This is a genomic window from Porticoccus sp., from assembly GCF_965660005.1.
Taxonomy (GTDB): domain Bacteria; phylum Pseudomonadota; class Gammaproteobacteria; order Pseudomonadales; family Porticoccaceae; genus Porticoccus.
Window position 1 is genome coordinate 1 of the sequence record NZ_CBFHYF010000012.1, and the last position, 52,086, is coordinate 52,086.

Sequence of the window (52,086 nt, forward strand, 5' to 3'; positions counted from 1 at the left end):
GGGTTGGACAAGCGTCAGGAAGGCAACGTGTTGATGGTTGCCCCCGCGGCTGAAATTGCAGAACGGGAACGGCTCCAGGTTGAAGCCAACAAACAACTTCAGGAATTGGCGCCCCTCAGGACTGAGTTCATCCGTGTGAAATACGCTGATGCGAAAGAGCTGTATGAACTGTTTAATGTTCGCAGAGGTGGCAGTGGTGGTTCAAGCGGTCGCACAAGTACAGACAGTATTCTGTCCGAACGGGGTACTGCGATTGTCGATAATCGCACCAATACGATAATCCTCACTGACACAGAAGACAAAATTCTTGAGTTCAAGCAGCTGATTGATCAAATTGATATTCCGGTAAGGCAGGTGCTCATCGAAGCGAGGATAGTCATTGCCAACCGCGATTTCAGAAAAGAGATCGGCGTGCGGATGGGCCTGCAAGGCGTGCGCAACCCGGGGGATTCGCAGTTCGGTTTCTCGGGTTCACTGGAAGGTTTTGATGGCGATGTAAATCCGATCAATGCTTTTGATGGTAACGTGGGTACAGGTTCTATTCTGGTGAACGAAGCGGCTTTGGGGGTGGATCTGGGCGTGACCAATCCCAATGGCAGTTTTGCTCTGGAACTCTTGACCGATAATACATTCATCGATCTCGAACTCAGTGCACTGGAAAACGAAGGTGCAGGTGAAATTGTCTCTCAGCCCAAGGTGCTGACCGGCGACAAGCAACAGGCTTCCATCAAAACCGGTACTGAAATTCCCTATCAGAATGCCACGTCCAGTGGCGCTACCTCCACCCAGTTCAAGGAAGCTGTACTGCTGCTTGAGGTGACGCCACAGATTACACCGGATGGCCGTATCGTCATGGATATCAATGTGGCACAGGATTCTGTCGGTGATCTCCTGCCCACCGGAGAGCCTGTCATTGATATCACCCAGGTTAAGACCAAAGCTATCGTCGGCGATGGCCAGACACTGGTGCTTGGTGGGCTGTTTCAGATGCAGACTGTCAACAACGTAGAAAAAATACCGTTGCTCGGCGATCTCCCCTATCTGGGTCGCTTGTTCCGTCATGATATTGATGATATTCAGAAGCGTGAGATTCTGATCTTTATCACGCCAAAAATACTGAATGAAGCTCTGCTTGATTAATGTCAAAACCCAACAACATCTTTCTTGTCGGCCCTATGGGGGCCGGCAAGACCACCATCGGCCGACTCCTTTCAAAAACGCTAAAACTTCAATTTATTGACCTCGATACCGAAATAGAGAAACGTTGCGGTGCAGATATTCCCTGGATATTCGATGTCGAGGGCGAGGACGGTTTCCGGAAACGGGAAAGCCAGTTGCTGGATGAAATTACAGCAACTACAGACATTCTCCTTGCCACAGGGGGCGGGGCTGTGCTCAATCAGCAGAATAGACGTCTTTTGCAGCAGAGGGGCTATGTCGTTTATCTGACGGCCTCGGTAGACCAGTTGCTGGAGAGGACAGCACACGACCGCAATCGGCCACTGCTTCAGGTAGATGATCCCACCGCGGTCATAGAGTCACTACTGCGCGAGCGCGATCCTCTCTATCGTGAAATAGCTGATTTGGTGGTTGCTACTGAGCAGAAAAAGCCACAACTTGTCGCCGATGAAATCGCACGGATTATTCGCCAGCCAAACAGCTGATGTGATAAATTCTATCCCCATTTTTATTGCCAGAGAGTAGCACATCGTGGATGCGGCCAATCAGCTGATTGTCGAACTGGGTGACCGGAGTTATCCAATACATATTGGTCAAGGATTGCTCCAGGTGAACGGAGTGTTCGCTCCCTATATCAGGGGCAATCAGGTGTTAGTCGTCACCAATGAAACCATTGCCCCTCTGTACCTTAACCTGATTGAAAAAAACTTGTCCCGGTACCAGGTTGATACGCTGATTCTACCCGACGGTGAGCGATACAAAACGCTGCATTATCTCAATAAAATTTATGATCGGCTGCTGGAAAAAAAACATAACCGGAGTACGACGCTGATTGCCCTAGGTGGGGGCGTTGTTGGCGATATGACAGGTTTCGCGGCCGCCACCTATCAGCGTGGTGTAAATTTTATTCAGGTGCCCACCACACTGCTCGCGCAGGTAGATTCTTCTGTTGGGGGAAAAACAGCAGTCAATCATCCGATGGGCAAAAATATGATTGGCGCATTTTATCAACCTCAATGTGTGATTGCCGATACAGCTACCTTGAAAACGTTGCCTGCAAGAGAACTCTATGCAGGCCTCGCTGAAGTCATCAAATACGGCTTGATAGCTGACGAAAATTTTTTCTACTGGCTTGAAACCAGTATCGATCAGTTGATGAATATGTGCCCTGATTCACTGGCTACAGCCATCATGCGCTCCTGCGAAAACAAGGCGCGGATTGTCAGCCAGGATGAGAGAGAGACTGGTATTCGAGCAATACTGAATCTTGGGCATACATTCGGGCATGCCATTGAGACGGCGCAGTCTTATTCAGACTGGCTGCACGGTGAAGCGATCGCTGCGGGAATGGTGATGGCGGCAGAGCTATCCAAATTACTTGGTTGGTTGTCGCCTGATGACGTCCTGCGTGTCCGTGAACTGCTTGCCAAGTGCCAGTTGCCATTATGGGCCCCGCATACGATGCGTTCTGATACATTTCTCGAGTTGATGGCGGTTGACAAGAAAGTCATGGATGGGACCCTTCGACTGGTGCTGCTTAAATCTATTGGTCAGGCGACTGTCACCTCGGATTTTGATCATCAGTTACTGGGGAAGTTGCTGAAAAACAGGTTGTGACAGAAAATGCACTCCTGTTTGTTCGCTTAAGCCTCCGACCCTGAAAGACATGTCATTCATCAGAAATTTGTGGCGCCCGCAAGGGGCGTGTAAAATGTGCATCCTTTTGCCTTCGCAAGCTCTGCTGGGCTTTTGTGGAGCTGCAACCAACTGTTTTTATTGTATTTTACCTAGAGTTATATTATGTCCACTGGCCTCTACCGGTTAGATGAGTTCAAAGATAACTGTGGCTTTGGTTTGATTGCCCATACCAAGGGGCATGCCAGTCACCGTATTCTCGAAACCGCCATCGAGTCATTAACCTGCATGACCCACCGCGGCGGGATTGCCGCAGATGGCAAGACGGGTGATGGTTGTGGCCTGCTGATACAAAAGCCCGATCGTTTCATGCGGCAGCTTGCCCATGAGCTTTTTTCTGTGGAGTTGCCAGAGATCTACGCGATTGGTGCGATCATGCTCAGCCAGGATGCATCCCTCCGTGAAAAGGCCAAAACTGTTGTTTCTGAAGCGCTGCTTGGCGAGGGTTTATCAGTGGTCGGTTGGCGCGACGTGCCTACCGACAATGCCTGCCTCGGTGATATTGCATTACAAACACTTCCCGTTTTCGAGCAGGTCTTTGTTACCGCCGGTGAGCTGAGCGAGCAGCAGCTCAATGCGGCGCTTTACATGGCAACCCGGAGAGCTGAAAAAAACCTGGTTGAGGACGAGGCGTTTTATATCGCAAGCCTTTCCGCCAACGTCATCAGTTACAAAGGCTTGATGATGCCAGTGGATCTGCCAAAATTTTATCCGGATCTGGCAAATCCTCTGCTCGAGACAGCGATTTGCGTATTTCACCAGCGGTTTTCCACTAATACCATGCCCCGCTGGCCCCTGGCGCAGCCTTTTAGAATGCTGGCCCATAATGGAGAAATTAATACCATTACCGGCAATAGAAACTGGTCTGTAGCTCGCACGCCGAAATTTGAAACTGCCTTACTGCCGAAACTCCCCGAAGTTAGCCCGCTGGTCAATCGTACCGGCTCGGATTCTTCCAGTCTGGATAACATGCTTGAGGTGTTAGTGGCCGGTGGTATGGATCTGCATAAGGCGATCAGGTTACTGGTGCCACCCGCTTGGAACAATACGCAGGATTTCGGTCCGAATGAGAGGGCTTACTTCGAGTATGTTTCCATGCACATGGAGCCATGGGATGGTCCGGCTGGTCTGGTAATCACCGATGGTCGTTATGCCGTTTGTACGCTCGACAGAAATGGCTTGCGCCCATCGCGGTGGGTATTGACAGACGATGATGTCATCACGGTTGCATCCGAAGTGGGCGTTTACAGTTACAGCCCGGAAAGCGTGGTTGCCAAAGGCAAGCTTGGTCCTGGCGATATCCTTTCAATTGACACATTGACCGGCGCGATCATTAATTCAGAGGAGGTTGATCGCCAATTGGCCTCTGGAAATCCCTATCAAAAGTGGTTGAGGGATGGCAGTGTCAAGGTTATGTCGACGATGGATCAGGATTCCATCGAAGTGGAAGGCGCGCTGACACGCGAAGAAATTTATAAGTACATGAAAATGTTTCTTGCCTCTCGCGAGGAGCGTGATCAGGTGCTCAGGCCGATGGCGGAAGGCGGCCAGGAAGCAGTGGGTTCCATGGGTGATGATACGCCGATGGCTGTGTTGTCGAGTAAAAATCGCACCCTTTACGATTATTTTCGGCAACAGTTCGCCCAAGTAACCAATCCGCCGATCGATCCTTTGCGCGAATCACTGGTGATGTCTCTACAGACCCACCTCGGTCGCGAGCACTGTCTGTTTACAGAAACCGAGGAGCATGGCCATCGGGTAAATCTTAACAGTCCAGTACTGTCGCCACGCAAATATTACGCGCTCAAGAATATTAATATCGCGGACTACCCGGTTCAAAAATTCGGGATTAATTACGATCCCGAACAAACCGATTTGAAACAGGCAATCAAGCACCTGTGTCATGAGGTTGAGACGGCGGTTCGCTCGGGTATCGGCTGCTGTATTCTGTCTGACTCTGACATTGTTCCCGGCCAGTTGCCCATGCCTATGTTGATGGCAGTGGGTGCCGTCCATCATCATTTGATTGCGGTGGGGGAGCGCTGCAACGCAAATATCATCGCCAGTACGGCCTCTGCACGGGATGCTCATCAGATTGCTGCATTAATTGGCTATGGGGCTTCAGCGGTCTACCCCTACCTGAGTTACCATATTCTGTGCGATCTGGTGCAAACCGGTGAATTGCTCAGTGACCTCGATGTTGCCTTTAAGAATTATCGCAAGGCGATTAACAAGGGCCTGCTGAAGATACTCTCCAAAATGGGTATCTCCACGATTGCATCCTACCGGGGCTCTCAGCTGTTCGAGATTGTAGGTCTGTCATCTGACGTCGTTGATCTTTGCTTCACTGATACACCGAGCCGTATTCAGGGTGCCGGGTTCGAAGACCTTCAACTGGATCAGCAGCTGTTGGCCCGGGAAGCATGGAGTGATCGTAAGCCTGTTAATCCTGGCGGGCTCCTGAAATATGTTCATGGTCAGGAATATCACGCCTTCAATCCCGATGTCGTGCAGGCGTTGCATCGCTCGGTGCAAAATAATGATTATGATGCGTGGCATGATTATGCCGCGTTGGTTAACCAGCGTCCGATAGCGACGTTGCGTGATTTGCTGAAGTTGCGTGACGATATCGTGCCTGTATCGATAGCAGATGTTGAACCGATCGAAAAAATCATTAAGCGTTTTGATTCGGCGGGTATGTCGCTGGGTGCACTGTCACCTGAGGCCCATGAAGCCCTTGCTGAGGCCATGAATACACTGGGTGGGCGCTCGAACTCCGGTGAAGGCGGTGAGGATCCTGTTCGTTTTGGCACCAACAAGGTGTCCAAAATCAAACAGGTAGCTTCGGGTCGATTTGGTGTGACACCGCATTACTTGTCCAGTGCAGAAGTCATTCAGATCAAGATTGCCCAGGGTGCTAAGCCCGGTGAGGGTGGCCAATTGCCGGGCGGCAAGGTCAATGAATTAATCGCCAGACTGCGCTACTCGGTCCCCGGTGTGACACTGATTTCACCGCCACCTCATCATGATATTTATTCCATCGAAGATCTGGCTCAGCTGATTTTTGATCTGAAACAGGTTAATCCAACCGCCTTGATATCGGTGAAACTGGTATCCAGGCCAGGTGTGGGAACGATTGCTGCGGGTGTAGCAAAAGCCTATGCAGATCTTATTACCATTTCCGGGTATGACGGTGGCACGGCAGCCAGTCCCTTGACCTCAATCCGCTACGCCGGCTCTCCGTGGGAGCTCGGCCTGTCAGAGACTCATCAGATGTTGCGAGCCAACGACCTGAGGAGCAAGGTGCGCGTGCAAACAGATGGCGGTTTGAAAACCGGACTCGATGTTGTCAAAGCGGCCATTCTGGGTGCTGAAAGCTTTGGTTTCGGTACAGCCCCGATGATCGCACTGGGTTGCAAGTATCTGCGAATCTGTCATCTCAATAATTGTGCAACGGGTGTTGCCACTCAGGACAAGACACTCCGTGAGCAGTATTACCTCGGTACTGTGGAAATGGCGCGCAATTTTTTCCGTTTCATGGCCGAAGAAACCCGGGAGTGGATGTCACGTCTGGGGGTCAGGAGTCTTGAGGAGCTGGTGGGGCGGGTGGATTTACTGGAAGTATTACCCGGCGTGACGGAAAAACAGAAGAAACTTGATCTGTCGGCGATCATCTATACCGATGCGTTGTTGGAAAGCAAACCGCAAACCTGTCAGGTGGCAAGAAATATACCTTTCGACAAGGGGTATCTGGCAGAGCGGATGGTGGAAGATATCCTCCCTGCAATCGAGGCAAAGTCAGGCGGAGAGTACCGCTACTCCGTCAGTAACTGCGATCGTTCTATCGGGGCTCGCCTGTCCGGAGAGATTGCCAAACGCCACGGCAACCATGGAATGGCAGATGCGCCGGTTAAGCTGTATTTGCAGGGCGTCGCTGGCCAGTCGTTGGGCGTCTGGAACGCAGGTGGGCTGGATATTTATTTGCGGGGTGATGCTAACGACTACGTCGGCAAGGGAATGGCCGGTGGGAAAATTGTTGTTGCGCCCCCGGAAGTCAGCAAATTCTCTTCCAATCAAGCGCCGATTATTGGTAATACCTGCCTCTACGGCGCCACGGGTGGCATGCTGTACGCCGCCGGTCGTGCGGGTGAACGCTTTGCTGTGCGAAATTCGGGTTGTATCACCGTGGTTGAGGGTGCTGGACACCATTGCTGTGAGTATATGACCGGTGGTGTCGTGGTGGTGCTCGGTAATACCGGCCCGAACTTCGGGGCAGGTATGACGGGTGGTTTTGCCTATGTGCTGGATGAGGAGCGAACTTTTGTCGATCGCTATAATATGGAGTTGGTGGATATCCAGCGGATTACCAGTGAGGCTACGGAAGCCTATCGTCACAATCTGGAAAGTCTGATCAAGGAATTCGTGGCGGAAACCGGTAGTGCTTGGGGGCAGCAAATTCTCGACAATTTTGAATACTTTCTCAGTAAATTCTGGCTGATAAAGCCCAAGGCAGCGAGCCTGCAAAGCTTGCTCGAGCACACTCGTGCCGCACCCCAATAAGGCTGTTGTTGAGTAAAGGTTTTCACTTATGACACAAAGATTGAACAACAATTTCCAGTTTGTGCAGGTAGGTAGAGAAGAGCCCGGAAAAAAGGGACTGCTCAGTCGCACCCGGGCATTTGTCGAAATATACGAGCCGTTTGAACAGAAGCAGGCCGCCACCCAGGCCCATCGCTGCCTGGATTGCGGGAACCCCTATTGTGAGTGGAAGTGCCCAGTTCACAATTATATCCCTAACTGGCTCAAGTTGCTGTCTGACGGCAACATCCTTGAAGCTGCAGAGCTCTGCCATCAGACCAATACACTCCCCGAGGTTTGTGGACGCGTCTGTCCTCAGGACAGGCTTTGCGAAGGTGCCTGCACCCTGAATGACGACTTTGGCGCTGTGACCATCGGCAGCGCCGAGAAATACATTACCGACACCGCCTTTGCCATGGGCTGGCGTCCGGATATGTCTAAAGTGACCTGGACTGACAAGCGGGTAGCTATCATCGGCGCCGGGCCAGCGGGTCTTGGTTGCGCCGATATTCTGGTACGTGGCGGCGTACGACCCGTAGTGTTTGACCGTTACCCTGAAATTGGTGGCCTGCTGACTTTTGGTATACCGGAGTTCAAGCTTGAGAAGTCGGTGATGCAAAATCGCCGTGTCATTCTTGAAGATATGGGTGTTGAATTCAGACTCAACACCAACGTTGGTGTCGATGTGACGATTGATCAGTTGCTGGAGGAATACGATGCCATTTTTCTCGGTATGGGCACCTATAAATACATGAAAGGTGGTTTTCCGGGAGAGGATTTGCCCGGCGTATACGATGCCCTCCCTTTCCTGGTGGCGAACGTCAATCGTAATATGGGCTGGGAAAAGGATCCTGACGACTTCATTAGTGTTGCCGGCCAGAGAGTAGTGGTTCTGGGTGGTGGTGACACAGCCATGGACTGCAATAGAACGTCTATTCGCCAGGGGGCGGCCTCAGTTGTCTGTGCCTATCGGCGAGATCAACAGAATATGCCGGGTTCCCGTCGTGAAGTGAATAATGCCCAGGAAGAGGGTGTGCAATTCCTCTTTAATCGGCAACCGGTCGAAATTATCGGCAATGGCCGTGTTGAAGGCGTTAAAGTGGTTACCACTGAACTGGGCGAGCCAGATGAGCAAGGTCGCCGTCGACCTAAATCCGTTGCGGGTAGCGAAGAAATCCTGCCTGCTGATGTGGTGCTGATTGCGTTTGGTTTTCAGCCTGACCCCGCACCTTGGCTTGAAAATAATAATGTTCAGCTTAATGACTGGCAGGGCGTTATCGCACCCGAAGACCAGTGCTTTAAATTTCAGACCAGCAATCCAAAGATTTTTGCCGGTGGTGATATGGTGCGTGGCTCTGACCTGGTAGTGACAGCAATTTGGGAAGGGCGTCAGGCAGGTGAGGGTATTCTCGATTACCTGCAAGTTTGACCACAAGGCTCCTATCCCATGGCATTACTAAAAAATGATCGCTTTCTTCGGGCTCTGTTGCGTCAGCCTGTTGACATGACCCCGGTATGGATGATGCGTCAGGCAGGCCGCTATTTGCCGGAATATCGCCAGACCCGCTCCGCAGCCGGAGATTTCATGGCGCTCTGTACCAATCCTGAGCTTGCCTGTGAGGTGACGCTTCAGCCACTTGAGCGGTATCCACTGGATGCAGCAATCCTTTTCTCTGATATTCTCACCATCCCCGATGCCATGGGGCTTGGTCTCTATTTTGAGGCCGGAGAGGGGCCGCGTTTCAGAAAGCCAATCAGGACAGAGGCGGATATTGCCGCTCTTGAGGTGATTGACCCTGGCCATGATCTCCCGTATGTGCTGGATGCAGTATCGACGATTCGACGTGAACTCAATGGCCGGGTGCCTTTGATCGGATTTTCCGGAAGTCCATGGACGTTGGCCACCTACATGATTGAGGGCGGGAGCAGTCGCGATTTTGCCCGAAGTAAAACGATGCTCTATGACCAGCCTCAGCTGCTTCATCAATTGCTTGAAAAGTTGGCGCAGTCGGTGATTGCCTACCTCAATGCGCAGATTGCGGCGGGAGCTCAGGCGGTACAGATTTTTGATACCTGGGGTGGCGCACTTTCCCATTTCGCCTATCAGGAGTTTTCGCTCAATTACATGACTAAAATCGTCGCCAATCTGACCCGTGAAAGCGAGGGTCGCGAGGTGCCGGTAATCCTTTTTACCAAAGGTGGAGGTCAGTGGCTCGAGGCCATAGCGGACTCCGGTTGCCACGCAGTTGGCCTGGACTGGACCACTCATATTGGTCACGCCCGTGATCGTATAGGAAACAAAGTGGCACTCCAGGGAAATATGGATCCAGCCATACTTCGCGCTTCACCGGAAAGAATTCGCCAGGAAGTTGCCGCCATTCTCAAGCAATTTGGCAACGGAGATGGTCATATATTCAATCTTGGGCATGGCATCACCCCGGATGTCAGCCCTGAAATGGCGGGTGTTTTTGTTGATGCAGTTCACAGTTATTCCGTGAATTATCACAAAAAATCCTAAGTAAAATAACCAGTTATCTCCAGATTAGACCGACTGAGCATTCCCGGTTGCTATTGCCTGAGATCATCATATTCTTGGTGATGAGAGTCTATCCTTTTTGAACATGTGAACATTGAGTAACACTTAATTTATTTAACACGGGCGTGCATCGTTATGAGCATTAAACAGATCAAGATAAGTGTTGAAGACATCACTATGGGGATGTATGTTTCATGTCTTGACCGTCCGTGGAGCCAGACACCCTTTCCTATCCAGGGCCTCCTTGTTAAAAGTCCCAAGGAAATCAGCTCCCTGCGCAACTATTGTGACTATGTGTATATTGATGTGACTAAAGGCTTAAGTCCTATCGAAGGAACGGCTACCTTCAATCAGTCGAAGAGTGCTGGGCGAAAAGTGTCATCCGGTTTTGTTTCAAAAGGCCTGGGTTCGGCCGCCGATGTCACAGAGGTATCACCCATTGAAGTCAAGCGTGGTGTCTATCGTCAGCAGGTCTCTCTTGCCAGTGAAGTTGAACATGCGGAAAAAGCATTGTTGCAATTGCGTGGCCAATTTACCCTGGCGGCAAAGCAAATCGTCAAAGGTCGTGAATTTGATTATCAGGGCTTGAAAGATTCTGTAGCCGATATGGTCAACAGCGTTGTCAGGTGCCCTGATGCCTTTACCTGGTTGCTGCGGCTTCGTCTCAAGGACCAGCACAGCCATGATCACAGCATGCGTTCCGCGTTGTGGGCAGTACAATTTGCCCGTTTTGTGGGTATGCCCAAAGATCAGATGTCGGTGCTATGCCTCGGGACCCTGTTGAAGGATATCGGCAAAATCAAACTGCCAAACGCATTGCTTCGCAAAAAAAAACGTACACCGGAAGAAGTCGCTGAATATCAAAAATTTGTCGAATATGGCGTTGAAATGTTACGCAGTAGTAATGTTGAGCCACGGGTTGTATCTGTAGTGCGTTTTCACTGCGAACGACATGATGGGACTGGGTTTCCCGAGGGATTGCGCGGCGGAAAAATTCCTCTGCTGGCCAGAATTGCCGGCATCGCGACGACCTATGATGCCATTTCCAATCCTCGTGAAGCCGAGGAGCCGGTAGCGCCATCCAGGGCCGTCAGTCTGCTCTACAATCTGCGGGATAAAAAGTTTCAGGACGATCTGGTGGTACAGTTTATCCAGTCGATCGGCCTCTACCCCACCGGTACTCTGGTGGAGTTGACCACAGGAGATGTCGGTATTGTTGTGGAGCAACATGCAGAGTCCCGTTTAACACCGAAGGTTGCCGTGTTGGATCAGCAAAAAGCACAGGCTTCAGGTGCCTATATTCTGGTTGACCTTAAAGATGAGGATCTATCGCGGAGAATTCTGGAGAAAAGCGGCCGGTCAAAAGCCAAATCCGTTTCCAAACTGGCTATTGCGAGAGATCTTGATTTGTCGGGTTACGATGTGGATATCGCCGCAGTCAGCAGCATTTTTATGAAGAGTGCCCAAATGGTCCTGGAGACGGCCGTTTCTGATAGCGTTGGGGATGAAACGCCGGTTCGTCAGGGTGGATTTTATGCCAATATTCGGGATCGGTTTCGTCTCTGATAGATCGTGGGATTGTATTTGGGTCGGCTCAGTGCTGGCCCATTTTTTTTCCCACAAGAATCGTGGTTGCCGGGATGCAGTCGTCTTCCCAAGTCACAGAATTTTCTTCAAACAATAAAATAACAGTTGAGCCAAATTTGAATCGGCCCATTTCCTCCCCTTTTTTGAGAGTCCACTGGCCTTCAGCAAACTGCGCTGTGTTCATTTTTGCCGGGGTATAGTTCCCCCACACAGTTTCTATGCCTGCTACCAGCATGGCCCCCACCATTACAACAGCGCAGCGTCCTATTTCTGTATTAAAAAAACTCACCAGTCGTTCATTTTTGGCAAAAAGACCATCGATATGGCTTGTTGTCGTTGTATTGACAGAAAATAGTTTTCCAGGGATGTATCGGCAGTAATCCAGTGTTCCGCTAACAGGCATATGTACTCGGTGGTAGTCTCTTGGAGACAGGTAAACAGTTGCAAAATGCCCATTCATGAAATCGGTGCTTTGCTCGCCCAGTAACTCGTCCACTGAAAAGTGTTTACCTTTGGCTTGAAAAATATCTCCCTGAGTGATTTTTCCCAGCTGACTGATGGTGCCATCAGCTGGCGAGACAACGCTTCCCGGGGTGGTATCAATTGGCCGCGATCCGGATTTTAGTGAGCGGGTGAAAAATGCATTGAAACTGGCGTAGTCATTTTCGGAGCTATAAGCCGCTTCCGCCATATTGACGCTATAAGTTTTAATAAAATGTCGGATAAGCAGGTTTTTTGTCCGGGGGTTTGTGCTTTCGGCCAGTTTTGACAGAAGCCGGGACACCTGATGATGGGGAACCAGCCGTTGCAGGGCAACAAACCACTCGGCAAGGAAATCATTCACCGACCTTGCTCCACCGGTGTGTCAGGTCGATTTCCCCATTCCCACCAAGAGCCGTCATAGGCGCGAATGTCACTGAAACCCAGCAGGCGACCTATGAGGTAGGTAAAGCCGGAGCGGTGGTGTGACTGGCAGTGGGTGATGGTGGGTTTATCAGGAGAAATGCCTATTGTCGCCAGGTAGTCCAGCGCATCTTCCCGGATTCGCATATTGCGTTCGCGATCCATCAGGCTGGTCCACTCGCAATGAATCGCGCCGGGAATATGGCCGCCTTTTTCGGCCATTATCTTTTCCCCCGTATATTCCTCCATACTGCGTGCATCCCAGATTTGTACGTCATCAGTATTCAGAGCCATGATTTGCTCGGCACTGATAATGGCAGCCCGATCAATGGTGGCCTCGAATTCGACCACATTGGGCGGAGGAGTTTCATTCGTGGTGGGGAAACCTTCCGCGTACCAGGCAATGAGCCCGCCGTTGAGGTACGACCAGTTTTGATGACCAATAACATCCAGAGTCCAGATCAACCGGCCCGCCCAGCCACCACCCTCATCATCGTACACCACAACATGCTTATCGGGCGTCAGGCCGATTCGGCTAAACAACGCATTCAATTGCTGTGGGGAGGGCAATTTGTTGGGCCATGGCTGGCCGCCATTCATCAGTTCTTTGGTCGACACATGAACAGCCCCGGGGATGTGTTTTCGGCTGTAAATTTCATCCTTGCAAACATCAATCAGCAGAATATCCGGTTGGTCAAGCAGTTCGATCAGTGACTCAGGTTCCAATAACTTGGCTATCTCAGGCATATTCACCCCCATTTCAGCGAGGCGCGATTGTAACATCAAAAACGTATGAATCCTTAATTGTCAGGTTGATTCGAGACTCTGCAGGATGTGCTGATAGCTGCTAAAACGGGCTTTACTAATCTTGCCTGAATCGATGGCTTGGCGGAGGGCGCAACCGGGTTCCCCCTGATGTCGACAATCGCGGAATTTACAGTGACCAAGAAAAGCCCTGAATTCCACAAATCCCTCTGCGATGGCATCTGGCTCCAGATGCCAAAGTCCAAACTCACGAATACCCGGGGAATCAATCACCTCGCCGCCACTGGGTAGATGGAACAGTTGTGCGGTAGTGGTGGTATGTGTGCCTTTTACGGCATCCGATAGTGCCCCCACAGCGGCTTCCGCATCCGGGACGATCCTGTTCAGCAATGAAGATTTTCCCACGCCCGATTGCCCGACAAAGACACTGGTGCGGGTGCTCAAATAGTCTGTCAGTTTATCAATACCTTCTCCGGTATAGGCCGATACCAGCAGGCAGTAATACCCCAGCTTTCTGTAATCATTCATCAGACTGAGCAGCGTTTCGTGCTGATCCCCGGCAATAAGATCGCTTTTGTTCAGAATCAGAAAGGGTTGAATACGCTGGTGTTCAGCTGCGACCAGATAACGATCAATCAGGTTGGCATGTGGCTCCGGAAAGGGGGCAATGACAACAGCAATACAATCGACATTGGCCGCAACCGGTCGCAGTTTACCGCGGTTGTCGGGTCGGCAAAGTTCTGAGCTGCGCGGATGAATCGCCACCACCACGCCATTGGATTCTCCATCCTGCCAAGTGACTCTGTCTCCGGTGACAATAGAGGGCAGGTTGGCACGCAAATAGCAGCGGCGCACTTCATCTCTGTGCTCATCGGACTCCACTAACACCCGCTTGCCATAACACGCAGTAATTCTGCCGGTTTGTTCGGAGTCAAGGCCCCCCGAAGTTGTTTGGCTCTCCGAAAGATCTGCCCTGTCAGTAGATGATTGGGCTCGACGCTGGTTTTCCAGTATTCGGCGGCTTTGTTGTTTGGTTAAATGACGCTTGGACAATACGTCTCCTTTTCTTGCGCGAAGAGCCGTGGTGATTGGCTGGCTTAGTTGCCCCGGAGGATATAGCATATGTTCAACTGGGGACAGGCACCAGAGATGATTGATTTTCAGGAAATTTACCAGTCACTGGCGGGTTTTATCCCGTTGCTGGGAACATTGGCTGTCGTGATTTCGGGACTGTGGTTCGCCAATTGGCTACTGTTGCGACGCACGGGATTGTCCACTGAGTCCAGGCTTCCCGGCCAGGTAACCATGTTGGCACTGACGGCGCTTGCACTGGTAGTTATTATTCTGGTCTTGCCCGTGAGCGAATCCACCCGTGGTGATCTGCTAAGCCTGCTGGGGCTGCTGTTGTCTGTAGTGGTGGCGATTTCTTCGACAACCTTTGTTGCCAATGCCATGGCCGGTTTGATGCTCAGGGCGGTGAAAAGCTTTCATCACGGCGACTTTATTCGCGCCGGTGAGCATTTTGGCCGGGTTACTGAACGGGGTTTGTTTCACACCGAAATACAGTCTGAAGACCGTGATCTGATTACCCTGCCTAACCTGTTTCTGGCGGCTAACCCGGTTATTGTCATACGCTCTTCCGGCACCATTATTTCCTGTGATCTGTCGCTGGGCTACGATGTCCCCCATTATAAAATTGAGCCTCTGCTCAAGGAAGCTGCCTTGGCAGCAGAGCTGGAGGAACCATTTCTGCAGATTCTCGCTCTTGGTGACTTTTCCGTCAGTTATCGTATTTCCGGTTACTACGAAGAGGTAAAGCATCTGCTGACAATGCGCAGCAGGTTGCGTCGCGAGGTATTGGATAAACTCCACGGCGCCGATATCGAGATTGTGTCCCCGGCGTTCATGAATCAGCGTCAGTTCAATAATGGCGAAAGATTTATGGCACCCGCCAGGCAGGCTGTTTCCGTAGAACCATCGGAGACGGCACCGGAAGCCATTATTTTTGACAAGGCCGATCGCGCAGAGAAGATCGGCACCCTGGAGCATGAAATTGAGGAGACAACAGAAAAAATCAAAGTACTGAAAGGTCAGCTTCAGGGATCGGATGATTCGGAAGCGAACCAGCTCAATGCCGAAATCAGCCGTAGCGAGGAGCGTCTTGCTAATCTTGAAAATATAATCCGCATAGCAAAAGAAAAACCTCATGAATGATACGACGATAGCCAGACACCCCCTCAACTTGATCTGGATAGATCTGGAAATGACGGGGCTTGATACCGATACAGACGCGATTATCGAGATCGCCACACTCGTCACCGACAAGGACCTGAATGTTCTGGCAGAGGGCCCGGTGATGGCCATTCATCAACCGGAAGCCATACTGGCGGGGATGGATGAATGGAATACACGTCAGCATGGCCAGTCGGGTTTGACAGGGCGGGTGCGCAACAGTACAGCGACGCTGGCAGAGGCGGAGCAGACGACCATTGCCTTTTTGAAGCAGTTTGTGGATGAGCGGCAATCACCGATGTGTGGCAACTCTATCTGTCAGGACCGCCGTTTTCTGGCGAGACAGATGCCGTTGCTGGAGGCCTTTTTCCACTATCGCAATCTGGATGTCAGCAGTGTGAAGGAAATTATCAGACGCTGGCGGCCGGAGTTGATGAAAGGTTTCAGTAAACAGAGCTCACATCTGGCCATGGCGGACATCAAGGACTCCATTGCCGAGCTGGCCTACTACCGGGATGTTTTTTTTATTATGGAATCGGAAACGAAATAACAAATATTCCTGTCGCGTGGAATGTTCTGATTTTCATCCAGAAACACACCTCATGTATTGACGGTGTTAGTGATCTTTCGTTTGCGTCTTTTCTGTTTCTGATGTTGTCCCAAAGCCCACTCCACATGCTCTCTCACCAGTGCAGAGGCATGTGACGCACGGCTTTGCAGGGCGCTGACCACTTTGTCCGAGGTGGGTGCGTTGCCGAGGCCAACGGCCAGGTTCCTGAGCCAGCCCTGATAACCCACTCGCCGTATGGGTGATCCTTCGGTCTTCTTGAGAAACTCCTGTTCACTCCATAAAAACAGCTCGGCGAGTTCACTGTTGTCCAGATTGTGTCGGGGGGTGAAATCTTTTTCGTCACTCAATGACGCCGCTTTGTTCCAGGGACAGACGGCCTGACAGTCATCACAGCCGAATACCCGGTTGCCCATCGGTTCGCGAAATTCCTCCGGAATGCTGCCCTTTTGCTCTATGGTGAGATAGGAGATACAGCGTCGCGCATCCAGTACATAGGGCGCCGGAAATGCGTTGGTCGGACAGACTTTCAGGCAGGCCTGGCAGTCCCCGCATTGATCTGTCTCGCTGGATTGATCCACCGGTAATGGTAGGCTGGTATAGATTTCTCCAAGAAAAAACCAGGAGCCGGCCTGGCTGTTGATTACCAGAGTGTGTTTGCCCATCCAACCCAGCCCGGCTTTCACGGCGAGGGGTTTCTCCATGACAGGGGCGCTGTCGACAAAGGGGCGTTGTACCACGGTTCCCGGCACGGCGTTCTCGATTTCTTTGCTGAGCGTTGTCAGCCGATTGCGGATCAGTTTGTGATAGTCCCGGCCCAGCGCGTATCGGGAGATGTAGGCTTTGCTCTCATCTTTCAGCGTCGCGATCATATTGCTGTTATCTGTCAGATAGTCCATTCTGACCGTGATCACACAAAGTGTGCCGGGAAGTAATTGTTCCGGATGGTAGCGCTTCTCACCGTGCTCACTCATCCAGCGCATCTCTCCCTGGTGACCCGCCGCCAGCCAGTCATTCAGCCGGCGTCCAGTTTCTGACAAACCCGTGTCGGTGATCGCCACTTGCTGAAAACCCAGCTTCCTGCCCCAGTCTTTTATGTCCAGGGCAAGTTGTGTGTAATCGATCTCGGTTGTTTCGCTGTACATAGTCGAACGGCCGTGGTCAGTTGACGTATAATTTTGCCAGATATTCTCGGGATAATCGGTATTTTATGCACCAGAATTTGCCAGTGTCATTGTTTACTACCGAACAGGTGCGCCGGTTGGATCAGGCTGTCATTCGGAGCGGTATCCCCGGCATTAAATTAATGAAGCGGGCAGGTTATGCCGCGTTCCAGAAAATTCTCAGTTACTGGCCGGGAAAGCCGTTGACGGTGTTCTGTGGTTCAGGAAATAACGGTGGTGATGGCTATATTGTCGCGGCCCTGGCAGCCGAGGGTCGGCTACCTGTTCGGGTAGTTCAGCTGAACTCGCCGGGAAAACTCCACGGTGATGCGCGCACAGCATTTCAGTACGCCCGCGATGCGGGTGTGCCGATGGTGCCGTTCAGTGATTGTCTTGACCTGTCGACGGGCGTGGTTGTGGATGCAATGTTGGGCACCGGGTTTTCCGGTGAGGTTCGCGAGCCATTTGCGCAGGCGATTCGATTGATCAACCAAAGCGGTTTGCCAGTTGTCGCGTTGGATGTTCCCTCGGGACTTTGCGCGAATACGGGTGCTGCCAATGAACCTGCTGTCGAGGCAAACCTCACAGTTACCTTTATCGCACTGAAACAGGGGTTATTCACTGGCCGGGGGCCCGCGCTCTGCGGGGAATTGGTTTGCAGTGATCTGCGTGTTTCCGAGCAGATTCTGGCGACAGAGCCTCACCCGGCCTGTCGTCTGGAGCTGGACCCCCTGAGGGCGACGTTGCTGGTGCCCCGTCGACGCGATGCTCACAAGGGAGATTTTGGTCATGTGCTGATCATTGGCGGTGACCACGGTTTTGGTGGCGCGGTTAGTATGGTTGCCGAAGCTGCATTGAGGGTGGGGGCGGGGCTGGTGAGCGTTGCTACCCGACCCGAACATGTTGCAGCGCTATTGGGGCGTCGACCCGAGTTGATGGTTCGCGGTGTGACCTCGGGGCAACTGTTGTTGCCATTGCTGGCTCGTGCCACCGTATTGGTTGTGGGCCCCGGTCTTGGGCGTTCGCCCTGGTCCGAGCAACTGTTGCAACAGGCGTTGGCTGCGCAGCTGCCAATGATCCTGGATGCCGACGCACTGAATATCCTCAGTGAAGGTCGGTTGGCACCACGCCATTTGTCATCAAACTGGATAATCACCCCCCACCCCGGTGAGGCTGCGAGATTGCTGGGTATTACGGTGCAGGACATTGAAGCCGACCGGTTCGCTGCCGTGCGGGCCCTGCAGAAAATATTTCAATGCGCGGTTGTCCTGAAAGGGGCCGGTTCACTGGTGTGCCATGATCCCGGCTTGCCAGTGGGTGTTTGTAGCGGCGGCAATCCGGGCATGGCCAGTGGCGGCATGGGCGATATCCTGAGTGGTATTGTTGGCGGGTTGGTTGCCCAACAGTTGTCCCCTGACAAAGCATTGCCGCTGGCCGTGTGTCTGCATGCCGAGGCCGCTGATCGAGCGGCAGCGGATGGCGGCGAACGCGGCATATTGGCTACGGACCTGCTGGGTCAGCTGCGGCAGTTGGTGAATCCATGAGCCAGACAGTGGTCAAAGTCGTTTTTGGCGAGCAGGCAATGGTAGATTTTGGGCACCGGCTGGGTGAATTAATAGTCACACCAATAGTAGTTTTCCTGGAAGGTGATCTGGGTGCGGGAAAGACCACCCTCTGTCGCGGTATTCTTGGCGCTTTCGGTCACAGGGGACCGGTAAAAAGTCCAACCTATACACTGGTAGAGCCCTATCAATTCGGGCATGGCGTACTGGTCTATCATTTTGATTTGTATCGGCTGGGCGATCCTGAGGAATTGGAATTTATCGGCATTCGTGATTATCTGGCGGAAGGAGTCTGTTGTCTTGTGGAGTGGCCTGAGCGCGGTGCCGGTATGTTTCCGCTGCCGGATCTGCAGGTCATGATAATGGCAGTAGAGGGGGGGCGTCGCCTGAATATTACCGGTAATACCCTGAAGGGGGAGGCCGTGTTGGCATCCCTGTTGGAAGTGGGTTGAGGATAGCCTTTTGTTGAAAACGCGAATCGTTATACCGTTACTGCTTCTGATGGCTTTTGTCTGTCAGCCACTGGCGGCGGCCACTGTAGTAGATGGAGTTCGGCTATGGCGCGCCCCTGACCACACTCGTCTGGTATTTGATCTGAGCGGGCCGATCAGCCATACAATTTTTGAGCTTGATAACCCCCGCAGGCTGGTGGTTGATATTGACCAGACCACCTTGAAAACCACGCTTACCGGGTTGGATTTCTCCACTTCACCGATTACCGGGATTCGCAGTGGTGTGCATGAGGGGCATCACCTGCGAATTGTGCTGGACCTCAGTGCCTCGGTGAAGCCGCGCAGTTTCACGCTGGCGAAGAATGAGCAATATGGGCACCGGTTGGTTTTGGATCTCTACGATCGTGAAAAAGAAGAGGCCCGCACCACCGAAGAAAAATCAGCCAGGCCCCCGCTCCAGGGGCAACGTGATGTGATCATCTCGATCGATGCGGGCCACGGCGGTGAAGATCCCGGAGCCTTGGGCCCCAATGGTATTCGTGAAAAAGATGTGGTGATGGCGATCAGCCGTGAGTTGAAAAAGTTATTTGATCAGACACCGGGTTTCAAGGCCCGGCTGGTCAGGGACGGAGACTACTATATTGCGCTGCGGGATCGGACGCGCATCGCCCACGAGCAGCGTGCGGACATGTTTATTTCAGTTCACGCAGATGCCTTTACCAAACCCTCGGCTAATGGTGCTTCTGTATTCGCCCTGTCCCGTCGGGGTGCGACCAGTGAAACAGCCCGTTATCTGGCCAGTAAGGAAAATCGTGCGGATCTGATCGGCGGTGCCGGTTCAGTGAGTCTTGATGACAAAGACCATATGTTGGCCAGTGTACTGCTCGACCTGTCCATGACTGCGACCCTCAGCAGTAGTCTGGATGCCGGAACGGATGTGCTTAAGCACCTGGGCGGTGTTGCCCGGCTGCACAAAAAGCGCGTGGAGCAGGCGGGCTTTATGGTGTTGAAGTCCCCGGACATTCCTTCCATTCTGGTGGAGACCGGATTTATCTCCAACCCCCATGAAGCGCGCTTGCTGGGTACCCGGGATTACCAGCAGAAAATAGCCAGATCGATATTTCACGGGATTCACCAGCATTTCAGCAAGGCACCGCCCTCAGGGACGCTGCTGGCCGCGAGAAAGTCGAAGGGTGAAAGTGTCCATGTGATCGCAACTGGTGATACGCTGTCCGATATCGCCCTGAAGTACAACATTTCCGTCGATGCATTACTGAGACATAACGGGCTTACCAATACCCGCATCAACGTCGGTCAGCGCCTTAAAATTCCCTCTTCATAAGAATCGTTTCATGCCAAAAATACACTTGCTAAGCCCCAGGTTAGCCAACCAGATTGCTGCCGGGGAAGTGGTCGAACGCCCTGCCTCTGTGATCAAGGAATTGTTGGAAAACAGTATTGACAGCGGTGCCAGTCGCATTGAAATCGATGTGGAGCGGGGCGGCATCAAGCTGATGAGAGTGCGTGATAACGGTTCCGGGATTGCGTCAGATGATTTGCCACTGGCACTCAGTCGGCACGCCACCAGCAAAATTGAACAGCTTGATGATCTTGAATCGGTCGCGACTCTGGGTTTTCGCGGTGAGGCCTTGGCCAGTATTTCCTCGGTGTCCCGATTGGCCATTGCCACCAATGATCAGAACAACGGGCCGGGCTGGAAAGCCGAGGCCGAAGGTCGTGATATGGCCGTGAACCTCGCGCCGGTTGCTCACCCACGTGGCACGACGGTGGAAGTGCGTGACCTGTTCTTTAATACGCCGGCCCGGCGCAAGTTTTTGCGGACCGAGGCCACCGAGTACAAGCGGATCGACGAAGTCCTGCGCAAGCTGGCCCTGAGTCATTTCGAGATTGATTTTACCCTGCACAATAACGGCAGGGCAGTCCACCATTTCCGCGCCACCACCAGTCAGGCAGAACAGGAGCGACGGGTGGCCGCTATCTGTGGCCCTGCGTTTATGGAAAATGCGCTCTATCTTGACTTTGAGGCCGCCGGTTTGCGGCTCTGGGGTTGGGTGGGTTTGCCAACGTTTTCTCGCAGTCAGGGGGATCTGCAGTATTTTTACGTCAATGGTCGCAGTATCCGCGACAAGCTGGTCACCCATGCGGTGCGTCAGGCCTATCGGGATGTGATGTACCAGGGACGCCACCCGGCGTTTGTCCTCTATCTGGAGGCGAACCCCGCGGAGGTTGATGTCAATGTGCATCCCACCAAACATGAAGTGCGTTTTCGCGACAGCCGGACAGTACATGACTTCCTGTTTCGCAGTCTGTACCGCGCAATCGCGGATATCCGCCCCGGTGATGTCCCATCGGTACAGGCTGCCATAGCTGAACAAGCCCCCAGTGACCTCCATTGGCGCACACCGGTTGAACAATCGGCAATGGGCTTTTCGGCACAGCAAACGTTTGGTAACAGTGAGGTGGCCGAGTCCACGACTGACTACGCTTCCGGGAATGGGTGGCAGGAGCAGGATAAGCATAAGTACCTTGATCCCGAATCAATATCAGACGAGATATCACCTCCACTGGGTTACGCTATCGCCCAACTGAAGGGTATTTATATTCTGGCCGAAAACGCAGAGGGGTTGGTACTGGTGGATATGCATGCGGCCCATGAGCGAATTACCTATGAGCGCATGAAGCGGGCCTTTGATACTCAGGCGCTGGTCTTCCAGCCATTGTTGGTTCCGATTACGTTGGCGGTAAGTCAGTCAGAGGCCGATGGGGCAGATGAGCATTCGACACTGTTTGAAAGTCTCGGTTTCCTGCTGCAGAGAGCCGGCCCGGAAAGCCTGATTGTGCGGCGTGTACCCGCCATGCTCCGCGATGCCGATGTCGAGCCGCTGGTGAGAGACGTGCTGTCCGATCTCCTGAAGCACGGCAGTAGTGATCGTATTCGACAGCACCTGGATGAGATTATGTCGACCATGGCCTGCCATTCCTCGGTGCGGGCCAACCGCAAACTGAGTATTACCGAGATGAATGTCCTGTTGCGCGATATGGAGGCCACGGAGCGCAGTGGTCAGTGCAACCATGGCCGACCCACCTGGACGCAGATGTCATTGGATGCACTGGATCGGCTTTTTTTAAGGGGGCGTTGACTGGCTGTGATCCGGACAATCGGAAATATTCTGTGGTTTTTGCTCGGCGGTTTGGTAATGGGGCTTGCCTGGTGGTGTATCGGCTTGCTCGCCTTTATCACGATTATTGGCATCCCTTGGGGTAGATCCTGTCTGGTGATTGGTCAATTTACCATGTGGCCCTTTGGTCGCGAGGCGATCGGCCGGGATGTGCTCCGGCAGCGGGAAGATGTCGGGACAGGTTTGCTGGGCCTGCTGGGCAACGTGATCTGGTTTGTGTTTGCCGGGTTCTGGTTGGCAGTTGCCCATATCATGATGGCGCTGGCGCTGTTCCTCACCATCATTGGCATTCCATTCGGGCTTCAGCACCTGAAACTGGCGGGAATTGCCCTAGCACCGGTTGGAAAAACCATTGTTTCCAGTGATGTCGCTAATGTGACGAGAGCGAGATAGCCCAAACAGTTACTCAGAATCTTTGAGGCATCACGTGAAAAACAGCTGCTATCAGCCCCCAGATTTGGTGGCCGCTAGATGACACCGCTCTTCAGTAACGACCTCAGTGGTTGGAGGTTGCGTCCAGTTCCCGATCCAGCTTCTGTGATACAAAACCCGGTCCTCGGGAAAATCCACCCAGCAGGTTGTAGGCCACCGGCAGTACAAACAGTGTGAAGACAGTGGCAAATGCTACGCCACAGAAGAGTGTAATCCCCAGCACCTGGCGGGTTTCAGCCCCGGCGCCAAAGGACAGAATCAGCGGCACCGAGCCGGCAACGGTGGTAATGCTGGTCATCAGAATGGGCCGCAGGCGAACCCGTGCCGCTTCGGTAATAGCGGCCTTCACTGAGGCTCCGCGGTCCCTTGCCTGATTGGCAAACTCAACAATCAGAATGCCATTTTTTGCCGCCAGTCCCACCAGCATAATCAGACCGATCTGGCTGTAGAGATTGAGTGTATTGCCGGTGGCCCAGAGTCCGAGCAACCCGCCGGCGATCGCCATTGGCACTGTGAGTAGGATGATGAAAGGGTTGATGTAACTCTCAAACTGGGCTGCCAGCACCAGAAACATCACGATGATCCCCAGCACAAAAGTGAAATAGGTGGCAGTGCCGGAGGTTTTGTAATCCAGGGAGCGACCCTTGTAATCCACGATGGCGTATTCCGGCAAGTGCTCGTCAACCAGCTTCTCCAGATACAGGAGTCCCTCGCCCAGCGGGAGCCGATCTTCAAGATTGGCATCAATGGTAATGGCCCGATTGCGATTGTAGCGGTTGAGGGTTTTGGAGTCGGCAAATTCCTTCAACGAGACCAGATTGGAAAGGGGAATTAACTGCTCTGAACGGTCGGAGCGGACGTAGATATTGGTGAGATCCCCGGGGCTGTTTTGCTGATCGCGTATGCCCTCAATCATCACATCGTACTCTTCTCCGGTGTCAATGTAGGTGGTGACCCGCCGCGAAGCCAGCATGCCCTCCAGTGTGCGACCGATATTCTGCACCGAGACACCCAGCTCTGCCGCCCGATCATAATCAATCAATACTTGTACCTGGGGGCTGGTCTCCTTGTAGTCGCTGTCGATATCGGTGAAACCGGGATTGCTTTTTCGCAACTCGGCAAACAGGATGTCCCGCCAAGCGGCCAACTCCTGGTAGGTACCCCCGGCGAGCACAAACTGCAAGGGTTTTTCGGTTCGACTGCCGATCCCCTGGCGCATGATCGGATGTATCGTCACCCCCGCCAGGTCGGCGGTTTTCAGACGGATTGCCGCCATAATATCCCAGGCAGAACGCCGGTTATCCCAGTCCCCGAGCACGACAATCACCATGCCGGTATTGAAGGCATCCCGGGGGGCGCGAATCAGGATCCGTTCAGCCTCGCCACTTTCTGCCAGTGGCATCAGTCGGCGTTCGATTTCCTCCATGTATTCCTTGGTGTAAGAATAGCTGGCACCTTCAGGCCCCTTGACCATGATAAAAAAGGCTCCGCGATCTTCTTTGGGGGCATACTCATTGGGAATCTGGTTGACCAGCAGGACGCAGAGTCCAATGATGGCGACAAAGATTGCGATCACCAGACAGGGTTTTTCAATGGCAGCGTCAACCCAGTGTCCATAGCGACTTTTCAGGCGGGTAAAAAAGTTATCGACCTTTCTGACCAGCAAGGTGGAGTTTCCCGCCGGTTTGAGCACCAGTGAGGCAAGCACCGGAGAGAGTGTCAGTGCCACCAGGCTTGAAAACCCCACCGCTGCACTCATGGTCAGGGCAAACTCGGAGAACAGCCTACCCATGTCACCTTCAAGAATGGCAATTGGGGCAAATACTGCGATTAACACCAGTGTTGTGGCAATCACGGCAAAACCTACCTGACGGGTTCCACGGTAGGCGGCGACGATGGCGGACTCACCGTATTCTTCCATTCGCCGATGAATATTCTCCAGTACGACAATGGCATCGTCCACCACCAGCCCGATGGCCAGTACCATGGCAAGCAGTGTCAGCAGGTTGACGGTGAAACCCATGGCCATCAGAACAATAAACGTCGCAACCAGTGAAACGGGCACCGTCACTGCCGGTACCAGCATGGCCCTGGCGCTGCCGAGAAACAGATAAATGATGAAGATCACCAGTGCAATGGCAATGCCGAGTGTTTTATAGACCTCGTTGATGGCTTTTTGGATAAAGACCGAAGTGTCATAACTCTGCTGTATGGACATGCCTTCTGGCAGGGTTTTATTGAGACGCTGGGCTTCGGCCTTGGCTGCACGGGAAACGTCCATGGTGTTTGCGGTGGATTGTTTGGTGATGCCCAGCCCGACCATGGTTTCACCATTGCCCCGAAACAGGGTTCGGTATTCCTCGGTTCCCCGTTCCACGGTGCCCACATCGCGCAGTCGCACCAGGTAGCCATTTTCCCCGCGCTTCAGCACCAGTTGACTGAAATCCTCAGCGGTTCTGAATACCCGCTCCACGCGAACGGTGAACTCCTGATCCACCGATTCGATTTTACCCGCCGGGAGTTCCACGTTTTCCGACCGCAGTGCTGACTCCACATCCGTTGCAGTCAGGTTGTGAGCGGCCAGTTTGATGCGGTCCAGCCAGATCCGCATGGCGAAACTCTGGCCCCCTCCCACTCGCACCAGCGCCACGCCGTCTAGTACCGAAAAACGATCCATCAGGTAACGCTCGGCGTAGTCGGTCAGCTCCGGCATCGACAGACGGTCACTGGTGAGGTTGAGCCACATAATGACGTCTTCGTTGGAGTCAATTTTCTCCACATCGGGAAGATCGGCTTCTTCCGGCAAATCCTCAAGAATTCGTGAAACCCGGTCCCGCACATCACTGGCAGCCGCATCAATATCGCGGGAAAGATTGAATTCAATATTGATTCTCGATTCACCGTCCGAGCTGTTTGATTCAATAAACTTGATGCCTTCCAGTCCGGAAATCCGGTCTTCAATCAGTTGTGTGACACGCGTTTCCACCACACTGGCCGCAGCGCCGGGGTATTTGGTCTGGATGGAGACAATCGGTGAATCAATATCGGGGTATTCGCGCAGTGGCAGGCGCTCGAAGGCGATCGTACCGAAAGCCACCAGCAACAGCGAAATGACCGAGGCAAAAACCGGGCGCCTGATGCTGATATCGGAGAGAAGCATGCTGCTCAATCGCTCTTGTTGGCAGGAGAGGCCTGTTGCCGGAGCAATTCGGTCAGGGATTCATCGCCTTTTTGCTCGGCGGCGATATGGACCGTTGAGCCATCACTGAGGCGCATGGTGCCGTGAGTGACCACCAGTTCGCCGACCTGAATCCCGGATATTACCGCGATAGCACCTGGACGACGGGGTCCAGTGACCAGTTTGCGTTTTACGACCCGGGCGGGTTTGGTCACGCTATCAACCACGAAGGCAAACTGATTGAATCCCTCCTGTATCAGGGATTTCTCGGAAATCATCAACTGCTCCTGTGGGGCTTTTTGTAATACCACGGTGACCAGCATGCCGGGTTTCAGGTTACGCTGTTCGTTTGGCAGCAGCGCTCTGACCATGACGGCCCGGGTAATCGGGTCGACCCTTGAATCGATGCTGAAAATCTCGCCTTCAACGTACCGGTTATCCAGCCCCGCAGCTTTTGCTGTAATTTTCATGCCGGGTGCCAGACTATTGAGAAAGAGCGCGGGTACAGACATGTCCAGCTTCATCACGCTGTCGTCATCCAGTGTTGTGATACTGTCACCCGGGGTGACCAGTTGGCCGACACTGATTTGTCGCAATCCGACGACGCCATCAAAAGGTGCCAGTATCAGGCGGTCAGCCAGTCGCGAACGGGTAGCATTGAGCTTTGCTCCGGCCGTTTCAAAGGCCGCCCGCCTTTCATCCAGTAGTGATTCCGTGGACAGCTTTGCATTGACCAGCGATTTGATGCGCTGATATTGCCGCTCGGCTTCTTTGACGGTTGAAAGTGCCTCCTCGAGCTGTGCATGCTCTTCTGTACTGGTCATCTCCGCCAGCACATCACCTGCATTGACCCGCTGGCCATCGTCAAAGTGGATCGCAGTGATCGTTTCTGTGACGGTGGCGGAGAGCGTGACTGCCTCATTGGCTTTCAGGGTGCCGATGGCCTCTATTTTTTCGGAGAGCAGCTCGGTGGTGGCCGCTTTGACGAAGACAGGAACTGATGCCGGTGCAGCAGAAATGCTGAGTGGCAAGCTGCAAAAGGAAAGGGCAAGAATAACTGCCTTGAAGTGCATGTGGTGGTCCTTGTTTGCTCCCCGGGCAAAGCAGACTGTTGCCGCGGGGGTCCGGCTTCTGAATGATTGGCGGTATTGTGGCTTCGAAATATGACAGTTGGGAGAGGTGCTGCCAATAAAAACCGGAAGCTTTGCCGGGCGATACCTGCTCAGGCAAAAATACTGTGATTGCCGGGTGTTTTATTCACAACAGATGATACGCATCAAAGAGTCCCTATGGATCAACCCGCCCCCGATTTTCATTGCAGAATGTTGTCAAAAAGACGGCAATACCTTCCCTCCAATACATTCAGATAAGATCGGGCTGGTTGGTCAATAATGCCAGCTGCCGTATGAGAAGATCCTCTCCGTCTTCACCCAAATGGTTAATCCTGTATACCGTACTGCCTTCAGCCAGTGGAGAGAGATCGACATCATGCAGGTCCTGCTGTTGAAAATCGGCCTGGTCAGCCAACAGAATTTCTCCGGTGGCGGCCTTGTCCAGTAAACCCTGGATCGCGATGAGGCGCTTACCGAGTTCACGTTCGCCCAGCAAGATTGATTGTGAGGGCTGTTGCAGTCCAGTGGAAACTGCAGCGGTCAACTCAATTGTGATGCCCTGTTTGTCCAGTAGCCGCGAGCTGAGGCGGAGCAGTGCAGACGCACAATGAATCGCCCGGGATAGCTGGTCATTCTCACCGTCGACAAATTCCAGACAGATATGGTAGTCATCTCCCGGCAAACGGGTTGCCCCGTAGAGTCGCCCTGCGCGTTCAACCAGTTGGTCCAGTTTGACCATGAGGGTTTTGAAATGCTCCTGATTCAGCAGTGCCTCGAGACGAGGCAGGTTGCGACAGGCGATTGCCAGGGTCGTTACGGATCGCACAGTCGCTGGGGTAAAAGGGGTTTCAGGCTCGCGCAAAAGGGGCTCTATGCGTTGTGCCAGTTGGGTGAGTTCATCCCCTTTGCTGGATTCACTGCCCGGCAATTGTCGAAGCAGCTCCGTCAACCTGTTGGAGAGATTGCTGCCAAACCTGAAGGAGGCGAAGATCAGTATGGCCGCCAGCAAAGCCCATAATAGCAGGAGTATTCGAGCGGCAACGGCCGCCTGTGCCGCATAATAGTCCGGTTCCAGTGTGACCGACACAAATCCGATTGTGCTGTCATCAATATTGACGGGCGTGCGATAGTGGTTGATCTTGGCCGAACGTCCATGGGCGCCCCCGGCTCGGGCAATGAGTTGATTTTCGATGTCGTAAACGGCAGCCTGCGCCACACCCGTGATGGCGAGCATGTCGTCCAGTTCCACCTGCAGGCTCAGGCTGTCCCGATGGATCAGCGGCTCACGGACCACTTTTGCGAGTTGTCCGGCAAGCACGCTGCCCAGGTGGTTCTCCTGTTGTGATGACAACGTGCCCATCTGCTGGTTGAAGGTGAGTCCGAGTGCAAGACCGGCCAGTACGGAAAAAATAAGTGCAGCAAGGGGTATAAGTCTCGTAAAGGATGGTTTGATGTGGCCCATGCTGGTGACATATCCCTGTGATTGGCTAGTGTTGTGCATTCTATCTCATTCGCTGCTCTCCTATAATACTTGCGCCAATAGGGTTGCGATAATCCCCATAAAAAATGGAATCCACTGTGAGAGAAATTTTACTGATCAATGTTGCCGGAGAGGATAAGCCCGGTATTACCAGCGCCGTCTCCCGAGTGCTGGACGAACACGGCGCCGATATTCTGGATATTGGTCAGGCGGTAATCCACGATAATCTCAATCTTGGTATTCTGGTGATGATCCCTGACGGTCAGCAGCCGGCACTGGTACAAAAGGAAATTCTGTTCAGTCTTCACGCGATGGATATGCGGGTGCGCTTCCAGTCGATCTCTGAATCAAGTTACGAGCACTGGGTGGATCAGCAGGGCAAGCCACGTCATATTGTCACACTGCTTGCCCGACGGGTGGCCGCTCATCACATTGCCAGAGTGACGGCTGTGACCGTGGAGCAGGGACTGAATATTGACAAAATTACCCGCCTGTCGGGGCGAGTACCACTGGAGCGGATCGAGGCCAATACCAAGGCCTGTGTGGAATTTTCGCTGCGCGGTGTTCCGGTGGATTTGACGGCATTGCGAGCCTCGCTGCTGGAGTTGTCTGCTGAACTGGATATTGACATCGCCTATCAGGAAGACAATATTTATCGCCGCAATCGCCGATTGGTCGTGTTTGACATGGACTCTACCCTGATCGAGGCAGAGGTTATTGATGAGTTGGCCAGGGAGGCCGGTGTCGGCGAAGAGGTGGCGGCCATCACTGAGGCCGCGATGCGCGGTGAACTGGACTTCAAGGCGAGTTTTTCCGAACGTATGTTGTTGTTAAGGGGGCTGGACGCATCGGTCCTGGCGATGGTGGCGGCAAGATTGAAATTAACCGAGGGTGCTGAAACCCTGGTGTCCACTCTGCGTCAGCTAGGCTACAGAACCGCTATTTTGTCCGGGGGCTTCGATTATTTTGCGCAACACATTCAGAAGCAGCTGGGTATTGATTACATTTATGCCAATCACCTGGAAGTGGTTGACGGCAAGATGACTGGCCGGGTGTGTGGTGAAGTGGTTGACGGTCAGCGCAAGGCGCAACTGTTGCGTGAGATTGCTGCCAGTGAAAACATCAGTCTGGAGCAGGTAATCGCTGTTGGGGATGGTGCCAATGATTTGCCCATGCTCAGTATAGCCGGACTGGGAATCGCCTTTCGGGCAAAACCCCTGGTGAAAGCCACGGCCAAGCAGTCGATCTCGAAGCTGGGTCTGGATGGCATACTTTACCTGATGGGTTTGAGTGACCGGGATACTCTGCTCTGGCAACGTGAGCCGTATCGTTTAGGCGATTAACTGTCGTTGCTGAAATCGTAGCTCATACGTTGGGAGGGCCGTTGCAGGAAGTGTCCCTGTATGTAGTGGACACCGCAGGTCCACAGCGAAGGTATCATGTCTGCCCGCTCAACAAAGGGGACAATAATTTGTTCATTTTCGATCTTCAGGGAGCTGATCAGGCTCTTTAGTTCGGCCAGGCTCTCATCGCTTTGGTACGCTTTTTCAATGATAACGCTGTCAAATTTGATGTAATTTACCGACAGGTTTTGCAATAGTTTCATTGGTTCGATGGCAAGCCCAAAATGGGATAACGCCACATCACCATTGATTCTGCTCAGGTCCTCAATCAGCTCCACCGAGCGGTGATATTGGCGGGCAACGTCGATTTCACGCAACTGAAAGATAATGTTTTTGGGGTATAGTCCGGAGGCTTTCAGTGCCACTTTCAGCCAGGGAATAAAAGTTTCGTCAGTCAGGGTGTGGCTGCAGATATTGATAAACAGGCGAGTGGCCGGAGCGCTCTTCAGTTTTTCCGACAGTGCTTTGAATGACTCCAGAATTACCCAGTGGTCAATATCTCGGGCCGCTTCGGTTTTAAAGACCTTGGCAATAAAATTGTCCGGCAGCGCTTTTTCATCGGCCTCTGGCTTGGTGCGGATAAATACTTCGTAAAATTGTTCCTGTTTGCCCTGCAGCGGAATAATAGGCTGATAGAGTAGCTCGAAAAGTTTGTCCTCGAGCATGGCTCTGGCGGTTTCCTCGACATTTTCCTCGCAGTATTCAGGGCCGATTTCCGATTGATAAAGATTGGCACCGTTGGCAAAGTCCCCGTTATTTTTCTGGTGCAGCTCGGTGAGTGCAGAGAGTGCTTTCTCAATGCAACCCTCAGCCGTGGCAACGGTTTCACTGATGACGGATGCCCCGATACCGAGCGTCAGACTAAAGGTTTGGTCATTCAATTGAAAAATATGTTTGCTGACAGTCTCGCAGAGCTGGTTGGCAAACATCAGTGCTGCATCGGTCCCGGTGTTGGGCAGGATCATAACCAGCGTGTCCTCCTTGAAACGCTTGAGGCTGACCTCCTCGCCTGCAGTACCCCTGATTTTTTCCACCAGTTGTGAAACCAGTTCTTCGGTTTTTTGTATGCCGATTTCTGCCAGGATACTGGTATAGCGGTCCAGGGTGATATAGAGCAGAACCGAGGAGCTATGTTTTTGTGCGGCGAGGCGGATGGCGTTGTTTATCAGCTCAATAACCTTGTCGCGCTGAATACTGATGGCACCGGATGGGTCGCCGGCATCATCGTCGCCGGCATTTACCTGGCCATCCAGAAACTGCCGGCTGATGACCAACTCAAGGGCTGGTTCACCCTGATAATCCACCTTGGCTATTCTGGCCTCGATCGGAATCGGTATTTCATCGTGAGTGATTCCGGTAAAGCGCAGGGTCTCCATCGGAATTTCCTCGTCTTTGTCGATAGGGCGTAGATACTCTTTTAGTCGCGCATGATCCTCTGGCGCAATCGTATCAATCACAGGGAGACAAAGCATGCTGTCACTTTCCAGGTGACCAAACAGTTGGGCAAAGCTATCGTTGGTGAACAGATAAGTGCCCTCCTGAATAATGGCGATGGCATCTACCGATGAGCCGAGCAGTCTGTCACACCGGCTTTCTGCATCGGCATAGCGGCGCCTGAAATGGCGCAGCAGACGTCTTTGTTCAAGGTTGAACAGGGCTTTTGCTACCACCAGCAACAATTGCTGGTCTTCGTCCATGGGTACTACGTCTGCTGCGCCAAGGCGTAGTCCCTCGACAATTTCTGCGGCGTTATACTGCTCTGAAATCAGAACAACCGGGGTGTCCAGGTCAAAGCGCCTGATCAGTGAAAAGATGGATTTTATGGGAGTGTTGTTGCCCTGATATTGGCCAATAATCATATCCCAGGGTTTTTCCTGCAGCAGTTTTGAGAGCACATCTTCCTGATTGACATGCTTTGATTCGGCACGGTAGTTAGCGTTGCGCAACAGGCTGACGATACGGTTAGCCTCTTCAAAGCTGTCGTGAACCAGTAAAAGTTTCAGGGCGCTGTCTGGGATCATTTAGGCCGGGCTCCCCCCGAATGGTGTAACGTGTGGTTTTTATTGGATTGCAGCATTATAAGGCAATGGAGGCCGGGGAACACACAGCCAATCCTGGTCTGATGTTTTTTGCCCCATGACCAAAGTGCGAGCTACACCACATTATGGGCAAAAAAGGGCTTTGAGGAAAACGGGAATCATATCAACGGTAACTTGCTCGTTGCTTTGGGGACTTCCCTCACCAGCTTTGGCACAAGGTAGCCGGGGAGCCTGGCCAATAACTGGCAGTGCAACTCGCGAGCCGTTTCGTCAGAGACTGCAAAATGGGCTGCCCCGCTGATTTTATCTAGTTGATGAAGGTAATAGGGCAGACAGCCGAATTCAAACAGGCGTTCGGATAACCGTGCCAGCGTATCGGAATCATCATTCACGCCGGCAAGCAATACCGACTGATTCAGCACAGTGATACCGGCGGCTTTCAGGGCCAGCAGACTTGCGCCGACGGATTCATCCAGTTCATTGGGGTGATTGCTGTGAATCACCATGGATGTCTGCAAGCGCGTCCCTGTCAGCCATTGCAGGCAGCTGTCGGTAATCCGGTCAGGAATGACCACTGGCAGTCGAGTGTGAACCCTCAAGCGTTTGACATGCCTGATTCCGGCGATTTCCTCGGTGAGCCATTGCAATTGGTTATCCCCGGTCGCCAGCGGATCGCCGCCACTGTAGATGACTTCGCTGATGGACTCGTCTCCGGCAATATAATCCAGTGCATTTTGCCACTCCGGTCGCGCTGGCCTGTTTTCCTGGTAGGGGAAGTGACGGCGAAAACAATAACGGCAGTTGATTGCACAGTTTGGGCTGACGATCAGCAAAAGTCGTCCATGATACTTGTGAATCAAGCCCGGCACAGGATTGGCCTGCTGCTCTGTCAGTGGATCTTTGCTGTACCCGGGCACAACAAGCAGTTCTTCAGCGACAGGCAGGATCTGTCGTAGCAATGGATCATCCGGATCCCCTTTCCTGATGCGGCTGAGGTAGGCATGGGGCACCCGCACCTGAAAGTCGCCATGGGCCGTCAGCGCTTCGCTGAGTGGAGTTTCATCCAGTTCCAGGTAGTCAAAAAGCTCTTTTGGGTGGCGAATGCTGGCAGTGAGTTGTTCTTGCCAGCCGGGACTATCCAAACTCGTCGCAGAACCGGTTATCATGGCGCTCTCTTTTTTCCAGAAAGTTTTACTGAGTGTTGAGGCAATAATGGCTACCTATTCTAACAACGAAATTCGCGCCGGTCTGAAAGTTATGCTGGATGGTGACCCCTGTTCCATTGTGGAGAACGAATTTGTCAAGCCGGGCAAGGGGCAGGCCTTTAACCGGGTTCGTCTGCGCAACCTGAAAACGGGCCGCGTTTGGGAGCGAACTTTCCGCTCCAGTGACTCGCTGGAGGGCGCTGATGTGTCCGATCGCGACATGCAGTACCTCTACAATGATGGCGAATACTATCATTTCATGGAGCCGGGCACCTTTGAGCAGTATCAGGCAGACGGTAAAACGCTCGGCGATGCTGTGCAGTGGCTGAAAGAGCAGGCTACCGTTATGGTTACCCTGTTTAACGGCCAGCCATTGGCGGTGACACCACCCAATCATATTGAGCTGGAAATTGTCGATACAGATCCGGGGCTCAAGGGAGATACCGCTCAGGGTGGTACCAAGCCCGCCAAGCTGGTTACCGGTGCTGTGGTCAAAGTGCCGCTGTTTCTCAATATAGGCGATGTTGTGCGTGTGGATACTCGCACTGGAGAGTATCTGGGCAGAGCCTGATTGTCCTGTGTTCTCTGCATCAATATATCGTAAGAGGGTGGCGAAGCCGCCCTTTTTGCTGTTGATGCCATGCGGCTAAGTTATGCGTATGCAGGGCGCTCGCAGATTTTGAGGAGGCGACATGGCTGATTGGCAACCCACGGCGACAATCGAAACACTTCGCGGCCGTGCTCGGCTGTTGGCCGCCGTTCGCCAGTTTTTTTCTCTGCGCGGCGTTTGGGAGGTCGATGTGCCAGTATTGGCAAAAACCGGCGTCACGGATGTCAATATCGATTCGATTCCGGCAGAGGTGAATGGTCGGCGCCATTTCCTGCAAAGCTCACCCGAATACCAAATGAAACGGTTGCTCGCTGCCGGCAGTGACAGTATTTATTATCTGGGAAAGGCATTCCGCGATGGCGAGTCGGGTCGGCGCCACAGTCCGGAGTTCACTCTTCTCGAATGGTACCGTCCCGGCTGGGATGAGCATGACCTTATTGGCGAGGTCTCCTCATTATTGACTGAGCTGGGGGTGGCGGCGAAGCCCGTTAAGCTACCCTATCGTGAAGTTTTTCAACAGAACATTGGGCTTGATCCCCATACGGCGTCTCTTGAGGCGCTTCAGCGGCAGGCTGCAGTGCTTTCGGGAAGTGACTTTACAACGGCCAATCGAAACAGCTGTCTCGATCTTCTCTTCAGTATTGGCGTTGAGCCACGACTGCCGGATGGGGTGGTGTTTGTTTATGATTATCCCCTGTGCCAGGCCGCTTTGGCTTCTGTTGGCAGGGATTTTTCAGGCGTTCCTGTGGCTCGACGCTTTGAAGCTTTTCTGGGCAGAATGGAATTGGCCAATGGTTACTTTGAGCTGACAGATGTCGAAGAACAGGCCTCCCGTTTTGAGTCAGATCTGGCTTTGCGGGCAGCAGTCGGGAAATCAGCCATGCCGGTAGACCTTCAGCTCCTGGCTGCAATGAAAGCGGGCCTGCCGAAATGCGCTGGTGTAGCTCTTGGTGTCGATCGCCTGTTGATGCAATTGCTTTCACTGGGGGAGATCCAGGACGTTCTACCATTTGGCATAGGCCGTGAAGTGAATGATTGAAACACTACCGCCAGCGATTTTTTTGATGGGGCCAACGGCCACAGGTAAAACAGATCTGGCCATTGCTCTGCGTGAATATCTGCCGGTGGAGTTGATCAGTGTGGACTCCGCGCTGATTTACCGGCATATGGATATAGGCTCTGCCAAACCATCAGCAGACCTGTTGGCTTCTGTGCCCCACCGTCTGGTTGATATTCGTGATCCCGCTGACACCTATTCGGCCGCTGAATTCGCGCGGGATGCCCGTCAGGCTATGGCGGAGATCAGTGCCGCAGGGCGAATCCCGTTGCTGGTCGGTGGCACCATGTTGTACTTCAAGGCACTACTCGAGGGGTTGGGTAATATGCCACCTTCGCCTCTTCATATTCGCCTCGAAATTGAGCATGAAGCTGATCGGCGAGGCTGGCCTTTTATGCACCAGTTGCTGGCTGCAGTCGATCCGGAAACAGCAGGTCAATTACATCCGAATCATTCCCGTCGCATCCAGCGGGCACTGGAAGTTTATCGTGCCACTGGTAAGACACTGTCACAATTCAAACGCGAGCAGGCCAGTACAGGTGGTGGAATTGATCCCATTACCCGGCAGTTCCAGTTGACTCAGATCAGGCTTTTACCCCACTGCCGCGCGCTTCTTCACCAGCGTATTGAGCGGCGTTTCGAGAAAATGTTGGCGCAGGGCTTCGAGGAAGAAGTCAGGGCGCTATACTGCCGTGGAGATTTGCACCCCGATTTGCCCTCCATGCGTGCGGTGGGTTACCGGCAGATGTGGCAATACCTGTCGGGAGAGATCAATTATTCAGACATGGTGAAAGCGGCACAGGCAGCCACTCGCCAATTGGCCAAACGGCAACTGACCTGGTTGCGTACCTGGCCGTCCATGAAACAGCTGTTTATTGATTCAGAAACAGGTGAACCTGAAAATTTGCCGCATTTGCTTTCGGGGTGCTTGAAGATCCTTGAAAAAAGCCCCATATACAAAAAGTAAGGCCAATAGTATGATAAATCCAATTTAGTACGGATGCTGGTTTCGCCGAATAGATCTACTTGTAATCCCTTGTTTTTCGGCGTTTTTTATTCCTTTGTTGAGGAGAATAACCATGTCAAAAGGGCATAATCTACAAGACCCTTTTTTGAATGTGTTGCGTAAAGAGCGTATACCTGTCTCAATTTTTCTGGTTAATGGCATTAAGCTGCAGGGGCAGATTGAGTCGTTTGATCAATTTGTGGTGTTGCTGAAAAATACGGTCAGCCAAATGGTCTACAAGCACGCAATTTCCACAGTCGTGCCATCCCGGCCGGTACACTTGCCGATGGCAATGACAGATGACTCAATGGATATTCCTGAGTGAGTGGAGTGCTGATTGTTTTTTGAGCGTCCTGAATCTGGTGAAACCGCCATTCTGGTTCATTTGATGATTGGGACTGAAAATGAGCCTGAAGACCCCCGGGAGTTTGAAGAGCTGGTGTTGTCCGCCGGTGGTGATCCCGTTGCTCTTGTGACGGGACAGCGCAATGCACCCCATCCTAAATATTTTGTGGGTACAGGGAAGCTGGACGAGTTGGCGGCACTGGTCATTGACGCCTGCGCCGAACTGGTTATTTTCAACCACAACCTTTCGCCCAGTCAGGAACGCAATCTTGAGGCTGTTCTGAAATGCAGGGTACTTGATCGCACCGGTCTGATTCTCGACATTTTTGCCCAGCGAGCGCGGACCCACGAGGGTAAGTTGCAGGTTGAGCTCGCACAATTGCAGCATATGTCTACCCGGTTGGTGCGCGGCTGGACTCACCTTGAGCGACAAAAAGGTGGTATTGGCCTGAGAGGGCCGGGTGAAACCCAGTTGGAAACCGACCGTCGCTTATTGCGGAACAGAATCAAGTCTATTCTCGGTCGTTTGGACAAGGTTCGTCGACAGCGGGATCAGGGTCGCCGCTCGCGGTTGAGAGCAGAGATGCCCACCATATCCCTGGTGGGTTACACCAATGCCGGAAAATCCACACTCTTCAATCGGCTCGCGGATGCTGAGGTCTATGCGGCCAATCAGCTTTTTGCCACGCTGGATCCCACCATGCGCCGTATTGATGTGAGCGGCTTCGGGTCTGTTGTACTTGCGGACACAGTGGGTTTTATCAGTCACCTGCCCCACAAGTTGGTAGAGGCTTTCCGGGCCACCCTGGAAGAAGCAGCAAGTGCGTCCCTGTTGTTGCACATAGTCGATACGCACAGTGATGAGCGGTCAACTAACATTGCACGGGTGAATGAGGTGCTGTGCGAGATAGGGGCTTTGGAACTGCCGACTTTAATGGTATATAACAAGATTGATTTGCTGGAGAACGCCACGCCGCGCCTGGAGTATGATGAATCAGGCAAACCGGTGTCAGTCTGGCTCTCAGCCCAGACTGGCGAGGGTTGCGATTTATTGATCCAGGCGATTGCATCGTTGCTGAGCAGCGATATTGTTCATGAAACCTACCGGTTGTCGCCCAGTATGGGCCGTTTTCGCGCCATGCTGTATGAGCGCAAAGCAGTGCTTGCAGAGTCTCAGGCCGACAATGGCAACGTGCTGGTGGAAGTCTGTATGCCAAGGCCGGATTTTTACCGCCTGCTGCAGTCCGAACAACTGACGCCTGACGATTTGCAATGGCAGCCTTCCCAGAGCCCTCCTGACGCCAGGCTTCACTGACGGTATGTGATTCGTCCGGTCGTGCATCCGGCCCTTTTGCATAATGGAACGGTTTTTTTTCGCCTGATTAAACGCCTTAAGCGTGGTATTTAAACGGTGGGTTGGTACAATCGTCGGTCGCGAACAACCCTTCAGTATACGGAGAAACATATGGCCTGGAATGAGCCTGGCGGTGGTAAAGATCCCTGGGGCACGAACAATGCAGGCGGTGGCCCACCTGATCTCGATGAGGCGATCAATAAGTTGCGTGCCCGTTTCAGCAAGTTATTCGGTGGCTCTGGTGATGGCGGCAAAAACGGTTCCAGTGGCGGCTCGATAGCAGTCGTTCTCGCTGTTTTGGTGATCGGTTGGGGGCTGTTCGGCTTCTATCAGGTGGATGAGAAGGAGCAGGCTGTCGTACTGCGACTGGGTAAATACCTGGACACGGTAGGATCCGGACTGCACTGGAATCCACCCCTGATTGACCGCGTCACCAAAGTGCGTGTCACGGAAGAGCGCCAATACACATCACTGGGGCAAATGCTCACGCTGGATGAAAACATCGTCGAGCTGCCATTGGTGGTCCAGTATAACGTCAATGATGTCAAAGCCTTTGTGCTCAATATCAGGGATCCAGAAGCCAGTCTGCGCCATGCCTCGGACGGTGCCCTTCGCCATGTGGTTGGGAGTACCAGACTGAACGACGTGGTTTCCAGCGGCCGTGAGAAAGTCGGTGATGATGTCAAAGTCCGATTACAACAGTATCTTGATGGTTATGGTTCTGGCATTCTGGTGCGAAAAATCAATATTCAGGAGGCCAAACCGCCTGCTGAGGTGAAAGCCGCTTACGATGATGTGATCAAGGCCCGTGAAGATCAGGAAAGGCTGGTCAATGAAGCGCAATCCTATGCCAACGGCATTATCCCCGAAGCCCGGGGTAAGGCTCAGCGTATGATCGAAGAGGCGTTGGCCTATCGTGAACAAGTGGTGGCTGAAGCGCAGGGTGAAACGCGGCGTTTTGAAGCGCTCCTGACGGAGTATCAAAAAGCGCCGGAGGTGACTCGGCAGAGGCTCTACCTGGATTCGGTGCAGCAGGTTATGAGTGAAAGTTCCAAAGTTCTGGTAGATGTTGAAGGTGGCAACAATATGTTGTATCTGCCACTGGATAAAATTATTGATAAAGGTGCTGCGGTTAGCCAGCCAGCCACCTTGAGGAGCAGTGATTTGAACAGCATTGCCGATGAGGTCATGAATCGTATCAGGCAGGAAAATTCCTCTACCCCCCGAAGAGAGGTGCGCTGATGACTAATCGTTCAACAGGTTTGCTGGTATTGCTGGCAGCCGTATTGTTTTTGGTGAGCAGCTCCCTTTATGTGGTTTCCGAAACTGAAAGGGCTGTTAAATTGAGGTTTGGCCGCTTGATAGATGTCGATATCCAGCCCGGTTTGCATGTAAAAATCCCCGTTGCCGAAAAGATCCGCAAGTTTGACGCGCGGGTGTTGACGCTTGATGCCGAGCCATCCAGTTTTTTTACCTCTGAGAGAAAACGTCTGATCGTGGATGCCTATACAAAATGGCGGATAGTCGATGTGGACACTTACTACAAATCCACCGGCGGTGATGAAGCGGTTGCCCATAACCGTTTGTCTAGCCGGGTAAACGACGGACTTCGCAACCAGTTTGGTGAGCGGACACTCCACGAGGTGGTCTCTGGAGAACGCGATTCCCTGATGGATAACATCAAAGCCGGGCTGAATTCCACAGTGCGGCTCTCATTGGGCATTGAAATAGTTGATGTTCGGGTCAAACGGATTGACCTGCCCTCTGAAGTGAGTGGTCAGGTCTTCAGTCGCATGAAAGCCGAGCGGGAAAAAGAGGCACGGGAGCTTCGCTCAAGGGGCGTGGAAGCGGCGGAAAAAATTCGTGCCGATGCTGATAGGCAGCGAACCATCCTCATGGCCAATGCCTACCGTGAAGCCGAGGAGTCGAGGGGTGAGGGTGATGCCGAGGCCACCGCTACCTATGCTGAAGCCTTTAGCAAAGATCCCGAGTTCTATGCATTTCAGCGTAGCTTGAAGGCCTACACTGAATCCTTCAACAGCAAGGGTGACGTGCTGCTGGTTGATCCTGACAGCGATTTCTTTCGCTACCTGAACAGTCAGCAGGGGAGGTAACCTGTACGGGGGGTCTTTTTCTGACCCCTCGAATGCAGAAGCTCCTTAATTGTCAGGCAGGCAAAACAAAAAATGCAGCAGTGCACCAGATGGGGTGATAAACTACCACGGCCGGGATCGCCCGGTTTTTTTGTGGCCGGCAGGATGATGGTATGTGGGTATATTTGGCCAAAGCATTTTGTCTGATGTTGGTGTTGGAGGGCATCATGCCCTTTCTGGCGCCGGGGCGATGGCGCAATATGGCAACATTGCTGGCGCAGGTGAACGACCGCAGTATGAGAATGATGGGCCTGCTCAGCATGTTGCTCGGGGCTGGAACTTTATATTTTATTAACGGGTAGTGATGATGACTGTTGCTGATCGCTGGTTGTTGCCTGATGGCATTGAAGAAATACTTCCCAATCAGGCGCTACAGATTGAACGGTTGCGTCGTCAGGTGCTTGATTTGTATCACAGTTGGGGTTACGACTTGGTGATACCTCCTTTGGTTGAATTCACTGAATCGTTACTGAGTGGAACCGGCTCTGATCTGGATTTGATGACTTTCAAGGTAACGGACCAGATCAGTGGCCGGATGATGGGTATTCGTGCCGATATGACACCCCAAACCAGTCGTATGGATGCCCATAGCCTTCGGCGCAATGGCCCCAGTCGTCTTTGTTATGCCGGTACCGTTCTTTACACCCGTCCCAAACAGGCGCTGGAAAGTCGATCGCCCATTCAAATCGGTGTGGAGCTTTATGGCGAGCCGGGCCTCGAGGCGGATATCGAAGTGATCAGTTTGATGGTGGAGACGTTGCGCCTTGCTGGGCTCGGCACGCCACAACTCGACCTTGGCCACGTCGGAATCTATGCCAGTCTGCTTGAATCAGCTGCGCTGCCAGCTGATCGTGAAGCTGAGCTATTCGATTTACTTCAGCGCAAAGCAGTTCCAGAGCTCGATGCATGGCTGGTGAAGCACCTGGGCAATACAGAAATTGCGTTGATGATTCGTGCATTGGCTGGTCTTGCAGGCGACGCCTCAGTGTTGGATCGTGCCCGTGAGTTGTTTGCCGAGGCCCCTGCCGAAGTGGAGCTGGCGCTGGATGAATTGCAGGCTGTTGTCAGTGCACTGGGCGAAAGGTGCCCCGATTTGGATCTCTATCTCGATTTGAGTGAGTTGCGCGGCTATCACTATCACACGGGCATCGTGTTTGCCGCCTATGCCCAGGGGCTTGGGCAGGCCATTGGCAATGGCGGGCGCTACGATCACGTCGGCAAAGGCTTTGGTCGTTCCCGGCCTGCCACTGGATTTAATATGAGTCTACAGTCGTTGGCCAAGGTGGTGTTGTCCGAGGCTGTCGCAGGGGGTATTTATGCCCCTGTTAGTGAAGACCCCGGTTGGCGAAAAGCCATAGCAGCCTTGCGCTCCAGCGGTGAGCGAGTGGTCTGCGGCTTTCCGGGCCAGGAGCCGGATTATCAGGAGTTACATTGTGATCGCCAGCTGGTGTGGCTGGATGGCAATTATAAAATCACTGCAGTTTGACCATTAGTATCAGGGTTAGAAAAACACATGGGAAAGAATGTCGTGGTGCTGGGCACCCAGTGGGGCGATGAAGGCAAAGGCAAAATTGTCGATCTGCTCACCGATCAGGCGGCTGTGGTAGTCCGTTTTCAGGGGGGGCACAATGCCGGCCATACTCTGGTCATCGAGGGCAAGAAAACAGTTCTCCACCTGATACCCTCGGGTATTCTCAGAGATAATGTGACCTGCTTGATTGGCAATGGCGTGGTGTTGTCGCCCGAGGCGTTGTTGCATGAAATCTGTGAGTTGGAGGATAAAGGCGTACCCGTTAGGGATCGCCTTCGGTTGTCTCCTGCCTGCCCATTGATATTGCCTATCCATGTGGCTTTGGATCAGGCCCGGGAGCGTGCCAGGGGTGATGCCAAAATAGGTACCACTGGCCGCGGGATCGGCCCGGCCTATGAAGATAAAGTGGCGCGGAGAGGTATTCGTCTTGGCGAATTATTCAATCGGGCGCTGTTTGCCGACAAACTGAAAAGCTTGATGGAATACCATAATTTCATGCTCACGGATTTCTATCATGAGCAGCCAGTCAGTTATGAAGAAACCTTGAAGCAATCAATTACCTGGGTAGAAGAGCTGGCACCCATGTTGGCGGATGTTACCGGGTTGCTACATGAGGCCCGTGAAGTGGGTGACAATATCATGTTCGAAGGGGCCCAGGGTTCGTTGCTGGATATCGATCACGGCACGTATCCCTACGTGACCTCCTCCAATACCACCGCCGGTGGTACGGCCACTGGCAGTGGTTTTGGTCCGCTATATCTGGACTATGTGCTGGGCATTACAAAAGCCTACACCACCCGGGTTGGGTCTGGTCCGTTTCCGACGGAACTGTTTGATACGATAGGCAGGCATCTGGGTCAAAAAGGCCATGAGTTTGGTGCGACGACCGGTCGTGAACGCCGCTGTGGCTGGTTCGACGCTGTAGCCCTGAAACAGGCCATTCGTATCAATTCTATATCCGGGATTTGTTTGACCAAACTGGATGTGCTTGACGGTATTGAAACCATAAAATTGTGTATCGCCTATCGGAACATCAATGGCAATGAAGTGATTACACCGAGCCATGCTGATGATTACGAGAAACTGGTTCCCATTTATGAAGAGATGCCCGGTTGGCATGAATCAACTGTTGGAGCTAAATCCCTGGAAGAACTGCCTGTGAATGCCCGTGCCTATATCGCCCGTATCGAAACGATTCTTCGTACGCCGGTGGATATTATTTCAACTGGGCCGGACCGGGTTGAAACGATTGTCCTGCGCCATCCCTTTGGTAGTTAATCCAGTGTGTAAAGAAAGGGTCCCTTTTGTATCGATAAAAGGTTTCCGGCTATCTGATTCTCTATTAAGCTAAAAACAGTAGACATAAGAAGGTTTCTGTTTATGCTGAATTCAGTAGAACTCAAGGATTACATGCTTCCCAACCCGGTTAAAGTCAATCAACGAGATGACTTGTTTGTTGCCATTGATATGATTGTTAGCAATAAAATTTCCGGGCTATGTGTGGTGGATGATGACAATAACCTGGTAGGTGTGCTGTCCGAGACGGATTGCTTAAAAGCCATTCTGGGTGCCAGATATAATCAGGAAAGCAGTGTTGGTCCAGTGCGCGATGTGATGACTCGCGATGTATTCACCGTAACACTCCAGGCCGATATAGTGGATGTCGCCCAGCAAATGATGAATCGTGGTTTTCGCCGTTGCCCGGTCCTCGACAAGGGCAAGCTGGTGGGGCAGATCACCTGCAGACAGTTGCTGAACGGTGTTGGAAAGTTTTCCGAAAAGCACATTTGAGGAAGGACGTTTGAGCCTTCTTTGACTACCCATTCGTCAAATAGCCGTTCACCCCGAGGAGAAATCATGTTTCGATCGAAGGCTGTTCTTTTGGTCATGCTGTCTTTGCTGACCAGTGGAGTCGTGGTTGCCGGAGAGGACCGCCCTGAGCATTTCAAAGGATTGCCCGCTGATACTCTGGTCCAGGCGGTGGCCAATTTTTCCCAGTACAACAGGGAGCTTGAAGTATTTATACAGCAGGACAATTTGACACCACAGGATATGCACGAGGTGCATATGCTCACTTATACACTGGAAAATGCATTGGCCAAAATCCAGGCTGAGCTCATTGCGCTGGCTGAGCCCCTGGAAGCGGTGCATCTTGCTTCAGAGCGTGCTGAACCTGAAACCGTCAAAACCCAGGGTAGGGTTTATCTGGACAATGCGCGCCAGATCATCGAGTAAACCGCTTCACATATGCCGATATCCGGAAAACAGGGGATGTGATGTATAAGCTGGTTTTTTATGTGCCCATTGACCACCTGGAACCAGTGAAACAGGCGGTGTTTGCCACCGGAGCAGGAAAAATTGGCGAGTATGAGAGCTGCTGCTGGCAAGTGCTGGGTGTCGGTCAGTTTCGTCCGCTTGCCGGTAGTGCTCCCTACTTGGGCAGAGTGGGTAGTTTGGCTGAGGTTGAGGAATACCGTGTTGAACTGGTTTGTGACGATGCCACAATAAAACAGGCAATTCGTGCGCTGACCATTGCACACCCCTATGAAGAGCCCGCCTATGACGTATGGAGGCTGGCAGACTTCGACCTCTAATCTGTTGTCTTGTGCAGTGAGTAAAGCCGCGATGTAATAATATCCGTGTGGACTGTCGACAGGCCCTGCTTTAAATCTGCAAAATGGTGTTTCAGCGCGGTGGTGATCACGGGAAAAGCCAGTGCTGCCCAGGGAATATCTGTCTCGCTGAACAGCCTGGCTTCCAGTGACTCCTCACCGGTGCCGAAATCCTCATTCTGTAACGCCCCCCGATAAAGGATATAGACCTGATTGATATGGGGAATATCATAAATACCGCTCAGTTTCGGCTCGTTCAGTGTTGCCAGTGCTTCTTCCCGGCATTCCCGCAGGGCACCCTGAAGTACCGTTTCGCCATTTTCAAGAAAACCCGCTGGCAGAGTCCACATGCCGTAGCGGGGCTCAATGGCCCGTCTGCATAGCAGCACCCTGTCATCTACAGTCGGAATACAGCCTGATATGACCCGGGGATTCTGATAGTGAATCGTATCGCAATGATCGCAGACATGACGTTTTCGATTATCTCCGGCAGGGATTTTGAAGTTGACCGGTTTGCCACACTGACCACAGAAATTCATAGGCACTTTTACGTTATACGGGGAAAATAATTGTTTCGGCAATCAGCGCCGATAAGGGTAGGATAACAGGGCTATGTTAAAACGGATTACCGAAAGTTTAAATGCCATGCCGGTCGACCGGATCAGACCTTTCGGAGAGCAGCAACTTGAGGCGGCGATCCTGATTGCCCTGACCCGCGAGCCAGACAATCCAAAAATAATTTTTACCAAGCGAGCAGAGCATCTGAACTCTCACCGGGGACAAGTGGCATTTCCCGGTGGTAAGTGGGAACCTGGCGATGAGGATCTACTGGTGACGGCTCTGCGGGAAACGTGGGAGGAAATTGATCTGCCGCCGAAAAAGGTACAGGTCATTGCGGGGTTACCAGTCAGCCGAACACGTCAGTTGATGGGGGTGAAACCCTATGTGGGTTTGATCGAAGCCGGCCTGCCGCTGATAGCCAATCCCGAGGAGCTGGATGCGGTATTTGAAGTTCCTGTGGCTTACTTTCTGGACCCCCGCAACCTGACTGTGGATTATTTTGTCGGTCCGGACTATGCGCTCAACATGCCCTGTTTTATTTATGATGATTACCGCATCTGGGGTTTTTCACTGGTGGTTCTGACCGATTTTCTCAATCTTGCTCTCGATGCCGGTATTCGGCTGGTCTATCCGGACTGCTCTGGTCTGAGGCCGACATCCCGATAACTTGCAATTTCACGCCTCCCGGCTCGATAATTGCCGGATTAGAGAGGCAAACGTTTTAGGCATGCCAATGATAGCAACGATTTCTTCCCCCTGTGTTTCTGTCTGCGCCCTGGACCATGAAGACGTGTGTATCGGTTGTCACCGTACTGCCAGGGAAATCCGTGACTGGTTATTGATGGATGATGATGAGCGGCTGGAGGTGATTGCAAAAGCTGCAGAGCGGGGCTGCAGAAATAACCCGTTTGCTTAATCGGGCAAGTGTCACTGGTTGAGCCTAATCTTCTTCGTCTGACTCACTGTTCCGAGATAGGAACATCATGCGCTGTTTAACCCTTACCTTTACCACCATTTTTTCGTTCAGTTCCAGCGTTTCAAATCGATAGCGGCCAATGGTAAAGCTCACGTTACCATCGGGAATACTTTCCAGGTGTTCCAGGATCAGCCCGTTAATTGTCTTTGGGCCATCGGTTGGCAGGTCCCATGAATTTGCTTTGTTGATGTCCCGTATGGTGGCTGAACCATCAATGTCATACATACTCTTGTCCAGGGCAACGATATCTTCCTGTTCGTCCTCGGCCCTGTTGGTAGTGAAGTCGCCAACAATTTCTTCCAGTATGTCCTCCATGGTAACAAGCCCTTCAATTTCCCCGTATTCATCAACCACCAGACCGATGCGACGTTTTGACTGTTGAAAGTTTACCAGCTGCTTGTTGAGTGGTGTGTTCTCCGGGACAAAGTAGGGTTCCCGGGTAAATCGTTTGATGGCTTCCTTGGTCAGACCGTCACTACCTGAGCGCAGCAGTCTGGCGATGGTTTTTACATGAATAATCCCCAGTACATTGTTCATGTTGCCCACGTAAACCGGCAGGCGGGTATAGCCGGAGTTAATGATGATGGTTAATAGTTGATCCATTTCCAGATCAAGATCCAGACCTATGATTTCATTGCGTGGCACCATAATGTCATTCACTGATACCGTTTCCAGATCGAGAATATTGATCAGCATATCCTGATGGTCGGGGATGTTTTCACTGGAAATATCCACCACTGTTCGAATTTCCTCTTTGCTGAGGCTAACATCGAGCGACTTGGTGGTATTTACCCCCATCAATCTGAGCAGGCCGTTAGAGAGGTGGTTCACCAGCCAGACCAGTGGGTAGAAGACAAATAACAGCGGCCGGAGAATGTGACTGGCAGTAAAGGCGATACCCTCTGGGTGCAGTGCTGCCATTGTTTTGGGGGTGACTTCGGAAAAAATCAGTATTGCCAGAGTGAGCAACAGGGTGGCGATGGCGATACCGGCATCACCATAGAGGCGCAGAGCAATGACGGTGGCGATAGCGGAAGCGAGGATGTTCACCATGTTGTTGCCGATCAGGATAATACCAATCAGGCGATCCGGGCGTTTAAGCAGTTTGTAGGCTTTGCGGGCGCCGAGATGTCGTTTCCTCAGATGTTTCAACCTGTAGCGGTTCAGTGACATCATGGCTGTTTCAGAGCCGGAGAAGAATGCAGATAAGAGAAGGAGGCCAGCTAATACACTAAATAGCAGCCAGAGAGGGGTGTCGTCCAACGGGGGGAAACCTCGTATTCACCTAAGGCAGGCTATGTTGAAGAAGTTTGTAGTGCTTGGCAACCTTTCTTGACACCACTTTTCGAGAGACTGCCGTCATTGCTGTGTCCGGTGTCGTCAGATCATTAACTGGAACATGCCGGGGTTTTCAGCGGAGAAGCACCTCCAGGACAAACTTGCTACCCCAGTAGCCCAGCACCATGGCACTGAAGCCTACCAGGGTCCAGCGAATGGCTGTATTGCCACGCCACCCCCTGATGTGTCGTCCCCACAATAAAATGCCATAAAACAGCCAGGCAAAAAGAGAAAAGACCGTTTTGTGAATCAGGTGCTGGGCAAAGAAGTCTTCAAAAAACAGAAACCCCGTAATCAGTGACAGAGTCAACAAACCAAAGCCTGCCCAAAGCACCTCAAACAGCAATGCCTCCATGGTTTGCAGGGGCGGGACTATCTGTAGCCAGCTGCCAAGGTGTCTGTGGCGCAGCCGCCAGTTTTGCAGGGCAATAAAAATCGCCTGAAATGCAGCGATGGTCAACAGGCTGTAGGCCAGAATGGAAAACAAAATATGTATGCCAATTGGCACAGATACGGTCTCCCTCAGAGTGCCGGTGCTCCCCATCAACAGGGTCAAGGCCAGTATCAGTGCTGCCAGGGGGCAGAGAATGAGAAAAAGTCCGTGAACGGGTTTTCGAAGACTGCTGAGCAGAACCACCAGATTGATGGTGAAAACGATGGCCGTGGTCATGGGAAGTAGCCCGAAATCAATGCCCGCATCACTGAAAACCCAATGGGCTGTAGTGTATCCATGCAGGGCCAACGCAGGAACGACAATCAGTTGCAGAGAAGACAGGCGCAAATTGGGATGTATGCGTAGCTGAAGCGCCTGGAACAGGGTCGCGCAGATATACAGGGCGATGGCGGCAGAAGCTGTAAACATAATGAGACGACTATTCAAACAGGTGGCAAAGTGTGTCACAGATAGTGGATAGCGAAAAGAGGCCGTCCCAAAACCCGACTGCTTTCAGTTATACTGCTACGCCTTTAAACAGCGTGAATATGAAATAAATCCCATGGCAATGTTTGAAAATCTCAGCGATCGTTTATCGGCTTCCCTGAAGAAAATCTCGGGCAAGGCCAGTCTTACCGAAGACAATATTCAGGAGACACTCCGTGAAGTGCGCATGGCACTGCTGGAAGCGGATGTTGCGCTACCGGTCGTCAAAACCTTTGTGGAAAGTGTCAAGGAAAGGGCGTTGGGCCAGCAGGTTGGCAATAGTCTCAACCCCGGCCAGCAGTTTCTGAAAGTCGTTCAGTCTGAGCTTGAACATGTGATGGGTGACAGTAACGAGTCGCTCAATCTGTCTGTGCAGCCACCGGCCGTAGTATTGATGGCGGGTTTGCAGGGTGCTGGTAAAACCACGTCTGTGGCGAAACTGGCCCGCTATCTCAAGGAGCGCGAAAAGAAGAAAGTGATGGTGGTGAGTGCCGATGTTTACCGACCGGCCGCCATCAAACAGCTGGAAACCCTGGCGTCGGAAGTGGGGGTTGAGTTTTTTGCCAGTCAGGCCGATCAAAAACCCGTGGATATTGCACGCAATGCGGTTCAGGCGGCGAAAGTGAAGTTTATCGATGTCCTGCTGGTGGATACGGCCGGCCGCTTGCATATTGATGATGCGCTGATGACTGAGATCCGGCAGCTACATCAGGTGTTGTCGCCGATAGAAACCCTGTTTGTCATTGATGCAATGATTGGCCAGGACGCGGTTACTACAGCCAAAGCATTTAATGAAGCGCTGCCCCTGACCGGGGTTATTCTGACCAAAGTGGATGGTGATGCCCGAGGGGGTGCTGCACTCTCTGTTCGCCAGGTAACGGGCAAGCCCATCAAATTCCTTGGGGTCGGTGAGAAAACCGATGCTCTGGAGCCATTCCATCCGGACCGTATTGCCTCGCGGATTCTCGGCATGGGCGACATGATGTCGCTGATTGAAGAGGTCGAACAGAAAGTCGATCGAAAAAAAGCGGAACAGTTGGCTAAAAAAGTCGCCAAGGGCAAGCGGTTTGACTTGAACGATTTGCGCGACCAGCTCCAGCAGATGAAAAATCTGGGTGGTTTCTCAGGCCTTTTGGACAAGCTTCCCGGTATGGGCAATATGAGCCAGATGGTTGAGCAGGCCAATATAGGGAAGCAGTTCTCCCGTATGGAGGCCATCATCAATTCCATGACACCTGCGGAGAGACGCAACCCCGACTTGCTGAACGGCTCCCGCAAGCGGCGTATAACCGTGGGATCCGGCACCAGTCTTCAGGATCTTAATCGCCTGCTCAAGCAGCACAAGCAGATGGGCAAGATGATGAAAAAAATGAAGGGCAAAGGTATGCAGCAGATGATGCGGGGAATGGCCGGTAATATGCCATCTGGCGGCGGGGGCATGGGGGGCGGAATGCCGCCTGGTGGTGGAAAATTTCCTTTCTGAGCGGTGGCCTTTCCGGCCTGTTGCCCGTAGGCTATCCAGTCACCGGATAATGCTGTTTTCCGGCTATACACAGTGGCATCTTTTCGCTATAATCCCGCGCCTTTCACTGGTGCCCGTTAATGATCGGGCGTGGTTTTATTCCTGAACAATCGGGAATTAACCGGCTGTAATTTGAAACTAAATACAGAAGAGAGTTTTCATGGTAACAATTCGTCTGGCTCGCGGTGGCTCAAAAAAGCGTCCGTTCTATCACATTCATGTCACTGACAGCCGTAGGGCCCGTGATAGCCGTTATATCGAGCGTATCGGCTTTTTCAATCCGGTTGCCCGTGGCCTCGAAGAACGTCTTCGTGTTGATGTGGACCGGGTGCAACACTGGGTAGGTGAGGGCGCCACATTGTCTGATCGCGTTTCCCAGTTAGTAAAAGAAGCAGCCAGACAAGCCTGATAACAATACAGTTATGAGCGCCCGGCAGAGTGTGGATCCCGTCGATCCAGTGGTTATCGGGCGTATAACGGCGGTACACGGCGTGAAGGGTTGGCTGAAAATCCACTCTTTTACTGAGCCGAGCGATAACATTTTTGATTATCAGCCATGGTGGCTGAACATTGCTGGTAACTGGCAAAAAATGCGTGTCACTGAGCAGCGTTTCACTGCGAAGGGGTTGATGGTTCACCTGGCAGAGATTGACGACAGAGATCAAGCCAGAGTCTATTGTCAGCGGGACATTTATGTTGCCAAAAAACAACTGCCTGTTCTCGACGACGGCCAGTACTACTGGCATCAGCTTGAGGGGATGACTGTTTTGACCTCTCAGGGTATCAGACTTGGTATCGTCGAATCTCTGATGGAAACTGGTGCCAATGACGTGCTGATTGTAAAGGGAGATGATGGCAGCCTCGATCAGGAAGAGCGGCTGATTCCCTACACAGACCAATTTGTATTAAATATCGATCTCGGCACCGGCATGATTGAAGTGGACTGGGATCCGGCTTTTTAATAATCGGGGTCTCTCTCAAGAATACTCGGGGAGCACTTTTAACAAACCGGGGGGCTAGCCCAAAGGTTAACCGGCCATGAAAATAGCTCTGGTTACACTGTTCCCCGAGATGTTTGCTGCCCTGACCGACTACGGTATCAGCAGTCGGGCAATCAGGCAGGGCTTGCTGGAGGTGGCATCTTTCAACCCGAGATCACATGCCAGTGACCGGCACCAGACCGTAGATGGCCGCCCCTATGGCGGTGGTCCCGGAATGGTGATGATGGTTGAGCCTTTGCGCAAGGCTATCGATGCTGCGCGCGCTTGGATAGAAGGTCCAGCTACAGTGGTATACCTTTCCCCCCAGGGCCGTGTACTGGATCAGGCTGGCGTTAACGCGTTGGCAGCACAGGGTGATCTGATACTGGTTGCCGGACGTTACGAAGGCGTTGATGAGCGACTGATACAGTTGGAAGTGGATCAGGAATGGTCTATCGGGGACTATGTCCTCAGTGGTGGTGAGCTGCCTGCCATGGTGTTGCTGGATGCCTTGATTCGGCAACTGCCCGGCGCGCTGGGTCACGAGGATTCGGCAGACCAGGATTCCTTTGCAGAGGGGTTGCTGGATTGTCCCCATTATACTCGCCCAGAGCAGTACGAAGACTTGAAGGTGCCCGAGGTATTGCTGTCGGGCAACCATGAAAAAATAAGGCAGTGGCGGTTAACGCAGTCGTTGTACAGAACCCGGCAGCGACGACCGGAACTGCTGCACAAACTGGTGCTCAGTGAAGAGCAGCAGCTGTTAATGGACAGGATTGTCAGAGAGTCGGCAGATGAAAGCAACTGAGTCGTTTTCCTCTCTGTACGACGCTACTCAAAAAGGTGGCATGCCCCCAACAAACAAAAGCAGAGGAGCAAACCGTGAGTAACAAAAATCCGATTATTGCCGCGATTGAAACAGAGCAAATGGGCAAAGAACTGCCGCCCTTTGCTCCAGGTGATACTGTTGTGGTTCAGGTCAAGGTTAAAGAAGGGACCCGCGAGCGCCTTCAGGCATTTGAAGGTGTGGTGATTGGCAAGCGTAATCGCGGATTGAATTCTGCGTTCACTGTTCGCAAAATCTCCAATGGTGTTGGTGTCGAGCGGACTTTCCAGACTTTCAGCCCACTGGTTGAAAGCGTGCAGGTGAAGCGCCGTGGCGATGTCCGTCAGGCCAAGCTCTACTACTTGCGCGAACTGTCTGGCAAGGCTGCACGTATCAGAGAGAAACTCAACTGAGCCTCTTTTTCGACAGAAAGAAGGCACCACAGGTTGGTGCCTTTTTTTGTGGTTGGAAGCCGCTTTCTGGTATCGCCTGGCATTTTTGATGATTGTCCCGTTCATCCGGCCCGGTTAGAGTAACCCATGGCGCTGACTTCCACTGACCAAACCCTGATAGACAATTATCTCGATGCCCTCTGGATGGAAAAGGGCTTGAGCCGGAATACTCTGGAAGCTTATCGGCGGGATCTTGAAGCCCTAGCCGTTTGGGCGGCGCCGCAGAATCTTTCCTTGATAAGGCTGGGTAGCGCCGATGTTCAGCGCTATCTTGCCTGCCGCTTTGCGCAGGGTGTCTCGGCCCGCTCGGCGGCGAGGCAACTGTCCTGTATGCGGGGGCTCTATCGCTATCTGGTGCGGGAAAACCAGGTCGTTGAGGATCCCATTGCTTTGGTGGAAAACCCGAAATTGGGCCGCCCTCTGCCGAAAAGCCTCACTGAAACTGACGTGGAGGCGCTGCTGAACCAACCGAACACGGGTTCATTATTGGGGCTGCGTGATCGCACCATGCTTGAAGTGCTCTATGCCACGGGGCTGAGAGTCTCGGAGTTGGTGGGACTGACGCTCTATCAGGC

48 protein-coding genes are annotated in these 52,086 nt (G+C 52.6%); 36 read left to right on the forward strand and 12 right to left on the reverse strand.

Going from position 1 to position 52,086, the window contains the following annotated elements; all coding sequences use genetic code 11:
* From ACTF5G_RS04465 to ACTF5G_RS04495, 7 genes are all read left to right on the forward strand, one after another.
* A partial coding sequence (locus tag ACTF5G_RS04465) for a type IV pilus secretin PilQ (protein WP_438951617.1) occupies positions 1–1,140 on the forward strand: 1,140 nt, incomplete at its 5' end.
* Positions 1,140–1,664: a shikimate kinase AroK gene (gene aroK / locus ACTF5G_RS04470; RefSeq protein WP_438951618.1), complete on the forward strand. Its 525-nt coding sequence runs from the start codon at positions 1,140–1,142 to the stop codon at positions 1,662–1,664. The genes ACTF5G_RS04465 and aroK, both read left to right, overlap by 1 nt.
* 43 nt (positions 1,665–1,707) lie before the next feature.
* Complete coding sequence (gene aroB / locus ACTF5G_RS04475) at positions 1,708–2,796, forward strand: 3-dehydroquinate synthase (protein ID WP_438951661.1); 1,089 nt, start codon at positions 1,708–1,710, stop codon at positions 2,794–2,796.
* A gap of 183 nt (positions 2,797–2,979) precedes the next feature.
* Positions 2,980–7,434, forward strand: coding sequence for a glutamate synthase large subunit (gene gltB / locus ACTF5G_RS04480; RefSeq protein ID WP_438951619.1), 4,455 nt, complete (start codon positions 2,980–2,982; stop codon positions 7,432–7,434).
* Positions 7,435–7,462: 28 nt separating this feature from the next.
* Entirely contained in the window at positions 7,463–8,881 is a 1,419-nt protein-coding gene (locus tag ACTF5G_RS04485) for an FAD-dependent oxidoreductase (RefSeq protein WP_438951620.1), read from the forward strand.
* 18 nt (positions 8,882–8,899) lie between these two features.
* Positions 8,900–9,970 (forward strand): uroporphyrinogen decarboxylase, encoded by a 1,071-nt coding sequence (hemE, locus tag ACTF5G_RS04490; protein ID WP_438951621.1) that lies wholly within the window; start codon positions 8,900–8,902, stop codon positions 9,968–9,970.
* Between the two features lie 153 nt (positions 9,971–10,123).
* Positions 10,124–11,554, forward strand: a complete 1,431-nt coding sequence (locus ACTF5G_RS04495; protein WP_438951622.1) for an HD-GYP domain-containing protein — start codon at positions 10,124–10,126, stop codon at positions 11,552–11,554.
* Between the two features lie 28 nt (positions 11,555–11,582).
* Here ACTF5G_RS04495 and asd read toward each other — a convergent pair whose 3' ends face one another.
* Genes asd through rsgA form a run of 3 tightly spaced genes read right to left on the reverse strand, consistent with a single transcriptional unit; the run spans position 11,583 to position 14,296 of the window.
* A complete protein-coding gene (asd, locus tag ACTF5G_RS04500) occupies positions 11,583–12,419 on the reverse strand; it encodes an archaetidylserine decarboxylase (RefSeq protein WP_438951623.1) in 837 nt (278 codons plus the stop codon).
* A complete protein-coding gene (locus ACTF5G_RS04505) occupies positions 12,416–13,261 on the reverse strand; it encodes a sulfurtransferase (RefSeq protein WP_438951624.1) in 846 nt (281 codons plus the stop codon). The genes asd and ACTF5G_RS04505 overlap by 4 nt, the downstream gene beginning before the upstream one ends.
* A 24-nt stretch (positions 13,262–13,285) precedes the next feature.
* Positions 13,286–14,296 (reverse strand): small ribosomal subunit biogenesis GTPase RsgA, encoded by a 1,011-nt coding sequence (gene rsgA, locus ACTF5G_RS04510; protein WP_438951625.1) that lies wholly within the window; start codon positions 14,294–14,296, stop codon positions 13,286–13,288.
* A 69-nt stretch (positions 14,297–14,365) separates the two neighbouring features.
* Here rsgA and ACTF5G_RS04515 point away from each other — a divergent pair, with 69 nt between their 5' ends.
* Both ACTF5G_RS04515 and orn read left to right on the forward strand, forming a co-directional pair.
* Positions 14,366–15,457, forward strand: coding sequence for a mechanosensitive ion channel domain-containing protein (locus ACTF5G_RS04515; protein ID WP_438951626.1), 1,092 nt, complete (start codon positions 14,366–14,368; stop codon positions 15,455–15,457).
* Positions 15,450–16,025 (forward strand): oligoribonuclease, encoded by a 576-nt coding sequence (gene orn / locus ACTF5G_RS04520; RefSeq protein WP_438951627.1) that lies wholly within the window; start codon positions 15,450–15,452, stop codon positions 16,023–16,025. The genes ACTF5G_RS04515 and orn overlap by 8 nt, the downstream gene beginning before the upstream one ends.
* Positions 16,026–16,075: 50 nt before the next feature.
* Here the strand turns inward: orn and queG are convergent, their stop codons facing one another.
* Positions 16,076–17,188: a tRNA epoxyqueuosine(34) reductase QueG gene (gene queG, locus ACTF5G_RS04525; protein WP_438951628.1), complete on the reverse strand. Its 1,113-nt coding sequence runs from the start codon at positions 17,186–17,188 to the stop codon at positions 16,076–16,078.
* 65 nt (positions 17,189–17,253) lie between these two features.
* On the opposite strand from queG, the gene ACTF5G_RS04530 reads away from it, so the two are divergent.
* The 5 genes from ACTF5G_RS04530 to ACTF5G_RS04550 are packed head-to-tail and all read left to right on the forward strand — an operon-like array spanning position 17,254 to position 22,813.
* Positions 17,254–18,750 carry an NAD(P)H-hydrate dehydratase gene (locus tag ACTF5G_RS04530; protein WP_438951629.1) on the forward strand — a complete coding sequence of 499 codons (1,497 nt, stop codon included), beginning with the start codon at positions 17,254–17,256 and terminating at the stop codon, positions 18,748–18,750.
* Complete coding sequence (tsaE, locus tag ACTF5G_RS04535) at positions 18,747–19,220, forward strand: tRNA (adenosine(37)-N6)-threonylcarbamoyltransferase complex ATPase subunit type 1 TsaE (protein ID WP_438951630.1); 474 nt, start codon at positions 18,747–18,749, stop codon at positions 19,218–19,220. The genes ACTF5G_RS04530 and tsaE overlap by 4 nt, the downstream gene beginning before the upstream one ends.
* A 49-nt stretch (positions 19,221–19,269) precedes the next feature.
* Positions 19,270–20,562, forward strand: coding sequence for an N-acetylmuramoyl-L-alanine amidase (locus ACTF5G_RS04540; RefSeq protein ID WP_438951662.1), 1,293 nt, complete (start codon positions 19,270–19,272; stop codon positions 20,560–20,562).
* A 10-nt stretch (positions 20,563–20,572) separates the two neighbouring features.
* Positions 20,573–22,381 (forward strand): DNA mismatch repair endonuclease MutL, encoded by a 1,809-nt coding sequence (gene mutL / locus ACTF5G_RS04545; protein ID WP_438951631.1) that lies wholly within the window; start codon positions 20,573–20,575, stop codon positions 22,379–22,381.
* Positions 22,382–22,387: 6 nt separating this feature from the next.
* Positions 22,388–22,813 carry a YccF domain-containing protein gene (locus ACTF5G_RS04550; protein WP_438951632.1) on the forward strand — a complete coding sequence of 142 codons (426 nt, stop codon included), beginning with the start codon at positions 22,388–22,390 and terminating at the stop codon, positions 22,811–22,813.
* Positions 22,814–22,916: 103 nt separating this feature from the next.
* On the opposite strand, the gene ACTF5G_RS04555 is transcribed toward ACTF5G_RS04550, so the two are convergent.
* The 3 genes from ACTF5G_RS04555 to ACTF5G_RS04565 all read right to left on the reverse strand — a co-directional run bounded on the left by ACTF5G_RS04555 (position 22,917) and on the right by ACTF5G_RS04565 (position 28,643).
* Positions 22,917–26,012: an efflux RND transporter permease subunit gene (locus tag ACTF5G_RS04555; protein ID WP_438951633.1), complete on the reverse strand. Its 3,096-nt coding sequence runs from the start codon at positions 26,010–26,012 to the stop codon at positions 22,917–22,919.
* Between the two features lie 5 nt (positions 26,013–26,017).
* Complete coding sequence (locus ACTF5G_RS04560; protein WP_438951634.1) at positions 26,018–27,103, reverse strand: efflux RND transporter periplasmic adaptor subunit; 1,086 nt, start codon at positions 27,101–27,103, stop codon at positions 26,018–26,020.
* 289 nt (positions 27,104–27,392) lie between these two features.
* Positions 27,393–28,643, reverse strand: coding sequence for a hypothetical protein (locus ACTF5G_RS04565; RefSeq protein WP_438951635.1), 1,251 nt, complete (start codon positions 28,641–28,643; stop codon positions 27,393–27,395).
* Between the two features lie 77 nt (positions 28,644–28,720).
* On the opposite strand from ACTF5G_RS04565, the gene serB reads away from it, so the two are divergent.
* A complete protein-coding gene (serB, locus tag ACTF5G_RS04570; RefSeq protein ID WP_438951636.1) occupies positions 28,721–29,965 on the forward strand; it encodes a phosphoserine phosphatase SerB in 1,245 nt (414 codons plus the stop codon).
* Here the strand turns inward: serB and ACTF5G_RS04575 are convergent.
* Positions 29,962–32,046, reverse strand: a complete 2,085-nt coding sequence (locus ACTF5G_RS04575; RefSeq protein WP_438951637.1) for an EAL domain-containing protein — start codon at positions 32,044–32,046, stop codon at positions 29,962–29,964. The genes serB and ACTF5G_RS04575 overlap by 4 nt on opposite strands.
* 176 nt (positions 32,047–32,222) lie before the next feature.
* The gene (gene epmB / locus ACTF5G_RS04580) at positions 32,223–33,230 is read right to left on the reverse strand and encodes an EF-P beta-lysylation protein EpmB (RefSeq protein WP_438951638.1); all 1,008 of its coding nucleotides are present in this window, start codon (positions 33,228–33,230) and stop codon (positions 32,223–32,225) included.
* A gap of 46 nt (positions 33,231–33,276) precedes the next feature.
* Between epmB and efp the strand changes: the two genes are divergently transcribed.
* The 13 genes from efp to ACTF5G_RS04645 all read left to right on the forward strand — a co-directional run bounded on the left by efp (position 33,277) and on the right by ACTF5G_RS04645 (position 43,919).
* Positions 33,277–33,840, forward strand: coding sequence for an elongation factor P (efp, locus tag ACTF5G_RS04585; protein WP_438951639.1), 564 nt, complete (start codon positions 33,277–33,279; stop codon positions 33,838–33,840).
* A gap of 121 nt (positions 33,841–33,961) precedes the next feature.
* Positions 33,962–34,918 (forward strand): EF-P lysine aminoacylase EpmA, encoded by a 957-nt coding sequence (epmA, locus tag ACTF5G_RS04590; RefSeq protein ID WP_438951640.1) that lies wholly within the window; start codon positions 33,962–33,964, stop codon positions 34,916–34,918.
* On the forward strand, positions 34,911–35,903 hold the full coding sequence (gene miaA, locus ACTF5G_RS04595; RefSeq protein WP_438951641.1) for a tRNA (adenosine(37)-N6)-dimethylallyltransferase MiaA: 993 nt from the start codon (positions 34,911–34,913) through the stop codon (positions 35,901–35,903). The genes epmA and miaA overlap by 8 nt, the downstream gene beginning before the upstream one ends.
* Positions 35,904–36,015: 112 nt before the next feature.
* Positions 36,016–36,267 carry an RNA chaperone Hfq gene (hfq, locus tag ACTF5G_RS04600; RefSeq protein ID WP_438951642.1) on the forward strand — a complete coding sequence of 84 codons (252 nt, stop codon included), beginning with the start codon at positions 36,016–36,018 and terminating at the stop codon, positions 36,265–36,267.
* Between the two features lie 12 nt (positions 36,268–36,279).
* Positions 36,280–37,602, forward strand: coding sequence for a ribosome rescue GTPase HflX (hflX, locus tag ACTF5G_RS04605; protein ID WP_438951643.1), 1,323 nt, complete (start codon positions 36,280–36,282; stop codon positions 37,600–37,602).
* A 150-nt stretch (positions 37,603–37,752) separates the two neighbouring features.
* Positions 37,753–38,883: an FtsH protease activity modulator HflK gene (hflK, locus tag ACTF5G_RS04610; protein ID WP_438951644.1), complete on the forward strand. Its 1,131-nt coding sequence runs from the start codon at positions 37,753–37,755 to the stop codon at positions 38,881–38,883.
* Complete coding sequence (hflC, locus tag ACTF5G_RS04615; RefSeq protein ID WP_438951645.1) at positions 38,883–39,755, forward strand: protease modulator HflC; 873 nt, start codon at positions 38,883–38,885, stop codon at positions 39,753–39,755. The genes hflK and hflC overlap by 1 nt, the downstream gene beginning before the upstream one ends.
* Before the next feature lie 152 nt (positions 39,756–39,907).
* Entirely contained in the window at positions 39,908–40,096 is a 189-nt protein-coding gene (locus ACTF5G_RS04620) for a DUF2065 domain-containing protein (protein WP_438951646.1), read from the forward strand.
* 5 nt (positions 40,097–40,101) lie between these two features.
* The gene (locus ACTF5G_RS04625) at positions 40,102–41,280 is read left to right on the forward strand and encodes an ATP phosphoribosyltransferase regulatory subunit (RefSeq protein ID WP_438951663.1); all 1,179 of its coding nucleotides are present in this window, start codon (positions 40,102–40,104) and stop codon (positions 41,278–41,280) included.
* A gap of 27 nt (positions 41,281–41,307) precedes the next feature.
* The gene (locus ACTF5G_RS04630) at positions 41,308–42,603 is read left to right on the forward strand and encodes an adenylosuccinate synthase (RefSeq protein ID WP_438951647.1); all 1,296 of its coding nucleotides are present in this window, start codon (positions 41,308–41,310) and stop codon (positions 42,601–42,603) included.
* 102 nt (positions 42,604–42,705) lie between these two features.
* Positions 42,706–43,116, forward strand: coding sequence for a CBS domain-containing protein (locus tag ACTF5G_RS04635; protein WP_438951648.1), 411 nt, complete (start codon positions 42,706–42,708; stop codon positions 43,114–43,116).
* Between the two features lie 66 nt (positions 43,117–43,182).
* The gene (locus ACTF5G_RS04640; protein WP_438951649.1) at positions 43,183–43,560 is read left to right on the forward strand and encodes a DUF6746 family protein; all 378 of its coding nucleotides are present in this window, start codon (positions 43,183–43,185) and stop codon (positions 43,558–43,560) included.
* 41 nt (positions 43,561–43,601) lie between these two features.
* Positions 43,602–43,919, forward strand: a complete 318-nt coding sequence (locus ACTF5G_RS04645) for an NGG1p interacting factor NIF3 (RefSeq protein ID WP_438951650.1) — start codon at positions 43,602–43,604, stop codon at positions 43,917–43,919.
* Here ACTF5G_RS04645 and ACTF5G_RS04650 read toward each other — a convergent pair.
* The gene (locus ACTF5G_RS04650) at positions 43,916–44,476 is read right to left on the reverse strand and encodes an NUDIX hydrolase (RefSeq protein ID WP_438951651.1); all 561 of its coding nucleotides are present in this window, start codon (positions 44,474–44,476) and stop codon (positions 43,916–43,918) included. The genes ACTF5G_RS04645 and ACTF5G_RS04650 overlap by 4 nt on opposite strands.
* A gap of 73 nt (positions 44,477–44,549) precedes the next feature.
* Here ACTF5G_RS04650 and ACTF5G_RS04655 point away from each other — a divergent pair, with 73 nt between their 5' ends.
* Together ACTF5G_RS04655 and ACTF5G_RS04660 are read left to right on the forward strand one after the other, a co-directional pair.
* Positions 44,550–45,164, forward strand: coding sequence for an NUDIX hydrolase (locus tag ACTF5G_RS04655; RefSeq protein ID WP_438951652.1), 615 nt, complete (start codon positions 44,550–44,552; stop codon positions 45,162–45,164).
* 67 nt (positions 45,165–45,231) lie between these two features.
* Positions 45,232–45,414 carry a DUF1289 domain-containing protein gene (locus ACTF5G_RS04660; protein WP_438951653.1) on the forward strand — a complete coding sequence of 61 codons (183 nt, stop codon included), beginning with the start codon at positions 45,232–45,234 and terminating at the stop codon, positions 45,412–45,414.
* 24 nt (positions 45,415–45,438) lie between these two features.
* On the opposite strand, the gene ACTF5G_RS04665 is transcribed toward ACTF5G_RS04660, so the two are convergent.
* Both ACTF5G_RS04665 and ACTF5G_RS04670 read right to left on the reverse strand, forming a co-directional pair.
* A complete protein-coding gene (locus ACTF5G_RS04665) occupies positions 45,439–46,737 on the reverse strand; it encodes an HlyC/CorC family transporter (RefSeq protein WP_438951654.1) in 1,299 nt (432 codons plus the stop codon).
* A gap of 148 nt (positions 46,738–46,885) precedes the next feature.
* A complete protein-coding gene (locus ACTF5G_RS04670; RefSeq protein WP_438951655.1) occupies positions 46,886–47,674 on the reverse strand; it encodes a cytochrome C assembly family protein in 789 nt (262 codons plus the stop codon).
* Positions 47,675–47,813: 139 nt separating this feature from the next.
* On the opposite strand from ACTF5G_RS04670, the gene ffh reads away from it, so the two are divergent.
* The 6 genes from ffh to ACTF5G_RS04700 form a co-directional block, all read left to right on the forward strand.
* Positions 47,814–49,214 (forward strand): signal recognition particle protein, encoded by a 1,401-nt coding sequence (gene ffh / locus ACTF5G_RS04675; RefSeq protein ID WP_438951664.1) that lies wholly within the window; start codon positions 47,814–47,816, stop codon positions 49,212–49,214.
* A 199-nt stretch (positions 49,215–49,413) separates the two neighbouring features.
* Positions 49,414–49,662: a 30S ribosomal protein S16 gene (gene rpsP / locus ACTF5G_RS04680; protein ID WP_438951656.1), complete on the forward strand. Its 249-nt coding sequence runs from the start codon at positions 49,414–49,416 to the stop codon at positions 49,660–49,662.
* A 13-nt stretch (positions 49,663–49,675) separates the two neighbouring features.
* Complete coding sequence (gene rimM, locus ACTF5G_RS04685; RefSeq protein ID WP_438951657.1) at positions 49,676–50,215, forward strand: ribosome maturation factor RimM; 540 nt, start codon at positions 49,676–49,678, stop codon at positions 50,213–50,215.
* Between the two features lie 76 nt (positions 50,216–50,291).
* The gene (gene trmD / locus ACTF5G_RS04690) at positions 50,292–51,041 is read left to right on the forward strand and encodes a tRNA (guanosine(37)-N1)-methyltransferase TrmD (protein ID WP_438951658.1); all 750 of its coding nucleotides are present in this window, start codon (positions 50,292–50,294) and stop codon (positions 51,039–51,041) included.
* A gap of 74 nt (positions 51,042–51,115) precedes the next feature.
* On the forward strand, positions 51,116–51,472 hold the full coding sequence (gene rplS / locus ACTF5G_RS04695) for a 50S ribosomal protein L19 (RefSeq protein ID WP_438951659.1): 357 nt from the start codon (positions 51,116–51,118) through the stop codon (positions 51,470–51,472).
* A 126-nt stretch (positions 51,473–51,598) separates the two neighbouring features.
* The coding region (locus ACTF5G_RS04700; protein WP_438951660.1) for a site-specific integrase at positions 51,599–52,086 on the forward strand (488 nt) is incomplete at its 3' end.

Excerpts from the sequence above, each read along its gene's own strand:
- ACTF5G_RS04515 (WP_438951626.1), top strand. The coding sequence starts at position 14,366 with ATGTTCAACTGGGGACAGGCACCAGAGATGATTGATTTTCAGGAAATT.
- tsaE (WP_438951630.1), top strand. The coding sequence starts at position 18,747 with ATGAGCCAGACAGTGGTCAAAGTCGTTTTTGGCGAGCAGGCAATGGTA.
- ACTF5G_RS04530 (WP_438951629.1), top strand. The coding sequence starts at position 17,254 with ATGCACCAGAATTTGCCAGTGTCATTGTTTACTACCGAACAGGTGCGC.
- efp (WP_438951639.1), top strand. The coding sequence starts at position 33,277 with ATGGCTACCTATTCTAACAACGAAATTCGCGCCGGTCTGAAAGTTATG.
- hfq (WP_438951642.1), top strand. The coding sequence starts at position 36,016 with ATGTCAAAAGGGCATAATCTACAAGACCCTTTTTTGAATGTGTTGCGT.
- ACTF5G_RS04540 (WP_438951662.1), top strand. The coding sequence starts at position 19,270 with ATGGCTTTTGTCTGTCAGCCACTGGCGGCGGCCACTGTAGTAGATGGA.
- ACTF5G_RS04620 (WP_438951646.1), top strand. The coding sequence starts at position 39,908 with ATGTGGGTATATTTGGCCAAAGCATTTTGTCTGATGTTGGTGTTGGAG.
- ACTF5G_RS04565 (WP_438951635.1), bottom strand. The coding sequence starts at position 28,643 with ATGCACAACACTAGCCAATCACAGGGATATGTCACCAGCATGGGCCAC.
- trmD (WP_438951658.1), top strand. The coding sequence starts at position 50,292 with ATGAAAATAGCTCTGGTTACACTGTTCCCCGAGATGTTTGCTGCCCTG.
- ACTF5G_RS04630 (WP_438951647.1), top strand. The coding sequence starts at position 41,308 with ATGGGAAAGAATGTCGTGGTGCTGGGCACCCAGTGGGGCGATGAAGGC.
- hflK (WP_438951644.1), top strand. The coding sequence starts at position 37,753 with ATGGCCTGGAATGAGCCTGGCGGTGGTAAAGATCCCTGGGGCACGAAC.
- orn (WP_438951627.1), top strand. The coding sequence starts at position 15,450 with ATGAATGATACGACGATAGCCAGACACCCCCTCAACTTGATCTGGATA.
- ACTF5G_RS04645 (WP_438951650.1), top strand. The coding sequence starts at position 43,602 with ATGTATAAGCTGGTTTTTTATGTGCCCATTGACCACCTGGAACCAGTG.
- miaA (WP_438951641.1), top strand. The coding sequence starts at position 34,911 with ATGATTGAAACACTACCGCCAGCGATTTTTTTGATGGGGCCAACGGCC.
- aroK (WP_438951618.1), top strand. The coding sequence starts at position 1,140 with ATGTCAAAACCCAACAACATCTTTCTTGTCGGCCCTATGGGGGCCGGC.
- queG (WP_438951628.1), bottom strand. The coding sequence starts at position 17,188 with ATGTACAGCGAAACAACCGAGATCGATTACACACAACTTGCCCTGGAC.
- ACTF5G_RS04625 (WP_438951663.1), top strand. The coding sequence starts at position 40,102 with ATGACTGTTGCTGATCGCTGGTTGTTGCCTGATGGCATTGAAGAAATA.
- ACTF5G_RS04660 (WP_438951653.1), top strand. The coding sequence starts at position 45,232 with ATGATAGCAACGATTTCTTCCCCCTGTGTTTCTGTCTGCGCCCTGGAC.
- ACTF5G_RS04670 (WP_438951655.1), bottom strand. The coding sequence starts at position 47,674 with ATGTTTACAGCTTCTGCCGCCATCGCCCTGTATATCTGCGCGACCCTG.
- ffh (WP_438951664.1), top strand. The coding sequence starts at position 47,814 with ATGTTTGAAAATCTCAGCGATCGTTTATCGGCTTCCCTGAAGAAAATC.
- ACTF5G_RS04650 (WP_438951651.1), bottom strand. The coding sequence starts at position 44,476 with ATGAATTTCTGTGGTCAGTGTGGCAAACCGGTCAACTTCAAAATCCCT.
- rpsP (WP_438951656.1), top strand. The coding sequence starts at position 49,414 with ATGGTAACAATTCGTCTGGCTCGCGGTGGCTCAAAAAAGCGTCCGTTC.
- hemE (WP_438951621.1), top strand. The coding sequence starts at position 8,900 with ATGGCATTACTAAAAAATGATCGCTTTCTTCGGGCTCTGTTGCGTCAG.
- ACTF5G_RS04505 (WP_438951624.1), bottom strand. The coding sequence starts at position 13,261 with ATGTTACAATCGCGCCTCGCTGAAATGGGGGTGAATATGCCTGAGATA.
- hflC (WP_438951645.1), top strand. The coding sequence starts at position 38,883 with ATGACTAATCGTTCAACAGGTTTGCTGGTATTGCTGGCAGCCGTATTG.
- rimM (WP_438951657.1), top strand. The coding sequence starts at position 49,676 with ATGAGCGCCCGGCAGAGTGTGGATCCCGTCGATCCAGTGGTTATCGGG.
- ACTF5G_RS04575 (WP_438951637.1), bottom strand. The coding sequence starts at position 32,046 with ATGATCCCAGACAGCGCCCTGAAACTTTTACTGGTTCACGACAGCTTT.
- ACTF5G_RS04640 (WP_438951649.1), top strand. The coding sequence starts at position 43,183 with ATGTTTCGATCGAAGGCTGTTCTTTTGGTCATGCTGTCTTTGCTGACC.
- ACTF5G_RS04655 (WP_438951652.1), top strand. The coding sequence starts at position 44,550 with ATGTTAAAACGGATTACCGAAAGTTTAAATGCCATGCCGGTCGACCGG.
- ACTF5G_RS04495 (WP_438951622.1), top strand. The coding sequence starts at position 10,124 with ATGAGCATTAAACAGATCAAGATAAGTGTTGAAGACATCACTATGGGG.
- epmB (WP_438951638.1), bottom strand. The coding sequence starts at position 33,230 with ATGATAACCGGTTCTGCGACGAGTTTGGATAGTCCCGGCTGGCAAGAA.
- gltB (WP_438951619.1), top strand. The coding sequence starts at position 2,980 with ATGTCCACTGGCCTCTACCGGTTAGATGAGTTCAAAGATAACTGTGGC.
- ACTF5G_RS04485 (WP_438951620.1), top strand. The coding sequence starts at position 7,463 with ATGACACAAAGATTGAACAACAATTTCCAGTTTGTGCAGGTAGGTAGA.
- mutL (WP_438951631.1), top strand. The coding sequence starts at position 20,573 with ATGCCAAAAATACACTTGCTAAGCCCCAGGTTAGCCAACCAGATTGCT.
- epmA (WP_438951640.1), top strand. The coding sequence starts at position 33,962 with ATGGCTGATTGGCAACCCACGGCGACAATCGAAACACTTCGCGGCCGT.
- ACTF5G_RS04560 (WP_438951634.1), bottom strand. The coding sequence starts at position 27,103 with ATGCACTTCAAGGCAGTTATTCTTGCCCTTTCCTTTTGCAGCTTGCCA.
- ACTF5G_RS04555 (WP_438951633.1), bottom strand. The coding sequence starts at position 26,012 with ATGCTTCTCTCCGATATCAGCATCAGGCGCCCGGTTTTTGCCTCGGTC.
- ACTF5G_RS04635 (WP_438951648.1), top strand. The coding sequence starts at position 42,706 with ATGCTGAATTCAGTAGAACTCAAGGATTACATGCTTCCCAACCCGGTT.